This is a genomic window from Novosphingobium sp. HR1a, from assembly GCF_015594425.1.
GTDB lineage: Bacteria > Pseudomonadota > Alphaproteobacteria > Sphingomonadales > Sphingomonadaceae > Novosphingobium > Novosphingobium resinovorum_A.
Map to the genome: position 1 here is coordinate 1 of NZ_JABXWS010000119.1, position 46410 is coordinate 46410.

Genomic DNA, 46410 nt, shown 5'->3' on the forward strand with positions numbered 1-46410 from the left:
CGGTGCGTGAAGGCGCGCTGCTCCGAGTCCGGCCCAAGGCGATGACGGTCGCCGTCATCATCGCCGGCCTCCTGCCCATTCTCGTCGGAACCGGCGCAGGCTCGGAAGTCATGAGCCGCATCGCTGCACCCATGATCGGCGGCATGCTGACCGCGCCGCTTCTCTCCATGTTCGTTATCCCCGCCGCCTATCTGCTTCTGAGGCAGCGGTCCTCTCAACCCACGCAGTCCATGAAGCACCACGAAAGGAACCTATGATGAAATTGCATGCATTGACCGTCCTTGCCCTGACCGCCGCCCTCGCCGCCTGCGGGTCCAAGACCGAAACCAATCAGGCAGCGGCAGCGAACACCGCAGCGCCAGCAGCGGCCGAGAACGAAGCGATGGCAGGCGACATGGGCAATATGGCCAAGGCGACCGGCAAGGTGACGGCCATCGACAAGAGCGGCGGGACGATCACGCTCGACCATGGTCCGATCGCCGAGGCGAACTGGCCGGCAATGACGATGGCGTTCAAGGCGGCGCCTGCGCTCATCGACAGCGTGAAAGTAGGCGATGAGGTGAATTTTGAACTGAAGCTCGACGGTAATGCCGGCGAGGTCACCAACATCAGCAAGAAGTGACGGGCGAAAGAGCGCGGATCAACAGCCCGCCCTTCAACGCGGGCTGTTCGGCGATATTTTGTTTGATCACTATGAGTTAGGCGTCACCTCAAGGTTTGTTCGCCAGACAACGATTTCTCGGACATAAGCGGAACATGGGCTACGCTACACGCTTCAACCGCGCCATTGGCTCGTTGAGTGGGTGGAATTCACCTGCTGGAAGTCGCCTGGCCTGCTCCCAGAGGTAATCGCCGGTCAGACTGATGTGCGCCCAGCCCATCGGAGAAAGGTGCGCAAGCAGTGCCGCATCGAACGTCGTGCCGACAGCGTTGAGGTGCTGGGCGGCCCGGTCGAGATAGACCGTGTTCCAGTAGGAAATCGCCGCAATCAGCAGGTTCAGCCCGGATGCGCGAAATTCCTGATTTTCCAGCGAGCGATCGGTGAACCGACCCTGCCGGTTGGTATAGATGGCGGCGGCAAGCGTGTGCCTCGCCTCGCCTTTGTTGAGACCGGCCTGACAGGCACGTCGCAGTTCCGGTTGTTCAAGCCAATCGAGCGTGAACAAAGTGCGCTCGATACGGCCCAGTTCAGCCAATGCAAAATCCAGCCTGTTCTGGCGTTTGTAGGCGGCAAGTTTTCGCAAGATTACTGACGGCGCCACCGTGCCATCCTTGATTGAGGCGACAATCCTGACGATGTCATCCCAATCGGCCTCGATCGCTGCCGTTTTGATGGTGCGGCCCATCAGATTTTCGATGCCCTTGTATGTCGATGGCGCAGCGATCGAACCCAGCTTGCGGTCGCCAATATCGCGCAGCCGTGGCGCGAAGCGGAACCCGAGTAGGTGGCAGAGTGCGAAAACATGATCGGTGGCGCCGCCGGTATCGGTATAGTGCTCATGCAACGGAAGGTTGCCGGCGCCCAGGACAAGCCCGTCGAGCACGTAAGGCGCTTCACCTGCCGTCGCGGACATGATCCGTGATCCGAATGATGCGAAGTGATCGGAAAGGTGAGAATAGATTTTCACGCCAGGTTCGGCGCCATATTTGGCATTGACGTCCGCCGCCCCTGAACGGCTCCGCCCCGACCGGAAGAACTGGCCATCGGACGACGAACTGGTGCCAGCGCCCCAATGCCGCGCGAAGGGTAATTCGTGATGGGCTGAGATGATCATGGCCAGCGCGGCCTGATAGTTCTCGGGTGAAAGATACCAGTTGTGGGTCCATGCGAGTTGGGCATAGCTGACGCCTTCGCTGGCATTGGCCATCCGCTCCAGCCCGAGGTTGGTGCCATCAGCCAGAATTGCGGCGAGTACCGTGCTGGGGTTGTCGTGCTCCTTGCCTGAGCGCAGGTCACGGAATGCGTTCAAAAAACCAGTGCGTTCGGCGACTTCAAGCAGCAGCTCGGTGATGCGCACGCGGGGAAGCAGGGTATCGAGCTTGCGATCGAGGGCTTCAGCTTCCGGTGGGGTGACAGGCGGCATTTGCTGAAGCTTGAGCCGGTCTCGTTCGAGCGACACTCCCTCAAGCTTGTTTGTTTTCAACTGCTTGGCAAATCGGCGCAGCCGCCAGTCAAGATTTCGTGCCCGGTCAGCGAGGTAGGATGCAGCATTTGAATCGAACGGAAGCACATCCGCCACTTTGGCGGCGTCGCGCCGACCCAGCAAATAGGCATCGAAGCGCTGATAGTTGCGGGTTCCCTCGATCCATACATCACCGGCGCGCAAACGATCACGCAAGGTTGCCATGATCGCAATTTCATAACGTCGGCGGTCGATACGGCCGCTTTCGGTGATGAGACGCTTCCACTGCCGATTGGGGAATGGCAGTGGAACGCCATCGGGAAGGTCGCGCGACTTTCGTGTGTTCGCATCGCGAATGACATCGATGGCTTTGATCAGTGCCGTCCCTGTTCCAGACGCCTTGAAGGTGAAGGCGTCCAGAAATGCCGGGCTGAAACGCCGTAGCGTGGCGTAACGCTCGGTTGCCGTTACCAGTGCGTCCTCGCCGGCAAGATCAGCAAGGGCATCTACTTGGGCCTTTGCCGCAACAAGCCGGTGCCAGCCCACCGCTTCGTCAATCAATTCGAGCGGATCGCCGCCATTCTGGACAGCCTCATCAAGTGCTGTAATCGTGGCGCCAAACAGCCGCATGAGTTGCCCCACCGACTGAATACTATCTTGGTAGCGACGCTCGCGCCCACGCCGCGCGCGCGTGAACATGCCGCCGATAAGTCGGTCAAACATTTGGATCGCGGCATCGGCAAGTCTGGCCTCAAGGTCGATCACTGCGGCCGTCAACGTCGCCCGCCTGCGATTGACGCTGTAATCCGAAAGCAGGAATGCCGGTGCCACGCCGCCCTCGCGGACAAATTGGGCAAAGCGGAATTCCGGAATGGCGCCCCCAACTACCGGGTGGATACCTATGCCGCGAACATAGCGCAGGCGCTCAAGCAAGCCATTGATATTGGCCGCAGTCGGGGCTTCTTCGAAATTACGCAACCACGCCAGCGGTGTCATGCCGAAATCCGGGTTGTTGATTACGAGTTCGTCTAGCCGTGTCAGTTCAGCAGAGCTGAGGCCTTCGACGATTGCGGCTGCGGCAGCTTTGCGTGCGCGTGCCCGGCCAGCAAGACCGGCGCGTTCCAGTGTGTCGCCTGACGGAAGAATGAACCGCTCACCCTTCAGGCCAACCATGAGGGCGCGAACAATCGGTTCACCTCTGTCTGTATACTCGGCGGCTTGCGCGGCAAGATTCAGGGCAAGTGCCAGGTCGCCGCGTCGAAACGGGCGTATGCCAAGATAACGCGCCACGAGATCGGCATGATCGGTACGGGTTTGCGCGCGCTGACCATATGCAGAGAAGGAGGAAGGATCGACGAATAACTGTGCCGCGAGGTACTGAAGAATGACGTCGGGAAGCCCGATCTCGGGTTGCAGACCAAAGCCGGGATGTCGCATCAAAGCGATTTGTGCAGCCAGACCGAGGCGATTTGCTGGACCATAGCGGCGCCCAACCAATTCAACATCTTCCGCAGAAAGGGTATAATGCCCAATGATCGCGGTTTCTTGGACAGGAGGATCGAACAGGCGCCGGCGCTCGTCTCCGGTCAGAAGTCGGCGTCGTGCCATTTTGCTCTCCCGCTGAGGCGAATAACAAAATTGACACCAAAGCGGCTTGCACTGGAGGGAGGCCATTCGTTGCCGGTTGATCCCCGAGCAATCACCCGGCGCAGCAAGACAGTTTGGCGACATCCTTATCAAACGTTTGGGCCGCCAGTTTGAGGCCTTCCACAGTGGTCAGGTAAGGAAATATCGTTGCACCCAATTCCAGGGTGGTCATGCCGTGTTTGATCGCCAGCACCAGTGTCTGGATCGAATCCGCGCCTTCGGGTGCCATGATCTGGCCGCCCAGCAAACGGTCGTTCGCCTTGTCGGCAATCAGTTTGATGAGACCCCGCGTATCGCGTGCTGCCAGTGCCCTTGGCACAGCATCGAGCGGGAGCAGCGAAACCTTGATGTCCAGGCCTTGCGCCCGTGCTGTCGTTTCAGTGAGGCCGGCGCTGGCGACTTGCGGGTCGGTGAAGACGACGGATGGCATGGAGGAATTGTCGTAGCGGTATTGGTTGCCCGTCACCGCGTTGCGCGCGGCCAGTTTTGCGCCATAGGCGGCCATGTAGACGAACTGGTCCCGTCCCGTTACATCGCCCGCCGCGTAAATGCCTGGAACCGACGTTTCGAGGTGGTCATCGACGACGATTCCACCATTACGGGCAAGCACTATGCCGCGCTCCTCCAGCCCAAGCCCGTCGCTATTGGGTCGGCGTCCGGTGGCGATGAGCACCTGTTCCGCCGCGACGGTGTCACAATGCCCCTCGCAGGTCAATTCGACCCCGCTCTGTGTTTGGGCGATACGCTGATAGCCGACACCTGCGCAAACCCGCACGCCCTCGGCTTCCAAATAGTTTTTCAGCGCGGCACTCACTTCCGGGTCCATTTCGGGGAGCAGGCGGCTTCGGCAGCAGATGGTGACATCAACGCCCAGACGCGAAAACATCTGTCCCAGTTCTACCCCGATCACCCCGCCACCGATCACCAGCAGCGATTTGGGCAAGCGATCCAGCGCCAGCGCCGATGTGCTGGTTAGGTAGGGCACGCTGTCCATCCCCGGAATCGGCGGCACGGCGGCGTGCGCACCCATCGCCAATATGACCTTGCCGACCTTCATGGGCGCATCGCCGACAATCAGCGCACCATCGGCAAAGCGTGCCTTGCCCTCGATATAGCTCACACCGTCATAGGCGGGCAGCAGATCGACATATTTTTTTTGGCGCAGCGTCGTGACAAGATCGTCCTTCGACGCCGCCAATACGGACCAGTCATCCATCTGGACAGCGCCCCCAAGGCCGGGAAAGCGCGCGGCGGCAAGCCCACCATGCACCGCTTCGGCGGCGCGGATCAGCGTCTTGGAAGGAACGCAGCCAACATTGACACAGGTGCCGCCAATCGTGCCGTGACCGACGAGCGCCACTTTCGCGCCCAGATCGGCAGCGGCGATCGCGGCGGAGAACCCGGCAGAACCCGCGCCGATGACGGCCACGTCAAATCCTTCCTGCCCGGGGCGGTTGCAACAGTCGTTCATTGCTTATCGCTTTCTTGAGGCGCTGGCGGCGCCCCGCTCAGTTTTGAATAGCGCGCGCCGGATAACCCGCGTTGGTTGATGCAGCGGCAATCGCAGCAGCATTGGTGCGGCGCGGGTTATAGGTTGCGCGCGCGGTCTTGGCTGCGAAATCGACCGTGACCGCCGTTACCCCGGCGACGCCTTCCATCGCCTTCTTCACGGTGATCGGGCAGGTGGCGCAGGTCATGTTCTCTATGGCAAAGGTGGTTTGCTTCTGAGCGGTTGCGGTAGCCGCGGGGCGATCTTGCGCCGTGCCACTAACTGCATAGGCGACCCCGCCGCCAGCCATAGCCAGCACGGCCATAGCGATACATACTGTCTTTTTCATGGGTATTTCCTTTCAATAGAACCAGGGTGCCCACCAGCCGATGGTGAGCGCCAGGATGGCGACGGCAAGGCCCAGCCACAGCACCGCCTTGGTGGTCCAAGCCGATTGTGGACGAGCGCAGTAGGAACCGTCTTCACAGGGCGGTTTCGGCTTGAAATAGACATGCCAGAAGCCGTAGCCGAGCAGCGCGAGCGTTACGCCTGCGACATAGGGCTTGTAAGGTTCGAGCGCCGTCAGGTTGGCGATCCACGCGCCGGAAATTCCGAGCATAACCAACAGTAGCGGGACGACGCAGCAAGCCGAGGCGAGCCCCGCGCCGATCAATGCGCCCGCCGCAACCCAGTTTGCCTGCTTCGGCTCGTGGTTTTCGGTGAGGGCTGGCTGTCCCGCTTCCGGCGTTGAGACCATGGCTTGAATCCCTTGTTCCAACTGAGTGATTCGCAGTGTAGGCTCTGTAGCCACTACAGACTCAAGAGGTATTTTCATGGAGCAACAGGTCGGCATCTTGCGTGCCCAGCTTGCCCGGAAAACAGGCTGCAATCTCGAAACCATCCGCTATTACGAGAAGGTGGGATTGCTGCCGGGGCCGCCTCGCAGTTCCAACGGCTACCGCGTCTATTCGCCGGAACTGGTGCAAAGGTTGCAGTTCATCCTGCGCGCGCGCGACCTTGGCTATGCAATGGATGAGATACGGTCATTGTTGTCGCTCACCGATACCGGTGCACAAACCTGCGCGGAGGTTATGGCGAGAACCGAACTCCACCTTGAAGATGTCCGCCGCCGCATTGCAGATTTGCAGAAGATAGAGGTGACGCTGGCGACCACGTTAGCCAGATGCACTGGAGATGACGTTGCCGAATGTCCCATCCTGGAAGCACTCCAGTTTTTACCCCATCAAGGCAATTGACGCCATCTTTGAGGGATTTGATTTTGTGATGTCAGCTTGGAGTATAGCCTAACCGGACGTCAGGGCGCTACCGCGGTTTCTGTCAGATTAGGGTACTAAACGGAATTTGTTGACGAATGTCGTTGCGTATCATAGATTTCAACCTGACATTTTGATGGAGAGAGTGCGCAGTGAAGGGGCAACGGATCGGCTATGTCCGGGTCAGCACGTTCGATCAGAATGTGGATCGCCAATTGGAAGGTCAGTCGCTCGATCGGACCTTCACCGACAAGGCATCGGGCAAGGACGTCAACCGCCCCCAGCTTGAGGCTCTGCTCACTTTCGCCCGCGAAGGCGATACCGTCGTCGTCCACAGCATGGATCGGTTGGCCCGCAATCTGGATGACCTGCGCAAGCTGGTCCAGGGCCTCACCAAGCGAGGTATCCGGATCGAGTTTGAGAAGGAAAGCCTGTCCTTCTCGGGGGAGGACTCCCCGATGGCCAATCTGATGCTCTCGGTCATGGGTGCGTTTGCTGAGTTCGAGCGCGCCCTGATCCGCGAACGGCAACGCGAAGGCATTGCGATCGCTCGGCAGCGCGGCGCCTATCGGGGGCGGAAACGGTCGCTCTCGGATGAGATGATTGCCGATCTGCACCGCCGCGTTGCCGCCGGTGAACGCAAGGCGACCATCGCGCGCGACATGGGCATCAGCCGCGAAACCCTCTACCAGTACCTTCGCGCCGCTGCCTGACACCAATGTTCACATTATGTCCGGAAAATCGTTGTTCAGCGTACAAAGCTTGAGGTGACGCCAGTTACTCGCGCGTTCCTATGCCGAAGTGATGGGCGCGGTCGCTTTGTTGCACTCCTCGCCAATGGCGTTGTCGCGCTCATGCTCTATCGCTTCCATGGCGGCGACGCGAACATATGCTCGGCATGGATCTGCTCGCACACGACGTGATCGGAAACGCCGCAGTGCTCTGCACGGCTTTGGGCGTATTGGTCTATCCTAATCGATCATCTTACTATCTTTTACCTAGCGGTCCATTAGCTCAGATGAGCGCAAGATTTCAGCGTTGATCGCCTCTTGCTCTGGCGCTGGCAAGTGGCGGTAGAGCGTCGCTACTGACACGCCAATCGTCGGCGCAATTTCGCGGGCTGTCATGCCTGAAGCTAGTAGTTTGCGAGCTGCTTCGAGGCGTTTTGGTGTCATAACCGTCTTTCGGCCCCCTACCCTGCCCTCACGCTTTGCCACAATCAGCGCGGCCGTCGTGCGCTCACGGACCAGATCGCGCTCCATTTCGGCCATAGCTGCCATGATATGAAAGACGAGTTTGCCGGCAGTGCCTGCCGTGTCGATCCCGTCAGTGAGTGAGCGCAGGCCAATCTTACGCTCCGCCAGATCGGCGGCGAGATCAACCAGCCCCTTCATTGTTCGGCCGAGCCGGTCTAGCTTCCAAACCACCAGAATGTCGCCCGCGCGCGCGTGCGACAAAGCATCCGTCAAGCCTGCCCGGTTCGCCTTGGCGCCGCTAGCTTTATCCGAGAACAGCTTTTCGCAACCAACTTCGGACAATGCCGCAAGTTGGGGGGATAGATCCTGCTCCGGAGTGGAGACACGGGCGTAGCCGATCAACACGGTTCGTTCTCAAAACTCATCTGCAATGCCTAGCACGAGACTTTTATTTTGCGAAAGTGTTTTGAGACGCGCGCATCGGCTGCTACACGTTCTCAAATGATGGCGCTTCAAAAACGATCGTTTGCGAGACAAGCTGGCGGGTCTTTAAGCACAACGGTCGCCGAAAGCACGAATGCCAACGGCGAGATGTGGCAAACGGTCGTCGAAAACACGATCTTTGAACCCTCAATGGCCTATAATCCCCGGCCAAGCGACGTGATGAGCCGGAATCTTCGTGTTTTTGGCGACCGATCGGCACAGGGAGCGATGGCATGAGCCAAGAACCTTCCATGCAAGGCGACCTGTTCGCTTTCGATAGCCCGCTGCTGACTGAGGTGCGCGGCGAGCGGTCGTTGATGGCGTTCCCTTTCTTTGCGCTCAGCAAGACGAAGTGGACGAAGCCGCTCGAATATAAGACAGAAGCGGTATCGATCGAGATCGTCTGCACGCCAAAGGGCGTCGCGACGATCTACGATAAAGAAGTGCTGCTTTATATCGCGAGCCTCATGGTCGCGAAGCTGGACGCTGGTGAGCAGGTATCCCAGGATTTCTTCTTTACGGCCCATGATCTTTTCAGAGTAACTGGCGTTAGCGGGTCATCGCGATCCTATACTCGCCTCTCTGATGCTCTGGAACGCCTGCAAGGTACTCAGATCAAGACGAACATCGAGGCCGGCGGCGAAGGTCAGGCGGGGTTCTTCTCGTGGCTATCGGATGCCCAGCTCCACTACACCAAGACCTCTAAGGGCGACAAAAGGCTCAAGGCCATCAAGGTCCGTCTGTGCGACTGGCTCTATCGTGCGATCCTGCGCGATCGGCGCGTACTCGACTATGATCCGACCTATTTCCAGCTCGGCCCGATCGAACGACGCCTGTATGAAGTTGCGCGCTCAGCCTGCGGGCATGGACCGATCGAAGTGGAACTGGAAGAACTTCGGTTGCAGACCGGCTATCAAAGCTCGCTCAAGCATTTTCGTTACGAAGTGAAGCGCATAGCTGACGAGAGCAGCATTCCCGGTTTTCTATTCGACTTGGTGGACCGCGCCGAAACCGCTGGCGTTACTCGCTCGCGTAAGAACGCCGGGGCGGCCAGCGTAAAGATTACGCCGAAGCTACTGCTTCAGAACGCCTGACCCAGCCCCCCTCTGCCTCCCGCGAATCATGACTCAGCTTCTGCGCCAGAACGGTCGCCGAAAGCACGAAACATGGTCATCGAAAGCACGAATACCGGTCGTCGAAAACACGAATGGCGACACGAACGGTCATCGAAAGCACGAATTTTAGTGCCTATCGGTCACTGAAAGCACGAATCCTAACGGTTTAACCGCGCTCCCTATTCGGCCACAAATATTGCTGCGCTGATTGCACTGTGCATCGGCAAAGCGGGGATCGGCTGTGACCACCTAAAACGAATGCCCGGCACGAAGGCCGGGCACCCTGGAACGTGATGAGCGATGCTTGCAGGCATCGATCGGGACGTAAGACATCCTTCTCATACCTGTTCCTGAGCTTTGGTTCAAGGGAGCGTGCTTCGCGCCACGGATGAGTTTTGCCTGGTCCGGCCTCCATTTGGAGGTGGAAAATGGCTCTATCACTAGGCGACGCTGCGTTGTCAGCGTTGGGCGGCATGGTGTCGACGCGCAAACCCGCGCGGTCGGGCGCGCAGCATCGAACCGGCGCGCCCGTTCGGCGTGACAGCGCCGAAGCGGGCACGTTTGAAGAGACTTTCTTTGCTGTTCCTGCAAAGGGGGAGACAGATCGCCTCCTTCATGTGGCCCGCAGAACGCTGGATGCAGGACGCCGCTTGCGCCGCGATGCGCGCAGCGGAGCCAGAGAGCTGACCGCAGCAGAACGTCTCATATCCCGCCTCACAGCGAGCGCGGTACGTGTCTATGAGGAAATCCTGACGTTGGCGCGCCTCAATAAGGGGCGGGTCTATCCCAGCTACGATCATCTATCGGCCGCGACGGGCCTTGGACGCGCGACCGTCGCAAGAGCACTAACGATCCTGGAGACAATCGGCTTTGTCGTGAGGCAGCGTCGTTTCAATCGCGTAGCGAATGAAGGGGCTGGGCCGCGTTATGAGCAGACATCCAACGCCTACCGGCCGCTGTTGCCAGAGAAGGTGCTCGCCTATCTCCCGCGCTGGTTGCGCCCTGCACCTGTGCCAGAGGACGAAATCCAACGCCGCATCGATCATCAGGAAGATACTCAGCTCATGCTCAAATCATTGTCGTGCCGAGATCTCGCGGAAACGGTCGTTGATGGGCCGTTGCGCAAGATCCTGGCGAAGCTGGGCGCAGCCATAGATAGTCGAGAGCGTGAGTCTCAAATTGATCCTGAACCGCTAACCGATTCATATATAAATAGGCTCAAAGGAGTTGGCCTAGTCGGCCAACGCTCTAACGCCTGACGGCGACCACACCGAAAAGTCACTCCCACCCAATAACATCACGCATAACGCACGCTCAGGACGCGCCGGCTACGCCGTCGCGAATGCTCCCCAGCGGGAGCAGGCGGCTTGGGCAGCGCCAGAACGGCGATGCTGTGCTTGGCGAAACGTCGAAATCGATGCTCAGTCGAACCACAGCGCCTGTTTTGACGAATAGTGCATGGCTGCATTCCTCGATCTATCGACCCATGGCATCGTGCCAACCCGATAGACTTACATCGCCCGCGAGAAATGGCACTCTGATCTCGGCTTCACTCGGCTGTTCCTGAGCTGATGGGCATATGGGCGCTGGCCGCCTCATACGATCAAGTGAATAACCGCTGCGCTACGGTTTCCGCCACGCGGACCCTCCGTTTTTTCACTGGATCGCGGCGGCTGCGCGCCCTTTCAATCCCCATCAGGAACGAGCCTGATCGATTGGAAGGACAAGATCATGCAGAACATCGCGGAATTTCGGATCATCGGGCGGGTCGGCAAGATTACCGAATATGACAAGGTGACAAAGATCAGCGTCGCCTCCAACTACAACCGCCAGGACAATGGCGAGTGGGTGACGGACACGCACTGGAATGAGGTTTCGCTATTCGGCAAGATGATCGAGCGCGGCGCCAAGGCTCAGAAAGGCGACCTGGTGCATATCGCCGGTCGGCTTCGCCAAAACTCCTATGACACGCCCGAGGGCCGTCGCTACACCGTGGAGGTTATCGCCGACGGTTTCGCAGTCCTGGCCAAAAGCGCTGACGAAAGAAGTTAAGTCCGATCGGGGCCGCCTACTGGCGGCCCTTCCCTACGGCGCAATTCCAGCTCGACCGCTTCGCGCATGAAGTCGGCCTGGCTTTCGCCATCGCGCAATATGGTCCTGATACGATCAAGCGTGCCCTTGGGGAAACGCGCCATCGTCTTATCCTCCATTGGAGGGCGACCGACAGATCGGATCTTGCTAGAGGTCATCCAATGCCCTAATTACCGATACCGCATATTGACGGTATTAGCGGTATCGTATATTAGAGCGATTACCTTTTATCAAGGTGCGACGGAGGTGAGTGATGTGGGACAATCTACTGACGATCGGGCTATTTGTCCTGATCGCGTGGGCCGTCTTCACCGGCGATGGAAAGTATCGCGGCGCTCGCACCTGGAGCGGAGACACCCCCGATGAGGAAGGCCGTCGCAATACGCGCACGGATTCCAATTATCGCGGTTATGACCATTGGAATAACAACCGTTCGGATCGGGGCTTCTAACGCGTGCGGACTATTGCGATTAACGTAGAGAAAGGCGGCGCTGGTAAAACCACGATCGCCTGCCATCTGGCATGGCTTTTGGCCGACGCCGGACATCGGGTTCTTGTTCTCGACCTTGATCGTCAGTGCAATGCGACCGACGCGCTCAGCGATTTCGAAAGCCTGGGTTCGTGCAAGCCGCTGTTCGAGGCCGATTATGCTGCTCCTGGTGAGCTGCCGCGCCTCGCGATTTATTCCAACCGGATGGGAGGCGAATATGATGCCTCCTATCCGACCGCACTAAGCAATGTGCGGAAGAATTTTCCGGTTCTTGGTCCGCATTTTGATTTCTGCATCATCGACACACCGCCGTCCTGGTCATGGATCAACTTCGCCGCGCTGCTGATCTGCGACCACCTGATCGTTCCGGTTGAACTCGGACCTTTCGGTCCTGCGGCGACGAAGCAGGTCTCGGACTCGATTGCGACCGTGAACCAGCGACGCAACAAGCCGATCCATGTCGCCGGGCTAGTGCCAAACCGGGTACGCCCGAATGACAGCCATCAGATGAAGATGCTCGAAGCGCTAAAGAGCAAGGTCGGGAAGAACCTCTTCACCAACTACCTGCCCGAGCGCGCGCATTACAGCCAGGCCATTCAGGAGCATGTTCCGGTGTGGCGTTTTGGCAAGGACGTGCGCAGTTCGCTGCCGCCTATGCGGGCTTTCCTTGAGGAAGCCATGACCCGGATCGGGAGCGAGAAATAATGGATTTCGACAATTTCGATGTCTTTGGCGAAAAGGCCGCTGTCGCGGATGCCGATCGCGTCCTGCTGATCGAGCCGGAACAGATATATCCTGATCCTGACAATGTGCGCCGCGAGATTGATCCGATCACCATTGACGAGATGGCGGAGACGATCAGCGAACGTGGCCAGCTTCAACCAATCACCCTCGCCCCCAAGGACGAGGATGGCCGTTACCGCATCCTCTTTGGCGAGCGGCGCTGGCGTGCTTGCCAGAAGCTCGGGATCAAAGTGCGGGCGATCGTCAGCAAGAGCGACGATCTATCCCAGGTTCGTATCGACCAGTTCATTGAGAACGACCAGCGTGAGGATCTATCGACAGCCGACATGATCGCGTTCGTGACGGGTCAGGTCGCTCAGGGGCGCAACCTGTCTGAACTTGCGCGCCTAACTGGACGTAACCGTACGCTACTGACCCGCTATCAGGGGCTGGCCAAAGCGCCCGACTATATCAGCGCGCTCTTTTCCGACATTTCGATGCGTAGTGCCGTCGCTCTGGCCCAGGCTGCGAAGAAGGATGATGCGGCGACGCGCGCCTTCGTGGCGAGTACGTCGGCAGAAGATATGACCGTGCTGGCCTGTGAGCGTTTCGCGCGGGACATGGGTGCAAAGAAGACGGTGGCCCCCGCCGCTCTGCCTGTCGAACCTGCTGTTGGTGATGTCGAGCAACTTGGCGCCACCGCGTCCGCTCAAGCCGGCAACGATGCGACAGAAAGCGAATCCCCGCTTTCGACGGAAGGTATCCGCGGTTCCGAAGTCGAGCGTGCGATCGAGAGCGCGCCTTCTTTGACAGTAGATGCGCCCACCCCTTCCCCGGCCCCGTCACGTACCGGTAAGTCGAAGCCAGCCAAACAGAAGGTCGAGCGCCCGACTATCGAGATCGAGGGACAGCGTGCAATCGTCGTCGAGGCGTTGCTACATTTCGACGGTGAAGAGGCTCCCCGTATTGTGAGCTGGCGGTAAGAGCCGCAGCTTATTCGGCGTCAGTTCGCGCCTGACCAAAGCTCAATTTTTCCTTCCGCGAAATTCTGACTTTCGAGCTTGATGGTGTGCCACGTGGCACACGTGAAGGCTGATTTAGGTGGGGGATGTTTAATGGCAGGATAGGTCTTGCTGCGTTCAACGTATTACATTACCCTCCGTGTCATGTCCTCGATGCCGCAGCATTCATCCCCCACCAAGGATACTGCGATGCTCACGATGCGAGTTGATCGTGAGTTGCTGGCAGCGTTCGATGCCGTCGCCGAGGGCAGGGGAGGGCGCAGTGCTCTCCTGCGTAATCTGATGCAGCAGGCGATGAAGCAGGTCGCCGATGCTCCCCAGATTTCGCCGCGTGCGCAAAGCGCTGGCAACCGCGTGTCGATAACACTTACCGATGCCGAGGCTGCGGTTGTGGATCAGCGCGCGGCGGAGAGGGGGGTAGATCGCGCTGGTTGGATTAAGGCGCTGGTTCGCCGCCATGTGGGATTGAAAGGGGCGGTCGATGACGGTCTGCGTAATGCAGTCGCCCCGGTTCGAATGCAGCTTCAGCGCATTGGGCGCAATCTCAACCAGGCCATGAAGGCGGGCAATGCTGCCATGATGGCGGACAGCGGACTTCAGATCGACCGCGAGCTGCGCCGGATTGCTGACATGCGCGAGGACATCAATGACCAGGTGGCGTTGCTAGGCGATGCCCTGCGCGGCGACCTCAGTTTCTGGAAGGTCGCAGACTGATGCCCTTCGGTGAGCATGAGGAAGAACTTTGGGAGGCGATGAAGCCCCGCTTCCGTCCACGCCTCGTCAGCGATCCAAATGCCCGGTATGCGCGTAATCTCGTCAGGGGAACCGGGGTTGCCTCAATCCCTGCTGCGCTGCGCGCTCTTGATCGGTCGGCCAGAGCAACACTCGCGCGGGTCGTGCGCCGCACGCCCGAAGTATTGGTGAAGGTTACGGGTCGAAAGAAGGGTGCCGAGCATTTGGCGGCCCATCTGGACTATATCGGCCGGAAGGGGGAAATCCCGCTCGAAACTCGCGATGGCGAACTGATTTCGAGCAAGGGAGAAGCGAAACAGATCGCTGAGGAATGGTCGGAGGCATTGGCTTGGCGTCGCGGTGCAACCGTGTCGGCCGTATCGATGGTCTTTTCAATGCCCGCCGGGACTGACCCGGAGACGGTCAAGCAAGCCGTGCGCGAAACCGCGGAACAGCTCATTGGCGACAATCATGATTATCTCATGGCGTTGCATACTGATACGCCGCGTCCCCATGTTCATCTGACGGTTCAGGCAGAAGGTCTTGACCGCAAGCGGTTCGATCCTCGCCGGGAAGACCTGTTTCGTTTTCGGGAGGGGTTTGCCGAGGCGTTGCGCAGCCGTGGTGTCGAGGCGGAAGCAACGCCTCGCTATACGCGCGGACAGGGAAGGGCGGGCACTAGCATGGCGCTCACCCAGCTCCGGGATCGCATTCGCAAAGGAGTCTCCCGGCAGCCAACTGAAGCGGATATGCGGCAAGCCCGAGAAGCGATGTTGATCGCGCTTGGCAAAGCGGAACAGCCTGCGTTTGTTGGTAAGTCGCGTGCGCGGTGGGAAGCCATTAAATCTCGCTATACCGCCGCAGCGGATCGGCTTGACCAGAGCGGCAAGGACGAGGATCGCGTGCTCGCTCGCGAAGTGCGGCAGTTCCTTCGCGACCGCGCGGAAATAGAGACGGTGCCGGACAAGGTTTTGCAGGATGCGGAGCGCCGTGTCCGGGCAGAGCAAGAGCGCGGGAGGGGGCAGACCGGCCCCGATCCGGGTGTGCCACGTGGCACAGTTCCGCCGTCATCAAGACGAAGATAGGAAGCCATGTCGCATCCGCTGACCGGCGATGCAGGCCTCGATCATGCCGCTAAAGGGGGCAGGCTGGATCGGGGGGCGGGGCCGAAAGCGACTTACCCCCAAACCGGGCATAGAGTGTCGGCAGCACGAACAGCGTCAGCAAGGTAGCCGAGATCAGACCACCGATCACGACCGTCGCGAGCGGCTTCTGCACCTCTGCACCCGCGCCATGGCCGAGGGCCATCGGCACGAAGCCGAGTGACGCCACCAGCGCCGTCATCGCGACCGGCCGGAAGCGCGTCAGCGCGCCCTCACGGGCTGCGCGCGATCGCTCCATGCCGTTGCGGATCAGCTCCTGGATTGAGCTGACCATGACGAGGCCGTTCAGCACGGCGACGCCCGACAAGGCGACGAAGCCCACTGCGGCAGAGATCGAGAACGGCATTCCTCGCAGCACTAGCGCGAGGATGCCCCCCACCAGCGCGAGCGGGACACCAGTAAAGACCAGCGCCGCGTCACGGACACTTCCCAAAGCGCCGTAGAGCAACAGCATTATGACCGCGAAGCAGATCGGCACGACGATCGTCAGCCGGTTCCGTGCCGCTGCCAAGTTCTCGAACTGACCGCCCCATTTCAGATAGGTGCCGGAAGACAACGTTACGTCACGGTCGATCTCGGCCTGCGCATCAGCGACAACGCCGGCTACGTCACGCCCGCGCACGTTGGCTTGGACCACCACGCGCCGCTTGCCGTTTTCGCGACTGATCTGGTTTGGACCATCGCCGACGCCGATATCCGCGACGCTCGCCAACGGCACATAGGAGCCGGTGGCAATCGGCACCGGTATCTGGCCGATCGCCTGGAGATCGGCGCGCGCGGTTTCGGCAAGGCGGATTACCACCGGGAAGCGCCGATCACCTTCGAAGATCATGCCGGCCTCGCGTCCGCCGATAGTAGCGGCCACGGTGTCCTGAACGTCGCCGGCAGTCACACCGACGCGGGCCATTGCGTCCCGGTTGGGGCGGATGTCGAGCAGCGGCAACCCCTCAGTCTGTTCTACCTGCACGTCGGCTGCGCCGCGCACCTTGCGCAAGGCTGCCGCAACCTGATTGGCGGTCGCGTTCATCTGCGCGAAGTCGTCGCCGAACACCTTGACCGCGATGTCGCCGCGCACGCCCGCGATCAGCTCGTTGAAGCGCATCTGGATGGGCTGGGTAATCTCATAGCCGTTGCCCGGGATGGTGGAGATCTTGTTCTCTATCCGCTCGACCAGCTCTGTCTTCGGCAGGCTCGGATCGGGCCACTCGGCTCGCGGCTTCAGAATAACGAACGTGTCGGTGGCATTGGAGGGCATCGGGTCCGAGGCGATTTCGGACGTCCCGGTACGTGAAAAGGCGAAGCGGACCTCGGGTTCGCGCGCGATCGTCTTCTCGACCGCGAACTGCATCTGCTGGCTCTGCTCGACTGATGTGCCGGCAGGCCGCCATGCCTGAACGAGAATGTTGCCCTCATCAAGCTGGGGCAGGAATTCCTGCCCCAAAGTGGAGAAGGCCAACACCGCTGCGACGACGGCCGCTACGGCCGCGCCGATCGTCACGCTTGGACGCCGCATGGCAGCATCAAGGCCGGGTTCGTATCGGCGCTTGAGAGCCGTGACGATGCGGCTTTCCTTCTCGTCCACCCGGCCCGTGATGAACGCCGCGATGGCTGCGGGCACGAAGGTGAGCGACAGCATGAAGGCGAAGACGAGGGCGATGATGACGGTAAGCGCCATCGGCTCGAACATTTTGCCCTCGACGCCCGAGAAGGTCATCAGCGGTGCATAGACAAGGATAATGATTGCCTGCCCATAGACCGAGGGCCGGATCATCTCGCGCGCGGAAGCCGCGACGATGGCGAGCCGTTCCTGTAGTGGGAGACGATCGCCCGTCTCGTGCTGGCGTTCGGCGAGCCGGCGCAAGGCGTTCTCGACGATGATGACCGCTCCATCGACGATCAGGCCGAAATCAAGCGCACCGAGGCTCATCAAGTTCGCCGATACGCCTGCCCTCAACATTCCAGCGCTCGTCAGCAGCATGGTGACAGGGATGACCAGTGCGGCGATCAACGCCGCCCGGAAATTGCCCAGCAGCAGGAACAGCACGACGATGACTAGCACCGCGCCTTCGGCGAGGTTGCGCGCGACCGTCGTGATCGTCGAGTTCACCAGATCGGTGCGATCCAGCACGGGTTTGACTACGATGTCGGCGGGGAGCGAACGCCCGATTGCGGCGAGGCGATCGGCAACAGCGGTGGCGACGGTGCGGCTGTTCTCCCCGATCCGCATGACTGCGGTGCCGACGACGACTTCATGGCCGTTCTCCGACGCCGAGCCGGTGCGAATGCCATGCCCTGTGCGGACCGTGGCTACCTGATCCAAGGTGATGGGTACGCCTTCGCGGGTCGCGACAACCGTCCGCGCCAGCTCGTTCGCCGTCCGTACGCGCGCATCCGAACGGACGAACAGTCCGGCGCCGTTGTTGTTGACGGTGCCCGCGCCGATGCTGGTGTTGTTGCGTTCAAGCGCGGTCGCGAGGTCTTGGATCGTCAGGCGGAGCGCCGCAAGCCGTTGCAGATCGGGCATGACGAGATACTGGCGATCATAGCCGCCCAGCGAGTCCACGCCAGCAACGCCCGGCGTGCCGCGTAGCTGGGGCGCAACGATCCATTCCTGCACCGTATGGAGGTAAGTCGCCTTGTCCTCTTCGCTTACAAGGTGTTCGCCCTCCGGTGTGATATAGCTGCCGTCGCGTTGCAGTCCCGGCTCCCCGTCACGGTGACGGACCTGATCCAGCTCGCGCAGCTCGACCGTCCACATGAAGATGTCGCCTAGGCCAGTGGCGATCGGCCCCATTTCAGGCATCACGCCCTGCGGCAAGCGCTCTTCGGCCGAGCGAAGCCTTTCGGCTACTTGCTGACGCGCGAAGTAGATGTCGGTCGCATCGGAGAAAACCGCCGTCACCTGCGCGAAACCGTTGCGATTGAGCGAGCGGGTATATTCGAGGCCGGGAATGCCAGCGAGCGCGGTTTCGATCGTGAAGGAAACCTGCCGCTCGATTTGATCGGGCGATAGCGAGGGCGCCATCACGTTGACCTGAACCTGGTTGTTCGTGATGTCGGGGACGGCATCGATCGGCAAGCGCTGGAGCGCCAGCACTCCGAGGAGCGCCGAGATTCCGGTGACGAGCAGGACGAGCCAGCGGCGCTCGACCGCGAAGGTGACAAGACGACTGATCATCGGATCAGTCCATATCCATTTCGCCGCCCTTGCCGAGTTCGGCCTTGAGCGTGAAACTGTTGGTGGTCGCGATGCGCTCGCCGCCGGTCAGGCCGGAAGTGATAACGACCAAATCGCCATCGCGCCGGCCCGTCGTCACTGGGACCGCCTTGAAGCCCGTGGCCGTGCGGACGAATACAACCGTCCGGTTCTCGACCGACTGCACCGCAGTCGATGGCACGGTGACAGTACGGTCGCCGGTTGCGGGTAGCTCCACCGAGGCCGTAACCGGCTCGCCGACACGCCATATCTCGCCGCGATTGTCGAGAGTCGCGATGAGTTGAACAAGGCGGGTGGTCTCATCCAAGACGGGAGAAACGTACGTCACCCGGGCCTCTTGCCGACGCCCGGCCGCCGTGACCACGATGCGCGCACCGGGTCTGATGCGACCGGCATCAGACGGCGACAGCGAAGCGGCGACGGTGACGCGCGACAGATTGGCGATGCGGTAGAGTTCGCCATCCGCCGCCACGGTCTGACCCAGCGTCGCGGCACGGGCAATGACTTGGCCCGAGATCGGTGCGCGAATGGCGACGCGGTTGAGCGCACCAGCCCTGCCGCCGGTTGCTGAGAGCTGCTGCTGCGCGAGCCGCACCGCGATATTGGCTTCCGTCGCGGCCGTGCGCGCCGCGATGAGGTCCTGTTCGGGCGAGACGCGCTCCGCGAACAGGCGTTGCTCACGGCGAAGATTGGACTGCGCGAGCGCAGCGCGGGCGCGCGCCGCTTCTATTTCAGCGTTGAGTGACGCGGCTTCCCGGCTTTCGATCACCGCGAGCGTATCGCCGCGACCGACAGGTTGGCCAAGGTTCCGATTAAGGGCGACGACACGCCCCCCGATTGTCGCGGAGACGACTTGGAGGCCTTGCGGATCGCCCTGCACCAAGGCGGGCAGTTCGATCATCCCTGCCGACCCGCCGCCCTTGGGGTGCCCGACTTCGATGCCGGCATCTGCGATCTGGCGGGCGGAGAGGGTTACCGCATCCTTTTCTGCGGGCTTTTCCGCTTCGCCCTTCTCCATCCCTTCCATCGCAGGCATGTCGTCGGCCTGCTTCTCACTGCCCTTGCCGCACGCGATCAGCGTCAGGGGAAGCAGGGCGGACAGCACAGCCCGCTTGGCGATCTTCGTCATCAATTGTCCTTCACCGGTTCGGGAGCGGCAGCGGTGAGGCGTTCGAGCCGTGCCTGTGCATCGTGATAGGCGGCGAGCGAGTCGATCGCTGCTGCCCGTGTTTCTGCCAGCGTGCGCTCAGCTTCGAGTAGGTCGAGCTGGCTGAATTTACCTTCCCGGTAGCCAATGCGCGCGATCCGCGCCGCTTCGGTTGCCGCAGCCAGGGCCGGGCCGGTAGCGTTGCGCGCGCTGGTGGCGGCATTACCCACATCGGCCTGCGCCATCGCTATTTCCTGTTCCGCGTTTAGCGTCGCGACACGCCGCAAGGCGTCTAACTGGCTGCGCTGGGCGGATGCGAGATCGACAGTCGCCTTTCCGTTGTTGAACAGCGGCAGCGGCACGGATAGTCCGAAAACCGCTGCTGTGTCGTTGGTCATCTCCAGACGGCGGGCGCTGGCGCTGATCGCGATGTCGGGCACGCGCTGAGATCGGGCAAGACGAACCTGCGCATCGGCGGTCGTCAGATCGGCGCGGGCCGCAGCAGCGGTCAGGGTTGAGGCGCTATCTACCGGCACAATAGGACCGATCCCCGGCAAACGCGCGAACCAAGTCTGGTCGATGGCCGTCACCGGAGTACCGATCAGGCGACCGAGATTGGCGAACGTCACTTCTGCGGTGCGCTGCGCTCGCTCCGCCGCGCCTTCCGCGTTGATCCGCGCCACGTCGGCGCGTTGTTCTTCTAGCGGCGAAGCGCTGCCGGCGCGGACGCGGACCCGCGCGCCCCGCAGCACTTCGCCGGCGATGCTGACCTGTTCTCGCGCGACAGCGACGCGCTGGCCCGCCGCAGCCGCCTCGTTGTAGGCTTGGATTACGCGCAGCCGCAGATCGGCCGCAGCGATCGTCGCGTCGAGCTGTGCGCGGCCGCCTTGCGCTTCCGCAACAGCGATCCGGGCTGAACGCTTGCCACCCAGCTCAATCGGAACGGACAGGCCGACTGTCGTCTCGGCCGAACGTAGGCCGTTATAGACGCCGGTGCCGGCGACATTCTCGGTCGTGGCCTCCAGCGATGGATTGGGGCGCAGTCGAGCGACCCGGCGCTGTGCGTCGGCGGCCTGCAATCCCGCCGACGCAACCGCATTCGTGGGCGAATTGGCTTGTGCCTGGGTAATAGCCTCATCGAGTGTCAGGAATGGCCCTTGTGAGGGCGATTGCGCCAGAACAGGCGACATGGGGAGCATTGCAGTGACGCCTACGATCAGCGTGCGGTAGCAACGGCTCATGCGACCTCGCGCAATTCGGTGCGCGCGCCCCGGATGATTTCCCAAGCCGAGTGCAGGAACAACAGCGCAATCACGCCAGCAACTGCGAGATCGGGCCATGCCTTGCCCGTCCATGCCACCAGTGCGGCCGCACCGATCACGGCGATGTTAGCGACGGCATCGTTGCGGCTAAACAGCCAGATCGCGCGCACATTAGCGTCTCCCTCCTTGAACCGGGAAAGCACAAGGGCGGCGCTGACATTGACGATCAGCGCGACAATGCCGAGGCCGCCCATCAATTCTGCTTCTGGCGCCACGGCGTTCATCGCCCGCCAGACTGCAAAGCCGATCACCCCCAGCCCCAGGGCACCGAGAAAAATTCCCTGCGCAAGGGCGATCCGCGCGCGAGCGCGGGGCACCCAGCCCAGCGCGATCAGGCCGAACAGCGAGATGGTGCCGTCACCGACGAAATCGAGCGCATCCGCTTTCAGCGCCTGGCTGTCGGCGAAGAAGCCGCCGACGATTTCGATCAGCCCGAACCCAAGGTTGAGAAGGACCACGATCCACAACGCGCGACGATAGGCGGGATCATGTTCGGCGCGTTTCGTATCGCCGGTACACCCGCAGCAGGAGGATTCGCTTGCATTCATGCCCCGCCTTTACGATCTACAGTCACTGTAGGAGCAAGCATTATCTTTGGAGGTGACGTGGGTGTTGATGATCGGTGACTTGGCGAAGCGGACGGGGACCAAGGTGAACACGATCCGCTTCTATGAAGGCATTGGTCTGATGCCCGAGGCCGCGCGGACATCTGGTGGACGTAGAACCTATGGCGAGGCCGAAGTCCGCCAGCTCGGTTTCATTCGACACGCCCGTGAGCTTGGGTTTCCGGTCGAAGAAATCAGATCGTTGATCGCCTTATCCTCGGACCCGGATCAGGATTGCGGGCAGGCCGGTGCCATCGCACGTCGACACCTTGCTGATGTGGAGGATCGTATTGCTCGTTTGCTGGCGCTGCGCGACGCCTTGAGCGAGGCAACCCGCTCTTGCGATGGCGGGAAGATCGCCGACTGCCGAGTCATCGACGCGATTTCGACCTTTGGAGGCAATTAGCGGTTGCCCCAAAAACTATCCTTGCGGGAAAGGAGGGGGAGTAACGTAAATCAGCTGATTTACGACGCCTTAGCGGGGCTGCTGATCTGTGTTCGCTCTATGTCGACGCACTAGAGCAATTTCATGGAGCGCCCAGCGCCGACGCGCTGAACGCATAATCCAAGCCGGTCTGTTCCTGTCCTCAGCGTGAGATAGAGCGTGACTTCTGCAATATCTGGTCCTGGGCCATCTCTCGCACTCGCTGATCCTGACGGGCCTTTACCTCGACACCAGAGATCGTCTCGCCCCGTCCGATCCTAGCCGCGACATCTTCCTTGCGCTCTGCGATAAATTCGCGCTGTCTCCCCGGCTCGTTCGGAAAGCGGTCGGTCGCAATGGCCATGGCAAGAGCAACATGGCTTTGGGCTTTTCGCAATTCTGGGTCTTTGGCGTTCTGCACATCGGTTTGTCTGCGGAAACGCTCCGCGAGGTCGTTGCGCGGTTCGGGCTGCTCCTTGGCATCACGTGCCTGATTGGCTGTGCGAATGGCCTGGTCGCTCGTGGCTGGCTTGCCTGCTTGGCGAGCCAGCTCGCGGTCAGCGGCGGCCTGCGTTTTGGAATCGGGTAGATAGCCGTCGATTTTTAGCCCCTGCGCGGATGCGGCGAGGAATGCCGCTCGTTTGAACTCTTCGTCACCGCTGATCTTGAGCGATGTCCAACCGTTCTCCTTGGCGAGCCTGATGAGGTCGGGAAGGGCTGCCTGATCCTTGGCCTTGATGCGATCGGCGGTGATGGTCGCCACCGGCTCTTTGTCATGCGCGCTGCGATAGAGCTTATCGCCCACGCGGAGGAATCGGCTTTCCAGATCAGCCGGGATTTCCATGTGCCGTCTGCGCCGATCGCCTTCCGCCTCGATATTGTCGGTCCGGTCCACCATGTTATCGCTCCTGTTCGATCACACCTACAGTTTCGTTTCCCCGTTGCTCGGCCGCCACGTCGATGAGCATGTCGGGCAAATCCTGGATGACGATGCAGTCCATCGCGAACTCCAGCGGGTCAGGGTCGGTAAGCTGGTCAAATGTGGGTTCGACGCAGCTTGGTAGATCTTCGTCATCATGGACAATGCGCGGGATATTTGCGACTTCTGGAGCTGCCAGGACGCGAGTGCGGAACAGCCCATCGGCATAGTAGCGGATCTTGTCCCCGTGGATGGGAGGGATGCCACCGCGCAGAAGCAGCAATTCTTCCTGTGGGAACTGCATCAGCTCCTGGGGGAGAAGCAGCGCGCGCCGCTGGTCCGACATCGACTTGGAGCGGTTCGCCAATATGCCGTGTATCGTAAGTGACTTGGTTATGGCCTCCTGTCCGACATAGCCAATCCGCTCTGACAATTCATTGGCGACGCGCAATTCCTTCGGCGTGAATGCGACCTCCACACCGCAATTGGCCACTATTTCGTTCGCGACATGCTCGCCATAGACAGCGCGAAGCTGGGATCGGGACTGAATGACCGGAAGCAGGCGAATGCCGTAGCCTGCCACATAGGAGAAGGCACTGGCGATGACTTGGGCGCGGCCGATCCGCGCAAACTCGTCGAGAATGACCAGAACCTGATGCGGCGTGGTTGCATTGGGCAACGCGCGAACATTGAGATCAATGAGCTGCTGGAACAAAAGATTGTAGAGAGGGGCAACCCGATCCAGTTCGTCCGGTGACACACCAAGGTAGATCGACATCGGCTTGGTGCGCAGAGCACGCAGGTCGAAATCGCTATCTTCGGTCGCGGCATCGACACGCGGATTGAGCCATAGGCTCAATTTGGATGTCACGGTCTGCACGATGCCGGCAAAGGTATTGTCCGCCCCGGAGGTGAAGTCGGCCAGCGCATTGCGGCAACCCTGAGAAAGTCTCAGCGATCGATCATCCAACACACGGCGGAAGAAGCCGCGCGTGTCGCCTGTGGTCATCAGCCTATAGATGCTGCCGATCGTAAAGGGCTGATCCGCGACCGCGAGGTATGCGCCAACGCCGACAAAGGCGGTCCGCGCAGAATCCGTCCAGAAAGGTTCCCCCCGCTCTGGCGGCACGAACAGCATGGTCGCGATCTTCTGAAGTTCGATTACGACCTGGTCGGGATCATCGCGGTCGATGTAACCGAGCGGATTGTAGCGCGCCGTCCTTCCCTCCGGGTCTGTCGGATTGAACAGGAAGACAGATTGGCCGTGTTTCTGCCTGAAGCCCGCCGTCGCATCCCAATTCTCCCGTTTTACGTCGAGAACGACGACGGAATCCTGCCATGAGAGCAGATTGGGAATGACGATGCCCACACCCTTGCCGGAGCGGGTAGGGGCCTCAATGATGGCGTGTTCGCTGCCGCCGAACGTGAGAAACTTGCCTGCCCGCTTTCCAAGGACGATCCCGTTACCCGCGCGAAATCCAGCGCGGCGGATTTCGGTTTCCTTCGCGAAGCGTGCGGCACCGTGCAACGGCGGTTTGCGCTTGGCGAGCCACCACAGCATGATCCCGGCCAAGACGAGTCCGACGACCAGACCAGCACCTAGCGCCTTCAGTACCACCGGATCATGCCGATAATACCAGAAGAATGCTGGCATCTTAAACGGATCAAATTTTGCGCTCGGCAGATCAAGGTAGAGCCAGGCCACGACCGATGCGATCGCAAAGGCCAATACGAGCGCGATCGGAACCCCGGCAGCGAGGATGGTGCCCCTCTTAGGCGGCATGGCGGGCTGCCGGATCATAGTAGATCTCGGTCATGCGGAACTCACCGTCGATTTTTTTCATCTGGACGACGACATCGACAAGGATTTTTAAAAGCGAACGGATGTCATCGCGGGCGAGATCAGCGCCGCCTTCGCTTTCCTTCACGAGCAGCGTCAATTGCTCGAATGCCAACTCGGCCGAGTCCGCATGGATGGTAGTGATCGATCCTGGATGACCACTGTTGACGTTGCGGAGATAGAAGAAGGCGGTTCCGTCCCTTAATTCCTGAAGCAAGATGCGGTCGGGCCTCATGCGCAGCGCGCTTTCCAGCAGCTCTTTGGCCGTGACCTTAGCTGTGCCGGTGCCATCCTTGCTGTAAATCATATGGACGACGTTCTTATGCGGAACGACCAGCTCGCGCGTATCCTCGATCGTCAAAAGTCGCTCGTTCTCCGGGATTAGCTGGATCAGACCCTTGGAGAAGGTTGTTTTGCCGGAACCCGTCGCGCCTGAGATCAGAATATTGAGCCGGCTCTGAACCGCCAGCTCGAAAAACTCGATATGGCGCCCTGCATGAAGAAGGCCCTGAAGGCGTTCTTCCATGCTGCTGACCCGCTTGCTTGCCACTTTCGTTTCCGCGAACAGTCCGCTGGCTTCGAAATCCTTCATCGAAAGCGTTTTCGTCGATGGTTTGCGCACCGTGATGGAAACGGTCCCGTCAGGCACTACCGGCGGAAGGACAAGCTGGACGCGCTCGCCGGTCGGGAACATTGTTGAACAGATCGGTGTCTCGCGGGAAACGTCCTGCGATGTGAAGGCCGCAGCGGCGGTTGCGAGCTGGTTGAGTGAGTCTAGCGTAAGGGCTTCCTCGCGTTCCCAAGTCCATCCTCCGCGCCGTTCGATACCGATGATCTCAGGTTCGTTGATGACGACTTCCGTGACATCGGCATCATCGAGGTAGCGGCGCAACGGGCGTACAGCATGATCGAGAACCGCCGTGTTGCGAAACCCTGCGGTGCTCATTTCAGGGCCAGTCCATAGACTTGCGAAAAGTCGAAATCCTTGGCGACGGTAATGGCCAGTTCGGTTCCTTGGTTCACTCTGACAATAGGGCGGATCTGCTGCGTGTCCTGCAACACCTGCGATGTAGTATCTCCTGGGGTGCGAAACACGGTCGAGCCTGCCGGACTGACCGCCTGACCCGCGATCTGGCCGCCAGCATCGAGCACACTGAAGAGCATGGCGGCACCGAAGCGCTGCCAGAAGAAACGGTCGATCTTGCCCGTGACGCCAGCGCGTCCGAGCGTGTCGGACGCCGGAGAGCCGATGTCGATAGCAACACCGCGCGGTGTGACGGCGCGCGTCCACATCGCAAACAGCCTATTTTGCCCTCGCTGCAAACCGCCCTGATATTCGCCGAAGACGCGAGTGCCCTTTTCGAGCAGCACCACTCTCCCGTTATCCGAATAGATGTCGCGAGGAATGATGCAGGTCGTGTATCCTGGCACGGTGCTGTCCATCGCCGTTTGCAGCGTGCAGGGAAGGATTGCCCCGGCAGTCACAAGATAGTTTCGATCCCCGATCATGCGCGCCGATGCAGTGCCGATTGCGGAGGTTTGCTTCAAGCCGTCGAGTTTGGTCGAAGGTGCTCGACCACTGCCGGTATCATCTGGTGCTGATGGGGCGCCATTCGCGCCGTCGTCCGCAGCATGACCCATGCTTTGATTGCCATTGTAAGCGATCAGAGTCGACCGGCGGGCGCTATCGCTTAGCTGCCTAGCTTCGTTGGCTCGGCGTTCGGCCTCACCAGCCTGCCTGGTTTGTTGTTGGCCGCCTGGTCCATACGGTGTGATCGGTTGACCGTCGGGGCCGATCGCAGGCACCTGTTCACCAGCGAGGGCGACCGGCGCATTGGGATCGCGTGGTGCGGTGGCAAGCGTCGGCGCGATGACTGTGTTGGGATCGTATGGAGCTTCCACCGCTGGCGGCGGAGCCTTTCGCTTCGCATCTGTAATCTGTTTGCTGCCCCCCGAACCTGTGACGAGGGTAAGGATTGTGAAGATTGCTGCGCCGCCAAGCGCGGCACCGGCAATCATCTTCTTATTATCCCACTGGACGGCGTTGAGCGAAGGGATCTTGTTGGCCCGGTCCGCTGCCGGTGTGCGGTCGATCTCATTCACGTCAGGCGTGGCATCGACGTCAAATCGCTTATCGGACACATCAGTTCTCCGTCGTGCGCTCGACCACTTCCGAGGCCGTGTCCGTTTTGGGGTCGCGGCCATAGAAGCTGGGGTTTTCGTTGTAGATGCACAGGACAACCTTGCCCCTGCGAAGGCGCATTTCCTTGTAGACGCCGTGGATCACGACAAACTCGTCCCGCACATCAAATGGGGCCGTTGCCTCGCTGCCGTCAGGATTAACGGTGAAGAGGGCCGGTATCTCGCGCTGGTTTGGGAAACGGAGGACCGTGAATTGCCCGTTGTCGCTGATCTCGGAGGGCTGGAGATCCGATGCACCTTGAACCTGATATGCAAGGTTCCGCTTCCCTTCGAGCACCCCAATATCGAGGGCCGTTTTGACCGCACCATTCTGTAGCGCGAGAGCTTCATTCAGTTTCGCGCGCTGGGCGGCCAGTTGGGCTTGCTGCGCCTCATATTCGGGATAGCGAAGACGAACCTTGAAAAACGTACCCCCCGATCGCGCACTTGCAACGGCTGCCAGCTCGAAGGTGTAATTTCGCTTCGTGCCCTGAAAGTCCGTGACGACGATCAGGTTGGTCGCACCCGCACGCTCGCGAGGTTTGACGAACAATGAATTTTCTGCGGGCGCCACTTCCCAGGAAACGGTGTCGCCCATGGCAACGAACTTGATGACCTCGCCAGGAGCAAACTCAATCTGCGTCGCCGTGCGGAAAGCGCTGCGGACCGAGATGACATTACCGTCGGTGTAGTTGACCTCCCTGATCCGAACGTCCGGGCCAAGCTGGCGGGGGGTCTGTTCTGCCAGTGCCGGTACAGGCGCGAGAGCGAGGATGGCGGTGGCCATGAGAAGTGTGGGTTTCATCGCGTCGGAACCTCCGCGTCTGCTCGGTAGGACCGCACCTGAAACCCGAGCGGGTTAGCGTATCGACCAGATTCCGTTTCCGGTTTCGACAGCACATCGAATGTGATCGTTGCGATGGCAGGTGTCTCGATTGCTTGCTGGTCGCGCTCAAGCCGCTTGACGAACCGGACTTGGGCGACAGTCGGAGAGATGAAAGCTACGGAGCGGATCGCCACAAACACGGCGTCATTGGCAGTGAACTGGTTCTGCGGGGAGTCCGGGTTGTCCTTCCGGTAGAAGGTCGTCCAGCGCGCCTGCTCCTCCCGATTGGAAAGGGCGAGCACCTTGCGGAAGAACTCTTCCCGTGCCTGCGGAATCCATCCTTCACGGTTGCGCACATAGTCGGCGAGGAAATATTTGCGAACCGCCTCATCATAGGTGATCGCCTTATCGCCGCGCAGTTCCTGCGTGACGTCCGTTGCCCCCGTTGATCGATCAACGGTGACGACATAGGGCACCACGGTCTTCAACGGGGACAAGGCCATCACCGCGCCGACGCTTACTACCGCCAATGTTGTCGCGACGCCTGCAACGATCCACGCCAGTCGGCGTGAACGCGCGGCTACAACAAACCTGTCTCGATCCCAGCTTTCCGCTTCTGCGAAATATGCCTTAAGATCTTCGTCTTGGTCTCTCACGCCGATCGCCATGTCAGCAGCTCGCAAATCGAGGGAGAAGCGCCGCGCTGGCGCTTGAAGAAGTCGTCACCGCGCTGATCGCTGGCACCTTCTCGGCATGGGATGCGTCGGTCGCTTGAGGCGCAGTAGATTGCGCGTCAGACGGGAATAGATTGGTCGCAGGAGGCGCTGAAGCGTCCGGCGTCGCCTGCCCATCGGGTGTGCCACGTGGCACAGTTCGGCTTGTTGTTGCCGCTGCGGATCGTTCAGGCACGGTCGGCAGTACAGTGCCATATGGGTTTGCTGGACGCTTATGCTTGCCGTTACAGCGCGCCAGTTTCTCGTCCTTTGCGGCGGTCGCAGGCGTTGATGGCACGAGCGACACGAGAGCAAGGACGGCAATGGCTGATCTGATCGTCATTCCATCTCTCCGGGCTAGTTGGTACGACTGAGAGTGCCGCCAGTGGCGCGGCTTCCGCCCCCGCCACGGCGAGCTGCGCGCCATGCGCGCGCCGCAGCAGCGGAGGGTGCATTCGACATGGCGCGGCCCAGCATGGGCGCGACGTTGCCGGTTGCAGCGTTCGCGAATTGTGTCGCGAGGGACGCGCCGCCTCCGCCTAGGCCAGCGGCGAGACCCGGAATTTGTAGGAAAAAGAAGAACCCCAGTACGTAAAAGGCGATAGCCCGGATCGCGATCACCGGAATGTTGGTGTCTCCGGTGAAGGCTTGACCCATGAAATCTTCGCCGGTGTTGCGAATGAAGATTGTCAGCAGCAGCGCGAATGCGACCAGCATCACATAATTGATGACTGAGCCAAGCCACGAAAAGAAGAACGACCGCGTAGACTCAAACAGCAATGCCGCGACGAAAATAGGGCCAACAACGGCAAGCAGAGCTAATGAAAAAAGCGCAAAGGCGCAGATGGTGAAGCCCAAAGCCGCTGATAGAATGGCTAAGACCATCAGGATTAGGCAGTAGATACCCGTGAAAAATATCTCGACGATATTATTCGGCAGACCCACTAGGTTTTTACCAGCGGCAGCGGTCCGAGCATCTTGAATTTCGGTGATTTTCACCACCGTATTCGATGCGCCTCTCACAATTTGATCGAAGAAATCGCCTAGTCCGGTGACGCTTGGCCCGCCTACCGCCGTCGCTACATCGCGAGGAAGGCCGTCCATCGTAAAAAGGCTGACAGACGCTCCGTAGAGCGTCGTCACCGCGAACACGAGCGCGGCCAATTTCATTCCACGAAACACAAATTCGCGGAATGGATATTCAACGGCTCCGCGAAGTATCGCGATACCGAGGAGGATTATATAGATGGTGACGCCCACGCGAAGAGGGCCTGAAATCCAGCCCACGACGCCAGCGTAGGCTGAGATTACGCCGGCCAAAGCGTCACTGAGATAGGCAAACATGGTCTGGAAGAGGTTTCCCACTGTCCTACCCCTTGCTTGATCGTGAGCAGGGCAATGGCATCACACACCCATGCCTTTCTTAAATTCGTCGCGGTCCTTCCGGGATCTCAGCAGTTCATTGGCGGTATCGACATTGTTGCACGTAGAGACGACGATTGAAGGCCAACTAGCAGGCGGACGCTGTGATGATTTCCAGTCCGCACAGACTGCTTCCATCTCTTGGCGCTGCGGCTGATTTTCCGTGTAGAACGCCACATCGCGAAGCGGCATATCCGATCTTAGGTGATCGCCGGTCTGATCTTTTTCAGATGGAGAGCAACCACTGATGAACGTAAGGGCCAAGGCGATGCCGAGGTATTTTTGGAACGTGGGGGTCATCAATCTAATCCCATGCCAGCCTTAAAGCTCGCGCGATCGGACTGCTGAAGGGCGACGTATCGCTGATAGTCCGCCTCAGCTTTCGCACGGCGCTGAAGCTCAACCGCCTGCAACGCCATCTGGTCATTCATCATCTGCGCCTGTTCGAGCTGTAAGCGGGCGGACATATCGGCTCGCTCGGCGGCCGAGGTGGCATTGCCGAGGCGCGCCCGAAGCTCATCCAGCCCTTCGCGGCGGCTTGTCACTGCATCGCCGACGTTGCTGGCAAGGCCGGTAGAAACGGCCGCTTCACGCGCGCCCTGTTCGTAAGCGGCGCGCTCGCTCTCCGTGGCCGCTTGCGAGGACCGACCTATGAGATCCTGATAAACGTCACTCGCCTTGCCGCGCAGACCGCCGACCACATCGACATTGCCGTTCGTGTAGCCGTCCAGGCTGGACGAAGACACGTCACTGGTGCGCAGCATGTCGCTCTTGAGCTGGTTGGCGACATTGTTGATGTCAGTCGCCTTGTTGAGGTCGCGATACAGCGACTGCGCCTGCTCAATCTGTTGCTTACCCTGGAGGATGGCCTGTCTTGCCTGCTCCAGTTGCTTGATCTGCTGTGCGAAGGCGCGAGGATCGAACACGATACCCGTGCCAAGTTGGGCCCGCGCCGTCCCGGCGCACAAGAGCGCTGACCCTGCTAGCGCGATGGAACCAGCTTTCAAACGACGCATGCCATTACTCCTTCAGCTCGGACGACGACGTTGGTGGAAGATCGGGAGCCAGGTCGCCGGGTCCGGCCCAAATTCGGCAGCCGCTTCGACGGCGATGGACGTGGTTTCCGCGCGTCCCGACAAGACGGCCAGTTCATCATCGAGGCCGGTCAGATCCAGTTCGACCACCACGCTGTCATGGCCCTGCTTCACCAGAAACTTGCGGGATTCCGGCGAAAGCTCCTCGCGGATCAGTTGAAATTCGGCATCGGTCAGTGAGAAGCCGTCAACATAATCACGGCGCGCGCCTTTGGGGTTGGGAAGCATTACCTGGGTTGCGACCTGCTCAAGGATAGAATGGGCGATGTCGCTTTTGAGAGCATCCGCAGGCGACTGCGTGGCGAACACCATCAGCGCGTTGCGCTTGCGGTAGGTCTTCAAGCCGTCCTGCGCGAAGCTGCGAAAAGCCTCGTCGCCCAGCGCCTTCCAGAACTCGTCGACCGCGATGATGGTGCGTTCGCCAGTCAGTAGCTTATCGATCCGGTGGAACAGGTACAGCATCACCGGCGCGCGGATTTCGTCATTGTCGAGGAAATCCGTCATGTCGAAACCGATGAAGCGGGTATCGAGCGTCATTTCGTCCGCCGGATTGTCGAACACCCACCCCATCGAGCCGCGCGATGTCCATTTCTCCAGACGGGCGCCGACGCCGCCTGCATCCGACATGCCCAGCATCGAGCGCAGGGCATCGAGCGAGCGATCATCGCGGGGCAGCCGCATCACTGCGGCAATGCCTTCGTCGATCATCCGTTCTTCCTGAACCGAGATCGGGCGGCTCTCGGTGCGGACGAGCTGGCGCACGAAGAGCGACAACCAGGCCCGATCCTCCGCAGTATTCTCCAGCGCCTTGAGAGGAGCAAAGCCCGTGGGTGTGCCATTCCCCAAAGCGAGATAGGTGCCGCCCGAAGCCAGCACGAAAATCTGTGCGCCGCGGTCCTTGTCGATGAAAATCTGTCGCGCGCCCGTCTTCTCAGCCTGCGCCATCAGGAAGTTGACGATGACGGTCTTGCCGCCCCCGGAAGGCCCGATGACCAGCGTATGGCCCAGGTCGCGCTTGTGGAAGCTGAAGAAATACGGGCTTCGGGCACTCGTCTTCATCAGCGCGATGGCGTCGCCCCAATGATTGCCGGTGGCAAGGCCGGCGGGATATGTGTGGAACGGGGAAAACGCTGCAAAATTGAGCGACGTGATAGGCGCTGGCCTTGCACGCCATTGGAAATTGCCGACGAGCTGGCTCCAATAGGCCGCTTCGAGCGCGGCCCCCTCGCGGGCGGCAACCATGCCGGTGTCGGCCAGCGCCGCGCGCGCGATCGACATATTATCGCGCAGCCCCTTCAGGCTGTCGGAATAGACCGCCAGCGTGAAATGGTGGTCGCCCAGGACGAAGCGATTGGACATCAGATCGTCGGCCGCATCTTCGAGATCGAGCATCTGGCTGACGGCGCGATCGTCGGCATTCTCCATTTGCTTTTGCCGCAGACGGAACCGCTCCGAAGCCGCAGCGCGGCCGAGGAAAGTGAAGGACTGGGTGAGCACGAAGCCGAAATCGACTGCGAGCAGGGATTCGAACTGGCGCGGCGTCGTGAACGCCGGATACTCCCGAATGCCGAAGATGCCCCCGAACGCACTGCGATCGGCGTCGCGGACCTCGACCGTCTCACCGCCGAAGATCACCCGTTGACGATACAGCGCGCTACCGAGGTGGCCGCGAATGATAGGGACACGCCGATGCCTCCCGGTCATCACCATTTCCGCGACTTCCATCGTTTCGGAAAATTTCAGACCATTGTGCCCGTAGATCGCCAATCGGCGCGGTGCGCATCGGTCCATCAGCTTCTCAAAATCGCGAGCCTTGTCTTCCAGGGCTTCGAGGAGATCGACGTCAATGGCATTCGCCTCCGCGCCAGCTCGGGCCTTGCTCTTAAAGAGCTGGACCAGCTTGTCGGCGCCGTGGATCGCAGGACGCAGCACCAGCGTCACGAAGAAGCGGTTGATGAACATCCGCTCCTTGTTCATCCGCGCGAAATAGGCGGCATCGAGGTCGCGCGCGAACCGCGACCGGAAATTGCCGCCAGGATATTGCTCGACGCGCGCACGCACGAGATGCGTCCAGATCGACAGGCGATCGTCGTGCAGGTTGCGCAACATACCATTGAGTTTGGCGTGCCAGTCATTGAGATCACGCACGTCGGCCGTCTCGAATGCACGGCCCTGCAACTCGAAGGACAGCATGATGGCGCCGGAATCCAGCGCCACCACTTCGTCGGTGACATGGCGTGCGTATGGCAGGAACTTGGTCGGCAGCACCTCTTTGAGAGCCACCTTCATCGGCACCTGGTCGGACAGGCGGTTCGGCTTAGCCATTGCGACCGAATCCCTTGCGCTTGATTCCCTTGAGAGGCAGCGGGGTGTAGCTGGAGCCACCCCAGAATGCCCGGTTGCGGTTGGCCGCCTTGGTGCGTCCCCACAGGAAGATGAGGCGGAAGGCGTTCACGTCATGGCGGACGATCAGCCGCGAAAGGCCGAACATCACCGCCGCGATGACTGCTGCATATACGGGATTGTTGAACCCGATCAGCACAATCACCGAGGACAGCAGGATGACCACGGCCGCTTCGATCGGAATACCGGCGAACAGCGCAGGGCGCGTCACCGCCAGGAATAGCGGATTGCGCGCCATGATTTCCCGATCCTCGTCCATGTGCGAACCTTAGGCATTATGCGGTGATGGCGGGGCGGCCCTCGCCCCGCCTTGCAAAGATCAGCCGGCGTTGAGCTGGTCGACGATCCACGGCGCGGAAAAGATCAGGGCGATACCGATGATGACGGTGACAAGAGCACCGGTATTGACACGGCCCGTCAGCCAGCCAAATCCTGCGGCGATGATCGCGAGAATGGCGACGGTACGCAGCAGGCCGTTGCTGAGAAGGTTCAGTACGGATTGGCCGAAACTTTCGAGATTGGTTTGCGCCAGCGCGGGTTCGGCGGAGAGCAGCGAGGCCAGCGCCACCAGGCCGAACATCGACAGGATGCGCGCCAGTTTCCGACGGCGCGGCGATAATGCGTAGATGCGGGCGGTGACGCGGGATCGAAGGGTGAGCGTCGGCACGCCGAGCGACACAAGGTTCATCGGTTGTCTCCTTCTCCGGCGAGCCTGGCTCGCTCAAATTCCGCCTTTGCGAACACGTCCCACGATGGCGGCGGGGGGGATGGAGCCGCGCGAGGCGTCCCCATGTCGGACGTATTTTCTTCGACCAGGGCGGCCAGCACCGTCGCTGCGGTTGCGGTGTCAGCCGTGCTGGTAATTGCGGTCGATGGGACCGTCGCAGGCTGGGCGGTGGTGGCGAAGCCGGCATTGCCGACCACCCGCCCCACATAGCCATTGGCAAAGCCACGTGACTGCGATCCGGTATTGTACATGGAGAGCGCTATGCGCAGCGCGCGTTGCGGGTGCAGCCCGTTTCTGACCTGACGATAATTTCCGGCGAGAACCGCCCCGGCAGCAGCGATGTTCGTGCAGGGTTCGAAGACCGTATCCCACGTCAGGCCGAGGGCCTTCATGTTCCGGGAGTTGATCTGTCCCAAGCCAAGATCGACGGAATAGCCTTTGGCGACATAGGCGCGCGCGATGCTGATCGCCTGCGCCAGTGTAGTTGGCTGGGCGACCTTGTGACCCAATCCGTTGATGTTGATCGCCAGCTCGTAGCCCTGGCTTTCCGTTTTCACGATTGCCGCGATTGTCTCTGGAGCCACATCTGGCGCGCATTGCGCGGCGAGGCCCATGACGACTGCGGCGGGAAGCGTCACCGCTTGCAGCTTTCTATGTCAGGGGCATAGGGCAAGAGCGCGATCGTCATTCCACGATCGCCAGTAATGCGAGAGTCGGCGGTCCGGGCCGAAACCGATGCGATCAACGCGGCATTATGCGCGACGCACACCGGGAATGAACATAAGCGATTTGCCATGTTTTCACTCCAGTTGTGAAAACAGGCTATGTTAAGAAAACCGTGATGGCCACCCCGAAAGCGACATGGGTTGCTGCTACTGCGAACAGCTTACCCCGCTAAAACGTCGCCTCGTCCCTCATGCCCGGATATGGGTGCAAACTTATTACGCCCTCGTAGCCATATCCTAGAATGATATGTCGGATCGCGGAAGAAGCGCGCTTATACAAGCGGATGCGCTTCTTGTCGTACAGCCCCACATGGAAAAGTGCAGTTCCCCGCCAGCTCACGCGGATATTGATGTGCCACTTGCCGGAGTCGTGCTGGCACACGTGAACGTCTGTGATCGTCCCACCTGGAGGGCGATGCGTCGTAAGTTCGCGTTCCAGTAGTAGCTCTAATTCCATTCCAACCCTACAAGCGATTTATATGGTTTTCGCTGGTGTCCTGTATCGCGCTGCGATAGCATGACAAGGCGCTTCAACGGAGGTGTCTTAAATGGCCCGACGGCATATCGCTACGATTGAGGAACAGGCCGACCGAATTGTTCGCCAGCTTGGCGGCCGATGGACGGGCGATTTTGCCATGTGCCGATGCCCTGCCCATTCCGATAGCAAGGCAAGCCTTTCCGTTCGCGTAGGCGACCGCGCCGTGCTGTTCCACTGTTTCGCCGGCTGCACTGCCGAAGCCATCATGACGGCGCTTCGGTCCGGCAAGATCCTCGCGCGCCCCGATCATGATCCGGGGCAGCGTCAGGAGAGCAAGACTGATCTCAACAAGGTCGCCCTTGCAGTCTGGCGTCATGCTGACCCCTATGTCGGCACCCTCGCCGATCGCTACCTGCGCACCCGTGCGATCGTGCCCGAGGGGATCAACGCTCGCTTCGATCCGCGTTGCCAGTGCGGTGCAGGCGCCGCCAAGGCGTTTGCCCCGGCGCTGATCGTGCCGATCGAGGAAGACGCCGGCGTCGTTGCGATCCACCGCACCTTCCTGACGCCCGATGGCCGCTGGAAGGCCGACATGCCCGAACCCAAGCGTATGCTGGGCAATCCCGGCACCGGCGCGGTGCGCTGGGGCGGTATTCCAACCGATGGCGTGCTGCGTCTCGCAGAAGGCGTCGAGGATGCCGCAAGCGTGATGAACCTGCTCGAACCCGGTCACTTCGTCTGGCCGGTGCTGGGCATCGAGCGCTATCAGGGCATTGCGATCCCGGAGAGCATCCACACCGTCATCCTCTACAGCCAGCACGGCGTCGAAGCGGCGCGCGCCGTAGAACGGGCCACCCCTCACCTGACCAATAATGGCCGTAGGCTACTCACCAAGCTGCCGCCACACAGCGGCGACTGGAACGATCTCCTGCGCGAGATCCGAGCAGCATGAAGCTGTTTCCCGGCGTACCGCCCTATCAGCGCTGGATGATGGGGGCGACTTTCGTTGTCGTGGCGGTCTATTCCATCGCGCAGAACAAGGCATCGCTGGTCGAAGCATCGCAGACCCAGCTATCCTCTCCTTCTCCCCGGATTATCGATGGCGATACCGTCGATTTCTCAAACGGTCGCGTGCGGATTGTCGGGATCGATGCACCTGACGACGATCGGCCGCAGCTCAAGGCGCTGGCGAGCGAGGCGCTGCGTGAGCTGGCGGCCCGCGATGGCGGGCTGACGTGCTCGGCGTCACTGTTTGACTATGCCCTGCGACGCGAAGAACAGTGCCGCACCACAGCCAAGAGCTATGGGCGGTTGAATCTGTCCTGCCGCTTCCCCAGCAACAAGGCGAGCGTGGGCGCCACCATGGTCGCTCAAGGCTATGCCGTCGATTACCGCGTCTATTCAGGCGGCGCCTATGTCGACCTGATGCGCCAAGCAGCAGCCCAGCGCGCAGGTTTGTGGGGTGTCGATTACGAAGGGATGCGGCAGCTTGCCGTGCAGCGTGCGCAAGTTCCGCAAGGGTGCGATGTGGGCACGATCAAAAAGGAGCCGGGGGCAATCGCCGGCGCACGCTCGACGCGGTAATTGTAGCGGCTCGCAATGATGATCGCCCGGAACTGCAATAGAGGGGGCTTTCGCGCTTGAATTATGTGAGACGCTGGCGATCAGCCGGCGCACGTTCGGTGAGACGCAAATCACATTCGATGCGACGGACGCGAGATGTTCACCGAGCGGCGCGGGATCGCGGACACGGCGGTCAAAGCGGTAATCCTGCCGCGCGCATATCGTCGGTCAGCTCGCGCGCACGAGCCGGATCAAGCCCGCCCCGGAGCAGTTGCCGTATCTCCGCCGGCTTGGCGTCGAACTGGTCCGCCAGGCTCTTCGTATCGTAGCCGTGGCGGGTAAGCTGGGGTTCGAGGTCGTCAATCTGGCGTGACAGCACACCCTCTACGGTAGCGGCATCGATCGGTTTCACGCTGGCCTCGAACCCGGCTTCGAACGCGCGCACGAGATGGCGGCCGATCTGGAGCGGTGTCTTAAGCTTGGCGGCGAGCAGGATCGCGGCGTCTTCGGTCAGCACGGCATCGGGTTCTATCCCCGGCGACAGTGCGGTGCGCAGCGCCCAGTCGATATAGTCGCGCTGCCGATCGCGCAGGCCGCCAAACTCGAACACGGTCGTCCGGTCGCCGATTTCCTCCATCAGCGGGCGTTTCAGGTCGTTGCGCAGCTTCGGATGGCCGACGAGGATCACGGCCAGTTGACCGCCGCCCTCGGTGACAAGCTCAACGAGGCGCTTGAGCGCGGTCAGCGTCTTTGGGTGGAGGTCGTGGGCGTCGTCGACGAACAGCGCGACCGGTCGCTTGGCCTTGCGAAACAGCTCCTGCAAATCGCGTTCGCGCCGTTCCGATTGGCTTGGGATCGAGACGGTCTTCTCAGACGAAAGATCATAGAACAGCGCTGCAACCAGCAGCGGCACCGATATCTTGGCCTTTTCCAGGCTGAGCGCGCGCGAGACGATCACACGGCCCTCGCGCTCTAGTTCTTCGCGCAGTCGCCGCGTCAGCACGGTCTTGCCCGAGCCGATGGTGGCCGTAAGCGCGATCAGGCGACCACCTGTGATCGCGGTCTTCAGATCATGGGTAAGCTGGGCATGATGCTCGGTCTCGAAGAAGCCGAGATCGACCGGGGGCCGGGCCAGCCCGTAATAGCGCATCACCTCGGTCTGCATCAGCCGCTCCGTCTGTGGCCGGGCGGGAATCGCCTGCGGATTTCATCCATCACTTCGGGCCGGGACAGCGTGCGCGCGAGCAACGCGTCGATGAAGGCGCGGTCCTCTTCGCAAAGGCCGCCAAGCGGCAGGCGCAGTTCCTCGGATATGGCGAAGCGTGCCTTGAGCGGCGTGGCGAAGGTGAGTTCGGCGAACGGATCTGGATCGGCGAATGGCCGGGCCGGCACAGGTGCGATCCCATCGGTGGGCTTGCGACCGATCACCACGATGTCGTCCTCGCCCGTCAAGACCGAGCGAGGGATTCCGATCTTCGTCGCCAGCGCATCGACGCGATCCGCGCGGACCTCGCGCCGGCTCTTGCGATGCTTGCGATAGCGATGCAGCGGCACCGGCCCTCCGACCGGATCGAACGGGCCGTATCGGTCATCGCCATGCTCGACCCATAGCTCCTGGTCGAACAGCCCCCACCAGACGACAACCGTTTCGCCGGCCACTTCGGACGTGACCTCATAGGTAACGCCGGCGACGGTCAGCCGGCAGTCGAGGCCGACCTTGCGGCGCTCTGGCTCGCGCGCGAATGCGCAATAGCGCTCCCAACTGCACATGGCGCAAATGCCGCCATCGGGCAGGTGGCCGAGCCAGTCGTCGATCCGAGAATGCGGCTCGCGACGATGGTCGCCGCTGTTGTAGGTGGCGATGTAGCGCGCCAGCCAGCGATTGGCCTCCTCCTCGCTGGCGGGTTCGTGAAAGTGGTACAGCGTCTCGTGCGCTTCCTTGACAGTGCGGAACGGGCGCTCGACTTTCCCCTTGGCGCGCGCGGTCGTGCGGCGTCCGTCCGACCCTGCTGGCATGTGCGGAGTGACGGTAATCCCGAGACATTCCATGACCCCCTTGAACACGCTCGATTTGCCGACCGGGCCGCCATCGAGCTGGATGTTCTCCGGAATACCTCCAAACGGATTGTCCTCCTTTGGTGCCATCGCACGGAACAGGAAGCGCAGCGCCGCCTCGGCATCCTCCCCATAGACGAGCGCATATTCCTGGTAGACGACGCCCGACCGGTCATCGACCACCGAGAACAGCATCAACGTAGGCGCGCCATTACGATCGGGATCGATCCAGGTCGGGGCCTTCAACTGCTTGAGATCCGACGGGCTCATGTCGAAATGCCAGAGCATGTTGGCGCGTTCGGCCTGATAGCGCACCGCAGCCGGCTCGCGCGTCATCCGCTCGGTGTCGTATCCCCGTTGCCGCATGTGCCGGTTGAGTGTCGAGGCAGCCAACCGACCTGCCGGCAGCTTCACCAGACCGCGATCGGGGGTCTCGACACCGTGTTCGGTGACGATTTCGAGGATACGCTTCGTCGAGAGACGACGGCCTTGACGGTTGGTCGTGCGGCTCTTCATCGCCGCAACGACCTCACACCACCATTCGATCTCGCCGGCAGGCATGGTGCGCGACAGGCCACGATCGGCACGGTGTGCGTCCTTCGGCCTTCGCTCGCCGCGCAACAGCCGGTAGAGCGTAGCGCGGCTGATGTCGTAGAGTTCGGCGGTCGATGTCATCAGCGGCTGCCGCTCGGGATGCCTTGCCGGCAATGCCGCCAAACGACGTCGGAGCGTCACGATCGCCTCGATGGGGACCGTGACGCCCGCGCTCATTATGCAGCCTGGCTTTGCGGTTGCCGAGTGGGACCCGCATCGAGCAACGCCTGCCCCGGCGCCTTGGGGGTGCCGTCGCCGTTGACATAGACATACAGGGTCGTGGTCGTGATCCCGAGCCGCTTAGCGACATCAGCCGCGACGACACCTCGATCGGACATCGCCGCCATCGCCATCGTCAGCGTCGCCCGGTTCATCTTGCGCGGCCGACCGCCCATGCGACCGCGCGCGCGCGCCGCAGCAAGGCCGGCATGGGTACGCTCGGCGATCAACTCGCGCTCGAACTCGGCGAACGCCGCGAAGATGCCGAAAGCGAGACGGCCATTGGCAGACGTCGTGTCGATCTGCGCGCCGGCACCTGCCAGCACCTTCAACCCGATCCCGCGCGACCGGAGATCCTCCGCCGTCGTCACCAGATGGCGCAGATCGCGGCCGAGGCGGTCCAGCTTCCAGATGACGAGCGTGTTGCCCGGCTGAAGCGCCTTCAGGCAGGCGGTCAGGCCAGGCCGCGCATCGTGGCGACCCGATGCCATATCCTCATAGATGCGCGACGGATCAATGCCGGCCGCGAACAGCGCGTCGCGCTGCGGCTCCAGCGTTTGCGTGCCGTCCGACTTGGACACTCGGATATAGCCAATGAGCAATGCGTACCCCGCCAGAAAAGACTACCGGCATGGTGCAAGATGGCGCTGGTTTTCACAACGGGTTTTCTTGCTCTTTTCGGATTGCCGGGACCGGCATTGTCAGACCGCGAGAAAACCGCTCGTTTTCCTTGCGGAGCCAACTTCGGCACGGTCGGCAGAATTCGCCAACTATCGGCTTAGCCGATGCATTCAGAGCTTCTGGAAGCGGACGCTTTCTGATGCGGGATTGTGGCACCGTAAACTTGCCGAAAGCTATGGTAGTCTGCTGGTGTCACAACCGACCGGTTATGACACCAGCAGCGTTACGGACTAAGGCCTGTTGAGTTTCAGGATTCCATTGGTTGGGATTTTCTGATTCACGCTGCGGATGGACCGATCTGTTCTGACCGACGCCCAATGGGCGAGGATGGCGCCCCACTGCCATGGCAAGCCGGGTGATCCCGGGCGTAGCGGCGGCGACAACCGTCTATTCGTCGAGGCGATCCTGTGGGTCGTGCGGACAGGCAGTCCGTGGCGCGACCTGCCAACGGGCTTCGGCAACTGGAACACGGTGTTTCGTCGTTACCGGGATTGGGTGAAAGCCGATGTTTTCAAGCGGCTGTTCGATGCCTGCTCCGAGGAGCCGGACATGGAATATGCGATGGTCGATGCCACGATCGTAAAAGTCCACCGCCACGGACAAGGCGCAAAAGGGGGACTTGCAGCCAGGCCATCGGCCGCTCGAAAGGTGGCATGACGACCAAAATCCTCGCGCTGACCGACGCGCTGGGCAATCTCGTCCGCTTCGTCCTCATGCCGGGACAGCGGTTCGACACCGTTGGCGTCGAACCGCTGGTCAAGGGCATCGAGTTTGGAGGTATGATCGCGGACAAAGCCTTCGACAGCAATGCCATCATCGCCGACCTCAACGAGCGCGGTGCGCAGATCGTCATTTCCCAGCACCCACGCCGCGCCAGACCGATCCCTATCGACCTCGACATCTACAAGTGGCGACATCTCATCGAAAACTTCTTCTGCAAACTGAAGGAGTTCAAACGCATCGCCATGCGTGCCGACAAAACTGACACCAGCTTCTCCGCCGCTATCTACCTTGCCGCTGCCGTCATCAATTCACGGTGAACCTCAACAGACCCTAGAACGGCGAAACAGTAAACGTGTCGGCGTGATCAGTCGGGGATCAGTGCCCAACCACGCAGTTGCAAAGTCGCCATAGTCGTCAGCGCAGACACGTCAGTTTCGACACTCTTTCCTACCGTAGCGGGGTCGATCCCGTTTCCGATAAGAGCTTGGCTGCATACCCGAACGGATACACCCGCCTTTTTCAACGCCTCAATTAAGGCAAGGTTGGGATTCGCAGCTACTCCCGTCTTTGTCGCATAGGCGCGATCTTCGGTAACGATGGGCGTCGCCGGACCGTGGACGATCACGACGACATCGCCTTGTTCTGGACGAACGCCATCGTTGCCCAGCAGGTTCAAAAAGCGGGCGACCTTCTCCAGCGATGGATTGATTTTATCCGGCGTTGCCGCGGCCTTGGTCACATTGAACAGCACGCGATAGCGCAACTTGCGATCGGGCCGTTCCGCAGCACCTTCGACGGGTGTGATCGCGCCATATCCCGGTATCACCGCCTGCCTAGGCACGCCGGCTGAAGCACTGACGCTGCTCATGAGTGACAAGCATCCTGCAAGAGCAATGATTGGCATACGCATCCGCTTTTTCCTTCTTCAGCCGAAATGATCAGCCAACTCTCGCAAAAACGGCCGCACCGATGTTTTGCGGTCGAACCACGGACGGCGTCTCGCGCGGTCGCACTGGGCGGGGGGCCGGGGCCGTTTGGGGAGCCGACAGATCGTCGGCTCCGAACATCGCCTCCAGGGTTCGCACACACAGTGCGGCTGCATCGTCGGCAAGACGGTAGTGAACCTGCTTCGCCTCACGCCTGGTCTTCACCAGATCGGCGCGCCGCAGCTCGGCAAGCTGCTGACTGAGCGCTGGTTGGGTCACGCCCGTGGCCGCCTCGATGTCCGCCACCTGCCGTTCGCCACCCAGCAGATAGGACAGGATCATAAGGCGCTGCGGCTGCGCGAACACGCGCAGCTTCTCGACTGCAACGTCGGCAAGCGCGCGGGACTGGTAGATCGCCATCACCGGTCAGCCTTCGTCTGGTGAAACCAGTCGGCGCCTGCGTTCCCCGGCAAAGCGGGAGGCAGGAGCACGTCGTCGCCCGGCTGCCAGTCAGCGGGCGTATAGGCCTCGCCATCGGCCGAACGCTGCAACGCCCTGACCGTGCGAAGCATCTCGTCGACCGAGCGCCCGACATTCATCGGATACCAGCTGAGTGCGCGGATAATGCCTTTGGGATCGATGAAGTAGGTTGCACGTACCGTTGAGGCATCGCCAGCCTGCTCGTCGAGCATGCCGTAGGCATACCCAACCGCCATCGACGGATCCTCGATCACCGGAAACGGCACCTCGACATCAAAAACGTCGTGGATCGCGCGAAGCCAGGCGACATGAGAGTAGAGGCTGTCGACCGACAGCCCCAACAATACGCAATCCAGCTCCTCGAATTGAGGGGCCGCTTTAGCCAAGGCCACAAACTCGCTCGTGCAAACCGGCGTGAAGTCAGCAGGGTGCGAGAAAAACACAATCCAGCGCCCACGATACTGATCGAGCGCAATCTCGCCCTGAGTGGTGCGGGCGGTGAAGTTCGGGGCTGCATCCCCGATGCGCAGCGAGCGCGGCATGTTCGCTTCCATCATTTCCATTCCTCCCAAATGGCACGAACACCCCGTTGACGCAATACGCTTACACAGCTACATAAACCATGAGTTTGTTTAAATGGAGATGGTCATGGACCCGGTTTTGAGCGAAGCCAACGCCCAGATCAGACGCGCAAAAGCGGCCGGATCGCCGGTCGTTCAGTCCTTCTTTGATGAGCCTACCAACACAGCGACCTACGTCGTTTGGGACGTGGCGACGAAAAAGGCTGCGATCGTCGACAGCGTCCTCGATTTTGACGCCGCGGCTGGCCGGACCAAAACCGCGTCGGCGGACGCAGTGATCGCTTACGTGCGGGATCAGGGACTGACGGTCGATTGGCTGCTGGAAACCCATGCTCATGCCGATCACCTGTCTGCGGCACCTTATCTTCAGCAGGCGCTTGGCGGGCAGCTCGCGATCGGTCGTGAGATCATCCGGGTTCAGAACGTGTTCGGCAAAATCTTCAACGCCGGCACCGATTTTGAGCGCAACGGTTCCGAGTTCGACCGGCTGTTCGAGGACGGCGACCGCTTTGCCATCGGCAACATCGACGCCATTGCGCTGCACGTGCCCGGCCATACGCCGGCGGACATGGCCTATGCGATTGGGGACGCGGTCTTCACCGGCGATACGCTCTTCATGCCCGATTACGGCACCGCGCGGGCAGACTTCCCTGGTGGCGACGCACGCCAGCTATTCCGCTCGATCCGCCGGCTCATGCAGCTGCCGGACGAGACGCGCCTGTTCCTCTGCCACGACTACAAGGCGGTGGGTCGCGACCAATATGTCTGGGAGACGACTGTAGGCGCACAGCGTGTCGGCAACGTGCATGTCCACGAAGGGGTCAGCGAAGACGACTTCGTCGCGATGCGGACCAGTCGCGACGCCACCTTGTCGATGCCGAAGCTCATCCTGCCCTCGATCCAGGTGAACATGCGCGGTGGTCATCTGCCGGAGCCGGAAGCCAACGGCACCCGCTACCTCAAAATTCCGCTGGATGCGCTGTGATGCCAGGCTTTCCCCATGCCATGCCGCTCGAAGGCTTCATCGGCGGGCTGATGATCGGTGTCGCCGCGGCGATCATGCTGCTGGGCAACGGGCGCATCGCCGGTGTCAGCGGCATGTTCGCAAGAGTTTTGGGTCTTACCGATGGAGGTCCACCATGGGCCCTCGCGCTGCTCTTTACCGCGGGTCTGCCCTTGGGCGCGGGTATTGCTGCGGCCAGTTTGGGCGTGAAAGCCAGCTTTCCGGCATCGCTTTCGCTGATTGCCGTCGCCGGTCTGGTCGTCGGTATCGGAACGCGGCTTGGGTCCGGGTGCACCAGTGGTCACGGCGTATGCGGCCTGTCCCGCCTGTCGCCCCGGTCCATCGCCGCGACCGTCACGTTCATGGCGACCGGCGTCGTCACGGTCACGATCATGCGTCTGTCCGGGGTGATACTGTGATGCGCCAGAACCTCATTTCACTCGCTAGCGGGACGCTGTTCGGCGCCGGCCTTGCCATCTCCGGAATGATCGATCCGGCGCGGGTGCGCGCGTTCCTCGATGTCACCGGCGCGTGGGACCCGACCTTGGCGTTCGTCATGGCAGGCGCGATCCTGCCGATGGCGATAGCCTGGTTCGTCGTGCGGCGTCGCTCGACCCCGATCGCGGCCGAACAATTCCACACGCCCGCCACCTCGCCGATCGACCGGCGCCTCATCGGCGGTGCGGCCTTGTTCGGCATAGGCTGGGGCATCGTCGGATTGTGCCCAGGTCCCGCCATTGCCGCACTGGCGATCCAGCCTCTGCCGGCACTGGTCTTCATCGCTGCAATGGCCCTCGGCGTTGCCGTCCACCGCTTTGCATTCACTTCCCGCCGTTCGGCCTGATCAGACAGGAGACATCACATGGCTTTCAAGCAGATCACCTCGTCCTTCTCTGCCGCCCCCCAGCTGACGCAAGACGACCTCGCCGCTGCCGCGAAGGCAGGATATCGCTCGATCATCTCAAGCCGCCCGGACGGCGAGGAGGCGGGCCAGCCAAGCGCGGAAGAAATGGCCCGAATGGCAGGCGACCACGGTCTCGCGTTTGCCCATGTCCCTATCGTACCGGGCAAGGCGACTGACGCCGATGCGGATCGCATGAAGGAGGCGCTAGCCACGCTGCCACAGCCGACGCTCGGCTTCTGCCGTAGCGGGACGCGCGCGGCGACCTTGTGGGCGTTGGCCGAGGCCGATCGCGCCGACCCGGCGACGATCGTCGACCAAGCAAAGGCAGCCGGGTACGACCTTGCCGATCTCACGCCTGCGCTGAAGCGCCGTTCCGAAAGGGCTGATCAATGACCTACGACATCGTCATCATCGGGGGCGGTGCCGCCGGCATCGCGACCGCTTCCAGCATTCTGAAGCGCAACGCCAAAGTGACGATCGCGGTCGTCGATCCGGCGACCGACCATTATTACCAGCCCGGCTGGACGATGGTGGGGGCCGGCGTCTTCACTCCCGAACAGACGCGCAAGGCCGAATCCGACATAATGCCAAAGGGCGTTAAGTGGGTACGGTTGCCCGCCGTTGCCATCGACCCCGACCGTAACACGGTCGAGCTCGAAGACGGTGACACATTGACCTATCGCGTTCTGGTCGTCGCGCCCGGGCTGCGCCTGGCGTGGGAGAAGATCGAAGGGCTGCCTGAGGCTCTCGGCCGCAACGGCGTCACCTCCAACTATCGCTACGATCTGGCACCCTACACCTACCAGCTCGTCAAGGAATTGCGGCAGGGGCGGGCGCTGTTCTCGCAGCCACCCATGCCGATCAAGTGCGCCGGCGCACCGCAGAAAGCGATGTATCTCTCCTGCGACATCTGGCGGGATAGCGGCGTTCTCCCAGCTATCGACGTCGAGTTCCATAATGCCGGCGCAGCCCTGTTCGGGGTCCCGACCTACGTCCCGGCGCTGATGGAATATGTCGAGAAGTACGGTATCGATCTCAGGCTTGAGTCCAACTGGTCGCGGTCGACGCCGATCGCCGCGTCGCCACGTTC

At 61.1% G+C, this 46410-nt stretch carries 50 protein-coding genes and 1 pseudogene; 22 read left to right on the forward strand and 29 right to left on the reverse strand.

Features of this window, described 5'->3' with window-relative positions; translation table 11 throughout:
* Positions 1-257, forward strand: a 257-nt coding sequence (locus HWN72_RS30175; RefSeq protein WP_211152259.1) for an efflux RND transporter permease subunit, incomplete at its 5' end; no start/stop codon positions are given.
* The gene (locus HWN72_RS30180) at positions 257-622 is read left to right on the forward strand and encodes a copper-binding protein (protein ID WP_375154553.1); all 366 of its coding nucleotides are present in this window, start codon (positions 257-259) and stop codon (positions 620-622) included. The genes HWN72_RS30175 and HWN72_RS30180, both read left to right, overlap by 1 nt.
* Before the next feature lie 139 nt (positions 623-761).
* Here HWN72_RS30180 and HWN72_RS30185 read toward each other — a convergent pair whose 3' ends face one another.
* The 4 genes from HWN72_RS30185 to HWN72_RS30200 all read right to left on the reverse strand — a co-directional run bounded on the left by HWN72_RS30185 (position 762) and on the right by HWN72_RS30200 (position 6016).
* Complete coding sequence (locus HWN72_RS30185; RefSeq protein WP_014072601.1) at positions 762-3731, reverse strand: Tn3 family transposase; 2970 nt, start codon at positions 3729-3731, stop codon at positions 762-764.
* A gap of 91 nt (positions 3732-3822) precedes the next feature.
* Positions 3823-5241: a mercury(II) reductase gene (gene merA, locus HWN72_RS30190; RefSeq protein WP_004213247.1), complete on the reverse strand. Its 1419-nt coding sequence runs from the start codon at positions 5239-5241 to the stop codon at positions 3823-3825.
* 37 nt (positions 5242-5278) lie between these two features.
* On the reverse strand, positions 5279-5608 hold the full coding sequence (locus HWN72_RS30195; RefSeq protein WP_004213249.1) for a heavy-metal-associated domain-containing protein: 330 nt from the start codon (positions 5606-5608) through the stop codon (positions 5279-5281).
* A 12-nt stretch (positions 5609-5620) separates the two neighbouring features.
* The gene (locus tag HWN72_RS30200) at positions 5621-6016 is read right to left on the reverse strand and encodes a mercuric transporter MerT family protein (RefSeq protein ID WP_004213251.1); all 396 of its coding nucleotides are present in this window, start codon (positions 6014-6016) and stop codon (positions 5621-5623) included.
* 76 nt (positions 6017-6092) lie between these two features.
* Between HWN72_RS30200 and HWN72_RS30205 the strand changes: the two genes are divergently transcribed.
* Complete coding sequence (locus HWN72_RS30205; protein WP_014072603.1) at positions 6093-6515, forward strand: helix-turn-helix domain-containing protein; 423 nt, start codon at positions 6093-6095, stop codon at positions 6513-6515.
* A 170-nt stretch (positions 6516-6685) separates the two neighbouring features.
* Positions 6686-7246, forward strand: a complete 561-nt coding sequence (locus HWN72_RS30210) for a recombinase family protein (protein ID WP_004213255.1) — start codon at positions 6686-6688, stop codon at positions 7244-7246.
* A 285-nt stretch (positions 7247-7531) separates the two neighbouring features.
* Here the strand turns inward: HWN72_RS30210 and HWN72_RS30215 are convergent, their stop codons facing one another.
* Complete coding sequence (locus HWN72_RS30215; RefSeq protein ID WP_211152261.1) at positions 7532-8134, reverse strand: recombinase family protein; 603 nt, start codon at positions 8132-8134, stop codon at positions 7532-7534.
* Between the two features lie 96 nt (positions 8135-8230).
* Here HWN72_RS30215 and HWN72_RS30220 point away from each other — a divergent pair, with 96 nt between their 5' ends.
* From HWN72_RS30220 to HWN72_RS30235, 4 genes are all read left to right on the forward strand, one after another.
* Entirely contained in the window at positions 8231-8449 is a 219-nt protein-coding gene (locus tag HWN72_RS30220) for a hypothetical protein (RefSeq protein ID WP_211152262.1), read from the forward strand.
* Positions 8446-9306, forward strand: a complete 861-nt coding sequence (locus HWN72_RS30225) for a replication initiator protein A (protein ID WP_211152263.1) — start codon at positions 8446-8448, stop codon at positions 9304-9306. Before HWN72_RS30220 ends, HWN72_RS30225 begins: the two co-directional genes overlap by 4 nt.
* A gap of 494 nt (positions 9307-9800) precedes the next feature.
* The gene (locus HWN72_RS30230; RefSeq protein ID WP_248006490.1) at positions 9801-10586 is read left to right on the forward strand and encodes a helix-turn-helix domain-containing protein; all 786 of its coding nucleotides are present in this window, start codon (positions 9801-9803) and stop codon (positions 10584-10586) included.
* A gap of 472 nt (positions 10587-11058) precedes the next feature.
* Positions 11059-11379, forward strand: a complete 321-nt coding sequence (locus tag HWN72_RS30235; protein ID WP_211152265.1) for a single-stranded DNA-binding protein — start codon at positions 11059-11061, stop codon at positions 11377-11379.
* Here HWN72_RS30235 and HWN72_RS30240 read toward each other — a convergent pair.
* A complete protein-coding gene (locus tag HWN72_RS30240) occupies positions 11376-11522 on the reverse strand; it encodes a YlcI/YnfO family protein (protein WP_211152266.1) in 147 nt (48 codons plus the stop codon). The genes HWN72_RS30235 and HWN72_RS30240 overlap by 4 nt on opposite strands.
* Positions 11523-11671: 149 nt before the next feature.
* Between HWN72_RS30240 and HWN72_RS30245 the strand changes: the two genes are divergently transcribed.
* From HWN72_RS30245 to HWN72_RS30265, 5 genes are all read left to right on the forward strand, one after another.
* Positions 11672-11869 (forward strand): hypothetical protein, encoded by a 198-nt coding sequence (locus tag HWN72_RS30245; RefSeq protein WP_211152267.1) that lies wholly within the window; start codon positions 11672-11674, stop codon positions 11867-11869.
* Positions 11870-11872: 3 nt separating this feature from the next.
* Complete coding sequence (locus HWN72_RS30250) at positions 11873-12613, forward strand: ParA family protein (protein WP_211152268.1); 741 nt, start codon at positions 11873-11875, stop codon at positions 12611-12613.
* Positions 12613-13614, forward strand: coding sequence for a ParB/RepB/Spo0J family partition protein (locus HWN72_RS30255; protein WP_211152269.1), 1002 nt, complete (start codon positions 12613-12615; stop codon positions 13612-13614). The genes HWN72_RS30250 and HWN72_RS30255 overlap by 1 nt, the downstream gene beginning before the upstream one ends.
* Before the next feature lie 228 nt (positions 13615-13842).
* Positions 13843-14367 carry a ribbon-helix-helix protein, CopG family gene (locus HWN72_RS30260; RefSeq protein ID WP_211152270.1) on the forward strand — a complete coding sequence of 175 codons (525 nt, stop codon included), beginning with the start codon at positions 13843-13845 and terminating at the stop codon, positions 14365-14367.
* Complete coding sequence (locus tag HWN72_RS30265) at positions 14367-15470, forward strand: relaxase/mobilization nuclease domain-containing protein (RefSeq protein ID WP_211152271.1); 1104 nt, start codon at positions 14367-14369, stop codon at positions 15468-15470. Before HWN72_RS30260 ends, HWN72_RS30265 begins: the two co-directional genes overlap by 1 nt.
* Positions 15471-15519: 49 nt before the next feature.
* Here HWN72_RS30265 and HWN72_RS30270 read toward each other — a convergent pair whose 3' ends face one another.
* Genes HWN72_RS30270 through HWN72_RS30285 form a run of 4 tightly spaced genes read right to left on the reverse strand, consistent with a single transcriptional unit; the run spans position 15520 to position 21782 of the window.
* Positions 15520-18726: an efflux RND transporter permease subunit gene (locus HWN72_RS30270; protein ID WP_211152272.1), complete on the reverse strand. Its 3207-nt coding sequence runs from the start codon at positions 18724-18726 to the stop codon at positions 15520-15522.
* A gap of 4 nt (positions 18727-18730) precedes the next feature.
* Positions 18731-19894, reverse strand: a complete 1164-nt coding sequence (locus tag HWN72_RS30275) for an efflux RND transporter periplasmic adaptor subunit (RefSeq protein ID WP_211152273.1) — start codon at positions 19892-19894, stop codon at positions 18731-18733.
* Positions 19894-21153, reverse strand: coding sequence for a TolC family protein (locus tag HWN72_RS30280; RefSeq protein WP_211152274.1), 1260 nt, complete (start codon positions 21151-21153; stop codon positions 19894-19896). The genes HWN72_RS30275 and HWN72_RS30280 overlap by 1 nt, the downstream gene beginning before the upstream one ends.
* Positions 21150-21782, reverse strand: coding sequence for a cation transporter (locus tag HWN72_RS30285; RefSeq protein ID WP_211152275.1), 633 nt, complete (start codon positions 21780-21782; stop codon positions 21150-21152). Before HWN72_RS30285 ends, HWN72_RS30280 begins: the two co-directional genes overlap by 4 nt.
* 67 nt (positions 21783-21849) lie before the next feature.
* Between HWN72_RS30285 and HWN72_RS30290 the strand changes: the two genes are divergently transcribed.
* Positions 21850-22245, forward strand: a complete 396-nt coding sequence (locus tag HWN72_RS30290; protein WP_248006492.1) for a helix-turn-helix domain-containing protein — start codon at positions 21850-21852, stop codon at positions 22243-22245.
* A gap of 181 nt (positions 22246-22426) precedes the next feature.
* Here HWN72_RS30290 and HWN72_RS30295 read toward each other — a convergent pair whose 3' ends face one another.
* The 13 genes from HWN72_RS30295 to HWN72_RS30355 all read right to left on the reverse strand — a co-directional run bounded on the left by HWN72_RS30295 (position 22427) and on the right by HWN72_RS30355 (position 35026).
* On the reverse strand, positions 22427-23161 hold the full coding sequence (locus tag HWN72_RS30295) for an LPD7 domain-containing protein (RefSeq protein ID WP_211152276.1): 735 nt from the start codon (positions 23159-23161) through the stop codon (positions 22427-22429).
* A 1-nt stretch (position 23162) separates the two neighbouring features.
* Positions 23163-24965 carry a type IV secretory system conjugative DNA transfer family protein gene (locus HWN72_RS30300; protein ID WP_375154554.1) on the reverse strand — a complete coding sequence of 601 codons (1803 nt, stop codon included), beginning with the start codon at positions 24963-24965 and terminating at the stop codon, positions 23163-23165.
* The gene (gene virB11, locus HWN72_RS30305; RefSeq protein WP_211152278.1) at positions 24955-25968 is read right to left on the reverse strand and encodes a P-type DNA transfer ATPase VirB11; all 1014 of its coding nucleotides are present in this window, start codon (positions 25966-25968) and stop codon (positions 24955-24957) included. The genes HWN72_RS30300 and virB11 overlap by 11 nt, the downstream gene beginning before the upstream one ends.
* Entirely contained in the window at positions 25965-27164 is a 1200-nt protein-coding gene (gene virB10 / locus HWN72_RS31970; protein WP_309141609.1) for a type IV secretion system protein VirB10, read from the reverse strand. The genes virB11 and virB10 overlap by 4 nt, the downstream gene beginning before the upstream one ends.
* Position 27165: 1 nt before the next feature.
* A complete protein-coding gene (locus HWN72_RS30315) occupies positions 27166-28008 on the reverse strand; it encodes a TrbG/VirB9 family P-type conjugative transfer protein (protein WP_211152280.1) in 843 nt (280 codons plus the stop codon).
* Positions 28005-28697, reverse strand: coding sequence for a virB8 family protein (locus HWN72_RS30320; protein WP_211152281.1), 693 nt, complete (start codon positions 28695-28697; stop codon positions 28005-28007). Before HWN72_RS30320 ends, HWN72_RS30315 begins: the two co-directional genes overlap by 4 nt.
* A gap of 402 nt (positions 28698-29099) precedes the next feature.
* A complete protein-coding gene (locus HWN72_RS30325; RefSeq protein WP_309141610.1) occupies positions 29100-30107 on the reverse strand; it encodes a type IV secretion system protein in 1008 nt (335 codons plus the stop codon).
* Positions 30108-30146: 39 nt separating this feature from the next.
* A complete protein-coding gene (locus HWN72_RS30330; protein WP_211152282.1) occupies positions 30147-30464 on the reverse strand; it encodes a hypothetical protein in 318 nt (105 codons plus the stop codon).
* Positions 30464-31180: a type IV secretion system protein gene (locus HWN72_RS30335; protein ID WP_211152283.1), complete on the reverse strand. Its 717-nt coding sequence runs from the start codon at positions 31178-31180 to the stop codon at positions 30464-30466. Before HWN72_RS30335 ends, HWN72_RS30330 begins: the two co-directional genes overlap by 1 nt.
* 12 nt (positions 31181-31192) lie before the next feature.
* Positions 31193-33583 carry a VirB4 family type IV secretion/conjugal transfer ATPase gene (locus HWN72_RS30340; protein WP_211152284.1) on the reverse strand — a complete coding sequence of 797 codons (2391 nt, stop codon included), beginning with the start codon at positions 33581-33583 and terminating at the stop codon, positions 31193-31195.
* Entirely contained in the window at positions 33576-33920 is a 345-nt protein-coding gene (locus HWN72_RS30345; protein WP_211152285.1) for a type IV secretion system protein VirB3, read from the reverse strand. Before HWN72_RS30345 ends, HWN72_RS30340 begins: the two co-directional genes overlap by 8 nt.
* 60 nt (positions 33921-33980) lie before the next feature.
* Entirely contained in the window at positions 33981-34349 is a 369-nt protein-coding gene (locus HWN72_RS30350; protein WP_211152286.1) for a TrbC/VirB2 family protein, read from the reverse strand.
* The gene (locus tag HWN72_RS30355; protein ID WP_211152287.1) at positions 34346-35026 is read right to left on the reverse strand and encodes a lytic transglycosylase domain-containing protein; all 681 of its coding nucleotides are present in this window, start codon (positions 35024-35026) and stop codon (positions 34346-34348) included. The genes HWN72_RS30350 and HWN72_RS30355 overlap by 4 nt, the downstream gene beginning before the upstream one ends.
* Before the next feature lie 635 nt (positions 35027-35661).
* On the opposite strand from HWN72_RS30355, the gene HWN72_RS30360 reads away from it, so the two are divergent.
* Together HWN72_RS30360 and HWN72_RS30365 are read left to right on the forward strand one after the other, a co-directional pair.
* Positions 35662-36543 (forward strand): toprim domain-containing protein, encoded by an 882-nt coding sequence (locus HWN72_RS30360; RefSeq protein ID WP_248006488.1) that lies wholly within the window; start codon positions 35662-35664, stop codon positions 36541-36543.
* Positions 36540-37175, forward strand: coding sequence for a thermonuclease family protein (locus HWN72_RS30365; protein WP_228168132.1), 636 nt, complete (start codon positions 36540-36542; stop codon positions 37173-37175). The genes HWN72_RS30360 and HWN72_RS30365 overlap by 4 nt, the downstream gene beginning before the upstream one ends.
* Positions 37176-37347: 172 nt before the next feature.
* On the opposite strand, the gene HWN72_RS30370 is transcribed toward HWN72_RS30365, so the two are convergent.
* Genes HWN72_RS30370 through HWN72_RS30380 form a run of 3 tightly spaced genes read right to left on the reverse strand, consistent with a single transcriptional unit; the run spans position 37348 to position 40624 of the window.
* Positions 37348-38319 carry an ExeA family protein gene (locus HWN72_RS30370; protein ID WP_008830441.1) on the reverse strand — a complete coding sequence of 324 codons (972 nt, stop codon included), beginning with the start codon at positions 38317-38319 and terminating at the stop codon, positions 37348-37350.
* Complete coding sequence (locus tag HWN72_RS30375) at positions 38319-39980, reverse strand: IS481 family transposase (protein ID WP_008830442.1); 1662 nt, start codon at positions 39978-39980, stop codon at positions 38319-38321. The genes HWN72_RS30370 and HWN72_RS30375 overlap by 1 nt, the downstream gene beginning before the upstream one ends.
* A complete protein-coding gene (locus HWN72_RS30380; RefSeq protein WP_037519505.1) occupies positions 39980-40624 on the reverse strand; it encodes a recombinase family protein in 645 nt (214 codons plus the stop codon). Before HWN72_RS30380 ends, HWN72_RS30375 begins: the two co-directional genes overlap by 1 nt.
* 406 nt (positions 40625-41030) lie before the next feature.
* Between HWN72_RS30380 and HWN72_RS30385 the strand changes: the two are divergent.
* Positions 41031-41743, forward strand: a pseudogene (locus HWN72_RS30385) (IS5 family transposase).
* Between the two features lie 47 nt (positions 41744-41790).
* Here HWN72_RS30385 and HWN72_RS30390 read toward each other — a convergent pair.
* The 3 genes from HWN72_RS30390 to HWN72_RS30400 form a co-directional block, all read right to left on the reverse strand.
* Positions 41791-42294, reverse strand: a complete 504-nt coding sequence (locus HWN72_RS30390) for a DsrE family protein (protein WP_008830444.1) — start codon at positions 42292-42294, stop codon at positions 41791-41793.
* 70 nt (positions 42295-42364) lie between these two features.
* On the reverse strand, positions 42365-42772 hold the full coding sequence (locus HWN72_RS30395) for a metalloregulator ArsR/SmtB family transcription factor (RefSeq protein ID WP_008830445.1): 408 nt from the start codon (positions 42770-42772) through the stop codon (positions 42365-42367).
* Complete coding sequence (locus HWN72_RS30400; RefSeq protein WP_037519507.1) at positions 42772-43395, reverse strand: peroxiredoxin; 624 nt, start codon at positions 43393-43395, stop codon at positions 42772-42774. Before HWN72_RS30400 ends, HWN72_RS30395 begins: the two co-directional genes overlap by 1 nt.
* A gap of 85 nt (positions 43396-43480) precedes the next feature.
* Here HWN72_RS30400 and HWN72_RS30405 point away from each other — a divergent pair, with 85 nt between their 5' ends.
* The 5 genes from HWN72_RS30405 to HWN72_RS30425 form a co-directional block, all read left to right on the forward strand.
* Complete coding sequence (locus tag HWN72_RS30405; protein WP_037519521.1) at positions 43481-44398, forward strand: MBL fold metallo-hydrolase; 918 nt, start codon at positions 43481-43483, stop codon at positions 44396-44398.
* A 20-nt stretch (positions 44399-44418) separates the two neighbouring features.
* Positions 44419-44835: a YeeE/YedE family protein gene (locus HWN72_RS30410; protein ID WP_205499208.1), complete on the forward strand. Its 417-nt coding sequence runs from the start codon at positions 44419-44421 to the stop codon at positions 44833-44835.
* Complete coding sequence (locus HWN72_RS30415) at positions 44835-45260, forward strand: DUF6691 family protein (RefSeq protein ID WP_008830449.1); 426 nt, start codon at positions 44835-44837, stop codon at positions 45258-45260. Before HWN72_RS30410 ends, HWN72_RS30415 begins: the two co-directional genes overlap by 1 nt.
* 18 nt (positions 45261-45278) lie before the next feature.
* Positions 45279-45713 carry a TIGR01244 family sulfur transferase gene (locus tag HWN72_RS30420; RefSeq protein ID WP_046406874.1) on the forward strand — a complete coding sequence of 145 codons (435 nt, stop codon included), beginning with the start codon at positions 45279-45281 and terminating at the stop codon, positions 45711-45713.
* The coding region (locus HWN72_RS30425) for an FAD/NAD(P)-binding oxidoreductase (RefSeq protein WP_248006489.1) at positions 45710-46410 on the forward strand (701 nt) is incomplete at its 3' end. The genes HWN72_RS30420 and HWN72_RS30425, both read left to right, overlap by 4 nt.

Bases quoted from the DNA above. Each gene is read 5' to 3' on its own strand.
- HWN72_RS30180 (WP_375154553.1), top strand. From the start codon at position 257: ATGAAATTGCATGCATTGACCGTCCTTGCCCTGACCGCCGCCCTCGCC.
- HWN72_RS30185 (WP_014072601.1), bottom strand. From the start codon at position 3,731: ATGGCACGACGCCGACTTCTGACCGGAGACGAGCGCCGGCGCCTGTTC.
- merA (WP_004213247.1), bottom strand. From the start codon at position 5,241: ATGAACGACTGTTGCAACCGCCCCGGGCAGGAAGGATTTGACGTGGCC.
- HWN72_RS30195 (WP_004213249.1), bottom strand. From the start codon at position 5,608: ATGAAAAAGACAGTATGTATCGCTATGGCCGTGCTGGCTATGGCTGGC.
- HWN72_RS30200 (WP_004213251.1), bottom strand. From the start codon at position 6,016: ATGGTCTCAACGCCGGAAGCGGGACAGCCAGCCCTCACCGAAAACCAC.
- HWN72_RS30205 (WP_014072603.1), top strand. From the start codon at position 6,093: ATGGAGCAACAGGTCGGCATCTTGCGTGCCCAGCTTGCCCGGAAAACA.
- HWN72_RS30220 (WP_211152262.1), top strand. From the start codon at position 8,231: ATGATGGCGCTTCAAAAACGATCGTTTGCGAGACAAGCTGGCGGGTCT.
- HWN72_RS30225 (WP_211152263.1), top strand. From the start codon at position 8,446: ATGAGCCAAGAACCTTCCATGCAAGGCGACCTGTTCGCTTTCGATAGC.
- HWN72_RS30230 (WP_248006490.1), top strand. From the start codon at position 9,801: ATGGTGTCGACGCGCAAACCCGCGCGGTCGGGCGCGCAGCATCGAACC.
- HWN72_RS30235 (WP_211152265.1), top strand. From the start codon at position 11,059: ATGCAGAACATCGCGGAATTTCGGATCATCGGGCGGGTCGGCAAGATT.
- HWN72_RS30240 (WP_211152266.1), bottom strand. From the start codon at position 11,522: ATGGCGCGTTTCCCCAAGGGCACGCTTGATCGTATCAGGACCATATTG.
- HWN72_RS30245 (WP_211152267.1), top strand. From the start codon at position 11,672: ATGTGGGACAATCTACTGACGATCGGGCTATTTGTCCTGATCGCGTGG.
- HWN72_RS30255 (WP_211152269.1), top strand. From the start codon at position 12,613: ATGGATTTCGACAATTTCGATGTCTTTGGCGAAAAGGCCGCTGTCGCG.
- HWN72_RS30260 (WP_211152270.1), top strand. From the start codon at position 13,843: ATGCTCACGATGCGAGTTGATCGTGAGTTGCTGGCAGCGTTCGATGCC.
- HWN72_RS30265 (WP_211152271.1), top strand. From the start codon at position 14,367: ATGCCCTTCGGTGAGCATGAGGAAGAACTTTGGGAGGCGATGAAGCCC.
- HWN72_RS30270 (WP_211152272.1), bottom strand. From the start codon at position 18,726: ATGATCAGTCGTCTTGTCACCTTCGCGGTCGAGCGCCGCTGGCTCGTC.
- HWN72_RS30275 (WP_211152273.1), bottom strand. From the start codon at position 19,894: ATGACGAAGATCGCCAAGCGGGCTGTGCTGTCCGCCCTGCTTCCCCTG.
- HWN72_RS30280 (WP_211152274.1), bottom strand. From the start codon at position 21,153: ATGAGCCGTTGCTACCGCACGCTGATCGTAGGCGTCACTGCAATGCTC.
- HWN72_RS30285 (WP_211152275.1), bottom strand. From the start codon at position 21,782: ATGAATGCAAGCGAATCCTCCTGCTGCGGGTGTACCGGCGATACGAAA.
- HWN72_RS30290 (WP_248006492.1), top strand. From the start codon at position 21,850: ATGATCGGTGACTTGGCGAAGCGGACGGGGACCAAGGTGAACACGATC.
- HWN72_RS30295 (WP_211152276.1), bottom strand. From the start codon at position 23,161: ATGGTGGACCGGACCGACAATATCGAGGCGGAAGGCGATCGGCGCAGA.
- HWN72_RS30300 (WP_375154554.1), bottom strand. From the start codon at position 24,965: ATGCCGCCTAAGAGGGGCACCATCCTCGCTGCCGGGGTTCCGATCGCG.
- virB11 (WP_211152278.1), bottom strand. From the start codon at position 25,968: ATGAGCACCGCAGGGTTTCGCAACACGGCGGTTCTCGATCATGCTGTA.
- HWN72_RS30315 (WP_211152280.1), bottom strand. From the start codon at position 28,008: ATGAAACCCACACTTCTCATGGCCACCGCCATCCTCGCTCTCGCGCCT.
- HWN72_RS30320 (WP_211152281.1), bottom strand. From the start codon at position 28,697: ATGGCGATCGGCGTGAGAGACCAAGACGAAGATCTTAAGGCATATTTC.
- HWN72_RS30330 (WP_211152282.1), bottom strand. From the start codon at position 30,464: ATGACCCCCACGTTCCAAAAATACCTCGGCATCGCCTTGGCCCTTACG.
- HWN72_RS30335 (WP_211152283.1), bottom strand. From the start codon at position 31,180: ATGCGTCGTTTGAAAGCTGGTTCCATCGCGCTAGCAGGGTCAGCGCTC.
- HWN72_RS30340 (WP_211152284.1), bottom strand. From the start codon at position 33,583: ATGGCTAAGCCGAACCGCCTGTCCGACCAGGTGCCGATGAAGGTGGCT.
- HWN72_RS30345 (WP_211152285.1), bottom strand. From the start codon at position 33,920: ATGGACGAGGATCGGGAAATCATGGCGCGCAATCCGCTATTCCTGGCG.
- HWN72_RS30350 (WP_211152286.1), bottom strand. From the start codon at position 34,349: ATGAACCTTGTGTCGCTCGGCGTGCCGACGCTCACCCTTCGATCCCGC.
- HWN72_RS30360 (WP_248006488.1), top strand. From the start codon at position 35,662: ATGGCCCGACGGCATATCGCTACGATTGAGGAACAGGCCGACCGAATT.
- HWN72_RS30365 (WP_228168132.1), top strand. From the start codon at position 36,540: ATGAAGCTGTTTCCCGGCGTACCGCCCTATCAGCGCTGGATGATGGGG.
- HWN72_RS30370 (WP_008830441.1), bottom strand. From the start codon at position 38,319: ATGCAGACCGAGGTGATGCGCTATTACGGGCTGGCCCGGCCCCCGGTC.
- HWN72_RS30375 (WP_008830442.1), bottom strand. From the start codon at position 39,980: ATGAGCGCGGGCGTCACGGTCCCCATCGAGGCGATCGTGACGCTCCGA.
- HWN72_RS30390 (WP_008830444.1), bottom strand. From the start codon at position 42,294: ATGAGCAGCGTCAGTGCTTCAGCCGGCGTGCCTAGGCAGGCGGTGATA.
- HWN72_RS30395 (WP_008830445.1), bottom strand. From the start codon at position 42,772: ATGGCGATCTACCAGTCCCGCGCGCTTGCCGACGTTGCAGTCGAGAAG.
- HWN72_RS30400 (WP_037519507.1), bottom strand. From the start codon at position 43,395: ATGGAAATGATGGAAGCGAACATGCCGCGCTCGCTGCGCATCGGGGAT.
- HWN72_RS30405 (WP_037519521.1), top strand. From the start codon at position 43,481: ATGGACCCGGTTTTGAGCGAAGCCAACGCCCAGATCAGACGCGCAAAA.
- HWN72_RS30410 (WP_205499208.1), top strand. From the start codon at position 44,419: ATGCCGCTCGAAGGCTTCATCGGCGGGCTGATGATCGGTGTCGCCGCG.
- HWN72_RS30415 (WP_008830449.1), top strand. From the start codon at position 44,835: ATGCGCCAGAACCTCATTTCACTCGCTAGCGGGACGCTGTTCGGCGCC.
- HWN72_RS30420 (WP_046406874.1), top strand. From the start codon at position 45,279: ATGGCTTTCAAGCAGATCACCTCGTCCTTCTCTGCCGCCCCCCAGCTG.